The organism is Paraburkholderia ribeironis, from assembly GCF_900019265.1.
GTDB classification, from domain to species: Bacteria; Pseudomonadota; Gammaproteobacteria; order Burkholderiales; family Burkholderiaceae; genus Paraburkholderia; species Paraburkholderia ribeironis.
Genome location: NZ_CYGX02000045.1, coordinates 57464 through 115134, shown reverse-complemented (window position 1 = coordinate 115134; position 57671 = coordinate 57464). Strand labels below are relative to the sequence as shown.

Genomic DNA, 57671 nt, shown 5'->3' with positions numbered 1-57671 from the left:
GGCCAGCCACATGGCGTCATTGAGCGCCACAGCAGCGGTTTCAATGTGGGCGACTTCGCGCCGGACCACGATTGGACCCAGATCTTCCTGAGCTGGGAACTCCCCATCGACAATGCCCACGTTGCGCACGCCCTCGAGATCGCCTTCGATATCGCCGCGCCGACTGCCGAGCCACTGGATGCGCAACAAATCCGGCTGAACGGCGCACGGGCCGTTGTGTGTCCGGATTCTGGCCGGTGGTGCGCGCTCGACTGATCGCGAGCGCAGCTCTCGTCGCTCATTCGACCATGCACTGATGCGCGTCGAGTCTCTTCAGCACCGCTTCAAAATCCTCGACCGGAACCGGGCGACAGAAATAGAAGCCCTGATACGCGTGACATCCAGCGGCGGCGAGAAAGTCGCGCTGCGCCTCGGTCTCGACCCCCTCGGCGATGACGCCCAAGCCGAGGCTGTGCGCGAGCGCCACAATGGTTCTGGCAATCACGGCATCGTTAGGGTCGATCAACACATCCCGCACGAATGAGCGGTCGATTTTCAACTGGTCCAAAGGCAGACGCTTCAAATACGAAAGCGACGAATAGCCGATACCGAAGTCGTCCAGCGAAAAGACCACGCCCTTCGCCTTGAGTGCGCTCATCTTCTGGATGACGTCCTGCACATTGTCCACCAGCACGCTTTCCGTCAGCTCCAGCTTTAACCGGTCCGGCCTCGCGCCTGTCCGACTGATGATGGCGAATACCTTGTCCACGAAATCGGGCTCGCGAAACTGCTGGACGCTGACATTGACCGCAATCGTCAGATCCGCCATGTCCGGCCGCTTCGCCCAGCGCGCCAGTTGCGCGCAGGCCGTCTCGAGAACCCAGCTGCCCAGAGCGAGGATCAGGCCGGTTTCTTCGGCCAACGCAATGAAGTCGGCAGGAGGCACAATACCGCGCCCGGGATGCTGCCAGCGCACCAGGGCTTCAGCGCCCGTTACGCGGTTACCGTCGATCTGCGCCTGGTAATGGAGCAGAAACTGGTTGTCTTCGATGGCATTGCGCAACCCGGCTTCCAGCGCGGCGCGCTCAACCACGACAGTCTGCATGTCCGGGTCGAAAAAACGCACGGCGTTGCGCCCTCTTTCCTTGGACTTGTACATCGCGAGGTCGGCCTGTTTCAAAAGTTCGTCCATCGAGGCCTGATGTCCCCTGAAGACCGTCGCGCCGATGCTCGCGGTACTGCGGTATTCGATCTCGCCAAGCTGATACGGACTGCCAAGCAAGGTGAGGATTTTTTCGGCCGTGGTCTCGGTCTGATTGGCCGCCTCCTCCCAGTTCTTGTGCAGGTTTCCCAGCACCACGACGAACTCGTCACCACCCACCCTGGCCACCGTGTCGCTCTCGACCACGCTCGCCGCCAGACGTTGCGCCACTTGCTGCAGCAGCAGGTCGCCTTTGTCGTGGCCCAGGGTATCGTTCAACGTCTTGAAGTGATCAAGGTCGATGAACAGCAGCGCGCCGCAAGTCTCGGTCCGGGCACTGGCCGTGATCGCCTGCTTCAGGCGATCCAGCAGCAGCGTGCGATTCGGCAATCGGGTCAGCGCATCGAAAAAGGCCAGTTCCTTGATTCGCTCTTCCGCGATCTTGCGTTCGGTAATATCGTGATGCGTGCCCACATAGTGGCTGACGATTCCATCTTCGCCCATCACGGCGGAGATTGTGAGCCATTTCGGATACACCTCGCCATTCTTGCGGCGGTCCCAGATTTCCCCTTGCCATCCGCCGACACGATGGATCGCTTCCCACATCTGCTGAAAGAATGCGGCGTCATGACGACCCGACTGCAGCACTCGCGCTGTCTGGCCCACGATTTCGTCGGCCGTATAGCCGGTGCATTGGATAAAAGCCGAGTTCACGCGCAGGATCGTGGCGCTCGCGTCGGTGATCATCATCGGTTCCATCGAGTCGAATGCAACAGCGGCGATTCGAAGCTCAGCCTCGACCTGTTTGCGCTCGGTAATGTCGCGACCGCTCATGCGAAAGCCGACGAAATCGCCTTTGGCATTGCTGATCGGCACCCAGGAGGCGGAGAGCCACATGACGGAGCCGTCCTTGCGAACGCAGCGAAACTCGAGGTCATCGCCGCGAAAGCCTTGTTGCGCTTTCCGGAACTCGGGTGCGACGCGAGGCATATCCTCCGGATAGATCACAGTGCCGGCAAGGTCCGGCATTGCCATGCACTCGTCGACCGTATAGCCGATGTACTTCTCCACTGCCGAGTTGATCCAGCGGGGCTTGCCGTCGGGTCCCCACCAGGTCTCCCAATTGACCGTACAGTCGGCGATCGCGCGGAATTTCTCCTCGTTCTCGCGCAATTCCTTTGTCATGGCCGAGGCAAGCCGCATTGCGCGGCGGCGGCCGGTCATCATCAGCCAGGTGAGCAGCCCGAGCAGCAGGCTAAGGCCGACGCCGATGCCGGCGATCGGCAGCGCCGCGTTGCGGCCGAAGCGGGCCTTGAAGTCGTCCTGCGCACTCATCGAGAGTATCCAGTCATGGCCGCCGACGACCAGATATTCACTGGCCGACATATCCGCCGCGAGATGATGACCGGGCGCTTCGGGGGTTTTGTGCAACAGCGCCGCGGACGACGGTTCGACGCCGTCGTAGATAGCGATCGTGAGGCCGGGTGGTTGCTCGCCGTACAGGCTCGCAATGACGTCGTGCATGCGGAAAGACGCGTAGACCCAGCCGACCAGATGCGCGCGGCGCTGGGCAACGCTGTCTTGCGGCTCGCCCCGTGCGTAGATCGGCAGATACATGATGAAGCCCGGGCGGGCATTGCTGCCGGCGTCCACTGACAGGCGCACCTTTCCGGAAAGGGTCGCGAGGCCCGAGTCGCGCGCCTGCTCCATGGCACGCCGCCGTACCGGGTCGACCCATGCATCGAAACCGGGCGACGCGCGATTGATGCCGACATACGGCTCTCGCTGGATGATGGGCGCGTAGTTTTCGCGTGCGCCGTTGGGCTGAATCGCATAGTCGGGCAGCCCTTGACGGCGCACGGTCGCGATATGTTCGGCCTTTTGTGCCGCCGGCACCCAGGAGATCACGCCGATCGCCTGGATGCCGGAGAAGTTGGCGTCGAGCGTGAGCGCGCCGACGTAGTCGCGGAATTGGTCGCGGTCAATCTGCCCGGTGGCGGCGAACATGCTTTGCACGCCGTGCAGCAGGAGTTCATAGGTGCCCATGCGCTGCTCGATGCGGCTGACAGCGTCGCCCAGCGAGAAGTCGAACTGCGTCTGAAGTTCGTGGCGGGCGGCTTGCCGCTCATGATCCCACAGCATCCACGTCACGCTGAGCGCAGCGGACATGACCAGTAGCGGCAGCAGGACAAGGCGCGTCCAGTTCACTGCCGGGTCTGGAAATTGACCATCGCGCCGGCAAGGTCAGGTTTGAAATACTTTTCGAAGATTCGCTGAACCGTACCGTCCGCGCGCATTTCATTCACCAGAGCGCGCCACTTTTCCCGCTCGGCTTGCGGCAGCGCCTTCTTCGACATGATGAGGCCATGCGGGACGGAAGGGTCGTCGAATTCGACGATGCTGGTCACGTCGCGGATTCTCTTTTCGTCGATTGCAGGGTAGTCGAAAGGCTCGATAATCATGCCCTGGATGCGCCGGAGAATCAGCGCCTGGTACAGCGGCTCCAGACCGCCGGCCTGGCTGACGCGGTTTTGAGCCGACAGCGCGTCGACCAGCCGGTTGGCCGATTCACTATAGCGAAAGCTGCGGATGACGCCGAGTTGAAACTGGTCGTTATGCTCGAAATCGGCCAGCTGACGGATTCCCGCGTCCTTGCGCACCAGCAGATAGTACTTGTTGCTGAAATACCAGGCGAAATCCGCGTACTGATTGCGCTCGTCATTGGCAATGCCCGACAGACTGAAATCGAGTCCGCCCGATTCGATCAGCTTCCAGATCCGCGCCCGCGACATCAGGCTGACTCTGATCTGGCAGCCGCTACGGCGAATCAACTCATCAGCGAAGTCCTTGTCGATCCCGGTGTCAGTGTCGACAGAATAGAGCAGGCCGTGATCGTGCAACGCCAGCGTAAATGAACGCGAGCATTCCGGGCCCGCGGCCATGGCATTGCCAAGACAGCTTAGCGCAAGCAGCAAACTCGAAAGGCCATGTCGAATCACAGTGTCTCCGTCGCGCGAAAGTGACCTTAATACCGCACTCAATATTTCAGCATGATGTCGACAGCGAATCCCGCTATTGCGTCGCTCCGAATGCTGCTAATAAGATGAAGATGCGTTTTTTGCAAGCTCATCAGCATACCCTGCTCCGCAGGGCTGCGGAACCTTTGATTGAAAGGCGCTCTTCACGCAGTATCGGCAACGCTCTGCAGTTCTTGAGGGGTACTGGTGTTTTTTCCCGGCACGACGACGGCCTGACGAGACTTAGGTAAGCGAAGCAAACGTTTGCGGTGGCTCAGCCCAGGATTCAATCGAATTTACAAAGCGCAGGCGCAGGCGTCATGATGCGCGCATCCACACGCCACACCGAGGTGGCGGCGAGAGAAGGAGCGTCCAAATGTCCATGCATGCGTTGGTACTCACCCGCTATAACGGTCCGTTGGAACTCACGACGCTGCCACGCCCCGAGCCCGCGGCCGGTCAGGTGCTGGTGCGCATTGCGGCGAGCGGCCTCAATCCGCTCGACGTGAAGATTTGCGCGGGCGCCGCCGGGCATGCGAAACACCCGTTGCCACTGATACTGGGCATCGATCTGGCCGGCACGGTGACGGAGGTCGGCGCCGGCGTCACTGAGTTCGGTGTCGGCGACAAGGTATATGGCATGGCGGGTGGCGTCGGCGGCATTCAAGGATCGCTTGCGCAGTACGCAGCCGTCGATGCGGCTCTGCTCGCTCACACACCGCACAATCTGTCGATGCGCGAAGCGGCTTCATTGCCGCTCGCGTTCATTACCTCGTATGCCGGCATCGTCGATCGCGCCAACTTGCAGGCCGGTGCGAAAGTGCTCGTTCAGGGGGGCTCAGGCGGTGTCGGTCACATTTCGGTGCAACTGGCACGGGCGCTGGGCGCCGACGTCTATGCCACCGCCAGCGCTCATCATGGCGCACTGATACAGCAGCTCGGTGCAACGCCGATCGACTACCGCGCGCAGTCCGTCGAGCAGTACGTGGCGGCGCATACGGATGGCGAGGGATTCGACCTGGTCGTCGATACGGCAGGCGGCGCCACGCTCGATGCTTCGTTCGCAGCCGTCAAGCACTTCGGGCATGTGGTCAGTGCGCTCGGCTGGGGTACCCACGCACTCGCGCCGCTATCCTTTCGCGAAGCGAGCTATTCCGGCGTTTTCACGCTATACCCGTTGCTGTCGGGAAAATGCCGCGCACACCATGGAGCAATGATGCGCGAGGCAACACGACTCGTGGAAAGCGGTGTCCTCAAGCCGGTGGTCGATCCGCGACCGTTCGATCTGAGCACGGCAGACGAGGCGTATGAAATCGTCGCAGCCGGCACGGCACGTACCAAGGTTGTAGTCGAGGTGGAGTAAGTTGGCGGCGACGTTCCGATTCGCGACCACGATTCGCCAGGCGAAGCCAGCCCGTCGCGGGCGTGTGTGTTCCGTGTGTGTTATTTGACAAACGCCACGCTGGTGGGGCCCGGTACGTCGGCCGATTGCCCGGTGTCCGCCACCTTGCCCGACACGGGGTCGATACTGAACACGTTCACTTTGCCGCTGCGCTGGTTCGCCACCAGCAACCATCTGCCCGACGAATCAATGCCGAAGCCCCATGGCTTGTCGCCGCCCGACGACACACGCTGAACCAGCGAAAGCTCTCCCGTGTCCGGGCTCACGCCATAGACCATCAGCGAATTTTCTGCGCGGTTTTCGACATAAACGAAACGTCCGTCATGGCTGACCGCAATCTCGGCTGCGCTTTTCACACCGTCGAACGTCTGGGAGGTGATCGGCAACGCTTGCACGAACGTCAACTCCTTTTGTGACGCGTCCCAGCGGAACACCATGATCTCGGCGTTCAGTTCAGTCAGCAGGTAGACGAACCGACCGTTCGCACCAAACTCGATATGACGGGGACCACTGCCCGACGGCGCAATGAACGCGTGCGGATGAGCATCGTCGTCCTGTGACAAAGCGTGTGTCGCCCTGTCGAAGCGATAAATGAAAACGCGATCCGCGCCCAGGTCGGGAACCAGCGCGTACTTGCCGGACGGATCGATGGCGATACTGTGTGCATGCGCACTCGCCTGCCGCCGATTCGGTCCGGACCCGGTCTCCGCGATCGTGGACACGAGTTCTCCCACGCTGCCGTCCGGGTTGACGGCGACGCTCGATACGGACCCGCTGTTGTAATTGGCGCCCAGCAAGGTCATCGACGCAGGATCGAAGCGCAAATATGTGGTTCCGCGGCCGCCCGTCAGGACCGCGTTGACCCTGGTGAGCGCGCCGGTTCCGCGATCCGCCGCGTAAGCGGTGATGCTGCCTTCTTTGGTGCTATCGTCATCGACCGCGTACAGGATCGGCAGATCGGGATGCGCCGCGACCCATGTGGATTTCAGCCCTTGTGCAACCGGGCCGATCGCTGTGAGTTGGCCGGTGGATGTATCGAAGCGCAGCGCGCTGATCTGGCTCTGTGACGTGCCGACGTAGACGAATTCAGTGTGCGCGGGTGTCGGTAACGTCGCGGCACGAATGGTTGTGTCTACCATGCCTGCTGACAACGTCAATACGGCGAGCACCACCACTCCAAGCCGCGTCACGCTATTTTTCTGAAACAACCGGCTCATATCGATTCAATGGAGACACAGAGGGTGTGAGAGGAAAGTCAGTGCCTGCACACATAGTATCGACAGGCCACCAACGGCAATCGTCCACTATCCGCATTGCGGCTCGCCGCTGCACAGTGCCGGTGAAAGCGACCAGCAGTTCTCGCACCGTCGGTGGGGTGAACACGCTGGCTAAGCGTATTCGATCCACCTTCTGGCGTCCCTGCACAAAAATCCGATTCACTTGCATTTTTCGACCCGCTCGAGTGCGGCATCGATTCGCAAATCAATCGGCCGGGAGCGGCCTCGATGGCGACGCATGCCCGTGTTCAGAGAAAGGAATCGCCATGGCCGGCCATAGCTTGGCCGCCTCGTGAAGACTCGTCGGACTTACCGCCCCGCTGCGGCGACAGGACTTTGCGATGGGGCCTGCTGTCGAGCAGCGACGCGAAACTGACTTGGAGCCTGGCCGACTTCTCTGCGGAAGAACCGCGTAAAGTACGCGGCGTCCACGAAGCCAAGTCCAAAGGCGATCTGCTCCACTGACATGTCGCCGAAAATGAGGTTGCGTTTTGCTTCCGTGATAATTCGTGCATGAATCATTTTCGTAGGGCTTTGCTCCGCCGCTGAAGCACAGGCTGCCCGCAATTGCACCAGAGACACCGCCATCATTGACGCATAGTCTTGCAGCGACAGGTTCTCCCGGAAGTGTTGCTCAATCAGCTTACGGAACCGGTCCACCTGGCGAATATCGTTGCGTATTGCGCCTTCGTTGCCGGTCTCGTCCAAACGTGTTTCACGCACGAGTCTGAGCAGAAGAGTCGTAAGCAGCGCTTCTGCGCCGACCACATGCCCGACTGCGTCGGACTCGACCTCATGCTTGAGGCTGTTGATCAAATTGTAAAACTCCATTCCGGCCTCGGCGGAATAAGACAGTGGAATCATCCTGGGTGACGCCCAGAGCGCAATGAACTCGCGGAGTTTGGCGTTGACTTGCGCCAGATAGGCCACCTCGATCGTCACCACCCATCTGTCGACATCGTCATCGTAGTCAAGACCGTGGACACATTCGGTCGGCAACAGCAACGCGCAGGGACCCTCGAATGGCACGCTGCTACCTTCGAGGTTCATGACACCGCGCCCGCTGCGAACAAAAATGACCTGGCCATAAGCCGGATGCGCGTGCGGCTCGGTTCGCCAGCGGCCCCGGTCAGTGACATGCCCGACATGCACAAGCCATGGCTTTTCTTCGGGGCGCTCCACGTACAAACGGACCTTGGGAACGGTTGTCCGCTTCACTTTGCTGAACGCTTTGGATTGATGTTTTGCCTCGGCACTGTGTGTCATAAAGTCTCCTTGACGGCCGAATCGAATTCAGCAGCGGCCGTCATTGCAATACCGGCCTTACGCGGAAGATTTCTGGCGCTGGTTCCGCTCGGGCCGCATTTGGCCAATCAGGCGACTGTATGTCGTCTTCACCATAGGGTTGGTCAGTTGCATCTCTCTCGGCTGATTTTCAACGCCATTGAACGGTTTGTTGCAACAGACAATGGCGCAACCAGGCTTGATGCCGCGCTCGCGTAACGGCTGTCGCTCCGGATCGGGGTCGTCGCCGTGATCGGCGTGGAGCGCTAGTGCTTTTTGAAGTGATCGACGTTGGCGTTCCCGCATCGCGAGGTGCGTGTCGAACAAGGGCCGCGGCTGCGTGACATCGCGATGACTCGCGCCGATCACGATTGCGGCGAGGAGAATGTGATTCGCGCCGCCGGGGCCACAATCACCAACACGCATGGGCTTAAAGGCGGTAACAACGGATCGATACGTAACCACAGTTCGTCATCCAGAAACGGCTTACACCTCGCCTCGGCCTGTCATGGTTTCGACAGTGGAGGTTAATAGCTCGGCAAAGAAATTAACAGGCTCGGGGGTTTGAGGAAATCGTCTATACGTAGGTTCTCCGCCATTGAAAGTACCTCGCAAGTCTTGCCAGCAGGCCTCACCCAACCATTTTCCCAGCGTATTCCCTAATAAGAAAGAAGCCAGAAGCGCGCCGGGATGTCATCCTAGCACTCTCGGAGAGTCGCGGAAACCGGCAATATTTTTCCAACCATTTCCGTGGCATGTGCAACGGTATTGACCGAGCGCCGGTGCTCGTCCCGAGCCACCGGCGCCGCCAGCATCAGAATCTGTGCACCATTCCCACTACTACGCCGCGCGTGTCGGCGCCTGGCGCGACCGCAATACCCGTATAGCCGGTGCCGTTGAGGGTGAATTTCGCCTGATTCCGGTTCTGGATGAATCCTGCAGAACCATACAGCGTGGTCCGCTTGGAGAGGGAGTATGAATAAGTCAAGCCCACTTGCTGTGCGTTGTTTCCCTGGCCTTTGCGGTCGTGCGCATAGCCGTACATCAAAGAAAGCTGGTCGGCGGGACTGAACGAATACGAACCCGATACTTCGTACACGTCACGCTTTACGCTGTTGTCGGTCTGACGTTCCGTGTGGTAGGCCAGATAAAACCGGGCGGATCCGACGCCCATCGACGCCCCTGCGTTGAAAATCTTGAGTGTCGAGGTTCCGGCCGCATTGTCCGCCTGCTCATAGCCGGCCGCCGCGCGAAAAGGTCCGTTTACGTAACGGACTGCCGCGTTATAGAAATGCAGCCCGTTCGTCGGTTTGGTCGTCGAATCACGCATCGCCACCATAAATTGCGCGGCCAAGCCGTAGACCGTGGGCGTGAAATAGGAGATCGCGTTATTGACCCGGACGGTCAGGCTGTTGAAATTGTTCATCGGGGATCCGATGCTCATTACCGCCACCGGATCAAGTTCGGGGTTGATGAATACGTACTGCGGTGTATTCTGCAACCCGAAGCGCGCCTCACCAAAACCTCCCGATACGCCGATCCATGCCTGACGATTGAAAGCGGCGGCTGAATTCGATGCCGCGCCAGTCACTCCGGAGAAGCCCTGCTCCAGCTGAAAATTGATCTGCAGGCCGCCACCAATATCCTCCGTGCCCTTTAACCCATACCTGCTGGCAAACAGTCCGCCGGATACGGCGCGCGTTACCGCCCCGGCACCCGCATTCTGATATTCCAGGCCGTTGTCAATGATGCCGTACAGGGTGACTGACGACTGAGCATATGCAGTGCTAAAAACGCATGCCGAGGCGATGCCGGATGCAAGAGTGACCAGCTTTTTCATTTCATCTCCGAATAAACATGTAATTATTAAAATTCCTCCTTTGGCCGATCGAATTGCCAAATTCAAGAACTTCACATATAAGTTCGCATTCCTGATGTTATTTTTTTGTCGGCTTCCTTTGACCGATGGACAACAAAATCCAGGAATGTACCTGGCGAACGTGTGGACCCAGAGATTTCAAGCCGGTACAGCCGCGCAGAATGAGGAAGCAACACGCCTCACAGGCTGAAGAAAACAACCGGTGCCAATGGCCGCGCGAGTCATGCAATGTTTGAACTCGGCCGAGGATCGCATTGAGGCGCGAAGCCGAAGGTTCGCCGATGGCTCAAAGATCTGATAAAGCCTCCAACCATCAGACACATTGTCTTGCGAGGTCAAGAATATTTGATGCCCCATCCCTCGTCCCTACACAAAACTTAGATTCACTGGCATTTTTTTCGATCGACGCAAGCCGGCAAGAGCGGTTTGACCACGCTTTGTGATTCGGTCAATTCTCACTTTGGTACTGTCAGCCCGCCACGTACACCCTCCGGCTTACCCGGCAATACCAGCGACCAAAAGCGCACCAACGCCCAAGACTGGCTCGGCATGCCAACGCGGTTCACCGCGCCGCCGATCTCCACCAAGAGATAAAAAAATGCCAGCGAATCTAACTTTTGTGTAAAGGCAGACAGTCGGGCATCCAATACCATTCCTGACGCCGCAACAGAATTGCACTGTGTTGACTCTCCCAACAGTTGCCCGGGGGCACGGCCGGATCAAGAGTCGGGACGCGACCTTGCGTCATTTATCAACATAAATCCAATTTCGACGGAGAGACCTCAAAGACATTCAATAAAAAGCGCGCAGCGCCAAGCTCGGGCATTTCCCTAGCCTTGTATTGCAGGGGTAAGTCGACCGGCTTCGACAACCAGCCCCGAGCATCCAGCCCCCTCGTTCGTCGTCGACCAGGTCGAACGAAAGCGGGACTGACAGAACCATATGGACGGAGACATGAAAGGAATATCTATTGCTTTGCGTAAGCCGCTTCTTGGCGTGGCCATGTTCTGCTGTTTGAGCGAACTCAGTTACGCGGAGGTGTTCAGCGCACCTACCACTTCCGCCCCCACACAGACCCAACCGGCCCCCGCGACGGGTGCCGGCCCTCTCTCTGCGGCGGATTTGAAGTCGGGCGAGGAAATCGGCGCGCCGCCTGTGTCGTGGAACGATACTTATATCGGCTACCGCTACGGCAGCAACTTCCACTACCCGGGCGTTCCCGACAAGGTCGCCCAGAACATCGGCTACCTCACGACGGCCGGCGGCTTCAAATTCGGTAGCTACGCGTTCAACGTGGATTACATCATCTCGAACGATGCTAATCCGGAAGCCGGCGGCCCGTCTTCGGGTGGCGCACAGGAGTTGTATAGCGTCGGCCGGGTCACGTTCAGCGCCGGAAAAATTCTTGGGCGGAAGGTGGGCATCGGCATCATTCGGGACGTCGGCCTGACCACCGGTTATGAAATCGGCACCAAGAACGACGCCTTCGCAGAGCGTGCACGGATGCTCGTTGTGGGTCCGACTATCGAATTCGCGATGCCGCGAGGCTTCCTGAATCTGACCGCGGGTATTCGAACCGAAAGCAACCACAACGGTGTGGTCGGCAAGGACGTGCGTTTCGACACCGCGTGGCACATCGAGAGTTCGTGGCTCGTTCCGTTCAGGACGGGGCCGGTGCCATGGATATTCCGTGGTTTTGCGAGTGTCACTGGTCCAAAAGGAAAGGATGCTTTCGGAGTTGAGACGACGACGGAATTTCTCACCCGGGTTTCCCTGCTAGCCGACCTTGACTCGTTCGCCGGTCACCCGCGCACGATTTACGCGGGCGTCGGTTACGAGTACTGGTATCACATGTACGGCTCGCCGACTCGCGAAACGAGTCAGCACGATAACATCAGCACCGATGGTGATGGCCGAGATTCACTTCTAATTGGCAACGTAGTTGAACGCGACGACCATTGGCGTGCCCGATCAGTGGGTACCAATGGTCGTTCGAGAGATACACCGGTGTCACGTCTCTCTCATTGATGGTTTCTGAAGCCACATCATCGGCGGCGGCCGCTGTGTCGTGTCATGCACTTCCCTACCAGACTCTCTCGCTCATGAAGAACCCGGTTCTTGCGATTTCTTCCTACCGGTACTTCTTTCTGAGCCGTATTGCGATGACCATGTCCAACCAGATGCTCATGGTGATCGTTGCCTGGCAGATGTATGACTGGGCGCGGTGCCCTCTGTACTGTTGGGCGGCGCGGGCACCGTGATGATCGTCGCTCTCTGGATGAAACTGTTCCCTTCGCTGGCCCAAAGGGAAAAGTTGACCGCTTCCTAGCGCAGCGCCTCATTCCACGACACCAAACGTTCAGAATTTTTTTCCATCCCTCTGGAGTAGCAATGCAGATTCAGGAGCACACAGCCGCTCAGATTCGCGCCACCGTTACAGCGGCGGCGCAGGTAGCCGACGATTGGGCTCAGTCATCCGCCCAAACCCGTGCATCACTCTTGCGCGGACTCGGAGATGCGCTGATCGCACATCGGGAAGCGCTGGTCAGTCTCGGCGATGATGAAACCTCGCTTGGGCCCGTGAGGCTGAATGGCGAACTGGAGCGCACCAATTTTCAGCTTCGCGCGTTTGCCGATCACGTCGAGGCCGGCCATGCCTTTGCGGTGTCCGAAGACGCGGCTATCGTCGGCGCGCCTCCTCTTGGGCGCCCGCATCTGACTCGTGTGCGCATTCCGCTTGGACCCGTCGCGATGTTCTCGGCGAGCAATTTTCCATTTGCGTTCTCCGTCCTGGGTGGCGACACCGCGTCAGCCCTCGCTGCCGGCTGCCCCGTGGTGATAAAGGCGCACCCCGGTCATCCGCGCCTGTCGCGCAAGGTATTCGAACTGGCGCGCTCGGTACTGGCACAGCAGGGATTGCCTGAGGGCCTGCTCGGCATGGTGGAGGGTGCGGGCGTCGACGTAGGCGTCGAACTGGTACGTAGTCCCGATATCGCAGCAGTTGCCTTTACCGGATCATTCAAGGGCGGTACGGCATTGTGGGCGCAAGCGAATTCGCGTCCTCGACCGATCCCGTTCTATGGCGAACTCGGCTCGATCAATCCGGTCGTCGCGATGCCATCCGCGCTGGCCGCGCAAGCAGAGGAACTGGCGCAGAATCTGGCCGCGTCGATCGAGTTCGGATCTGGACAGGTCTGCACGAGTCCCGGCCTGGTTGTGCTGCTCGACAGTGCAGACGCCGACAGATTTGAAAGTGCGCTGCGTGACGCACTGCAGAGCAAGAAGACCCACGCCATGCTGACACCAGCCATGAAGCGCAATTTCGATGCAGGTGTTGCCCGTCTGATTGGCACGCCCGGCGTGCAGACCATTCTGGCCGGCGAGTCTGCCAGTGAAGATCATGCGCCGCCGCGTCCAGTGCTTGCGCGAACCAGCGCGAAGAACTTTGTGGCACAGCACGCGTTGCATGAGGAGATCTTTGGTCCAGCCTGCCTTCTCGTGCGTGCGGGTTCTACCGATGAAATCGTGGAAGTTCTGAACGCGGTCGGCGGAAGTTTGACAGTGACCATCTGGGGTGCACAAAGCGACTCTGCCGACGCGCGCCGTATCACGCGCTGCGCGACGCAGATCGCCGGGCGGGTTCTTTTCAGCGGCGTTCCTACCGGAGTTGCCGTGACGGGTAGTCAGCAGCACGGTGGACCATGGCCGGCGTCAACCCAGCCCTTCACGACCTCGGTAGGCTGTGCCGCGATGGACCGCTTCCTTCGGCCAGTTGCGCTTCAGAGTGCCCCTGCGTGGCTCGCTGAGCGTGAGGGACAGCCTTGCTGATTGCTGCGGACAATCGTACGTAGCCGATCACCCTATGAGCGAAAAGAGGCCTCGGGTCATCCGGACTCTTTTCGCAACATGAGAGAAACGTCGATGCAGACGAATCAATTGAAACGAGCGGCAGCTGGGAATCCATGGAGTGTTCTCGTGCTTCTCGCACTCGGACTATTGATTTCCTTCGTTGACCGCACGAGCCTGTCTTCCGCACTCGCGGACCACAGCTTCATTCGCGAATTCGCACTGACGAGCGTGCAGCGCGGCTGGCTCAACTCAGCCGTCTTCTGGTCCTACGGGCTCTTCCTGATGCCGATGGGTTGGCTGGTCGATCGCTATGGTGTGAAATGGCCTTACTCGATCTGCTTCGTGTTGTGGTGCATGGCGGCCGCGGCCACCGGCATGGTCACGACGCTTTCGGCGCTGATCATCATGCGTCTGCTCATCGGTGTGGCCGAAGCCGTCGTGGTTCCGGCCACCTATCGCTACCTCGCCAACAACTTCGAAGAAACCCAGAAGGGCACCGCCCTCGGCATCTTTTCGATCGGCGGCAAGATGGGTCCCGCTCTCGGCGCGCCTATTGCGGCGTGGATGATCGTCGCCTATTCGTGGAAGGTGATGTTCATTGCGACTGGCCTCGCCGGATTGATCTGGCTCGCGCCCTGGCTGCTGATGGTTAAAAACGATTACCCATCCAAAGCAGAACTTGCGGCAGCGATACAGCAGGCCTCTTCGGTGCCCCTCAGAAACCTGTTAGCCAGCCCGGTCATCTGGGGCGGGCTGATCACTAACTTCTGCTACAGCTATTTCACTTTCTATTGCATGACCTGGATGCCGGCCTATCTGGTCGAGCAGCGCGGTCTTTCCCTCGAAAAATCCGGGCTCTATACGTTCTTCAGCTTTGCTGGAATTGCAGTCGTTGCAGCGCTCGCAGGCTGGGCCGCGGACCGGATTATCGCCCGCGGCAACGACGCCGTGGTGGTGCGCAAATGCTTCATCGTGGCCGGCTTTATCGGCGCAACGACCGTGCTGCTCGGCGCCTACACCCCGTCGCCCGACATGGCGCTGTTCTGGAACGTGCTCTCGCTCTCGCTACTCGGCCTTGTCACGGCGAACAACCTGGCGCTGGTCAAGCTGACCTTGATCCCCAAACAGGCGGTCGGCTTGAACACGGGACTGCAACAGGTTGCCACCAGTCTCGCCGGCGGTGTATCGGCGAGCCTTTCAGGCTGGTTGCTCCATCTTGGCGGCAGCTACAGACTGCCCATGATGGCGATCTTCGGGTTCCTGCTGCTCGGCGCAACGAGCACCGTGATTCTGCTTCAGCGCAAATGGGCGCCGAAAGTCAACGACATCGGTAACGAAATTGCGCAGACAGCAATGCAGACTTCTGCCGGGACGCAGAGCGGCACTACTGAATAAAGAAGAACTTGATCAAGGTGCTCCGGTATTCGCTGGTTTGCAGCTTTTCACGGACACCGGCATTCCCGGATTGTTCAATCGGTTCAGTGCAAACTCACTGAAGCGCGCCACGCTTGTGCAACGCTTCGCTGCATTCACGCCAGCGGGTCACTTCCTGGCACGCACGCCTTCTCGGTCGCGTAACGGCGACTCTGACCTCACTCAACGATCGATTTCCAACGACGCCTGAACCGACGTCGCGAGGATCATGATCGCGAGGCGCATGCAGGTGGAACTTCACTGCAAGGGGCTTTCAGAGCAGTCGGTGCTCATTGCACGGGGCCGCCGATTCCGTCTGGCGCCTCTCCAGAACCGGAGTCAGTCGCGCGTCACGCTCAACGGCACCGGATATTCGTGTATCTCCGCAACGCGCGATTCGCGAACTGCTTTCAGTACCGTTCCAACATGTCTCAGAGCCAAAAAAAACGCCGTGCTTTTCGCACGGCGCTTTGTCATACCGACACTATGAAAAGATCAAGGGTTGGGGATGTACAACGGCATCGATTCTTCCCACAACGTATCCGTGATCGGATGCTGATCGGACCCGTCAGCATTCATCACCCAGTTCTGGCCGTCAGGTTGGAAAGTGTTGTCATACAGTGCAAGTTCGTCCCGGAAGCCATAGACGCCGGAGCTGTACGCAATGCGGCCATCCCAGGTCCAGGTCGCATGCCCCTGGTTCGCACCGGGCGTCGTCAAACGCTTCAGGTCCGTGCCGTCCGGCTTGATTGTGTACACGTCATAGTGGAACTTGTTAGGATCATCCGGATTGATTTCCTTGCGTGTGAACACGATCTTGCTGCCATCCGGCGACCAGCCCGGCAGGTTGTCCGGCTCAGTGGTCAGGACGGTGGTTACGCGCGTATCCAGATCGAGAATGCGCAGCCCTTGCACTTTGGCACTCCACACGCGGTAGACGAGCTTTTTCCCATCCGGCGAGTAGCTCGGGTAGCCCGAATTGATAGAGCCATCGGTCAACACTTCCGGGTGGCCGTTCATGCTGCCATCAGCCTTGATACGCACGATCTGGCCAGGACCCGCAGCGCGCGTGAAGAACCATTGACCCACACCAAACGCCACCCACTGCCGATCCGGCGACCAGGTGGGCTGGAATGCACCGGCCAGTCCCTGCTTGACCATAACCGGATTCAGGCCGCTCGTAGCGGGATCGTAAATACGCGTATAGCCGCTAAAGTCCGGATTGATGATGGCAATGGAAGAGTTGATTGCTTTTTCCGTATACACCAGTTTCTGGCGATCCGCTGACAGCTGCGGAAAGACGTCGATGTATCGATAGTTCCACGCAGGATCGAAGCTGAATAGCGTCGTTCCATTTGCGCGGGCTGGACGCATCGTGATCTTTTCATAGACCATTCGAGTGCCGTCTGCCGAGTAACGCGGCGAACGGATACCCGTGTTGCTGGTCGAGCGGAAAGTGCCGGCCGTCGTATAGATACCTTCGGTCTCACCGCCCTTGACGTGATACGCCACGTTGGTGTCGCTCAGATATTGCGGGAATACCTTGAAGCCGGGGGTTGCTGTCAATGTCGTCCTGGCGAGGCCGGACAGATCCACCGACACCAGTTGCGAGCTCACGGAGTTGATCCCCTCCGGACGGTGTGCGCCCCAGGTCGACTCGACTGGAGTTTCATAAAAAACTACCCGCTTGCCGTCAGGTGACCAGGACGGAGAACCCTCGTCATAGCCGGGATTGCTGGCAATTTTCTTCCAGCCAGAGCCATCGGGCCTGATGACATAGATGCTGCTTTCCTGCGTGCGTTCCCAGCCGACCGGCAGATTGTGGCCGCGCCACTCGGAACCAATGTCGGAAGAGAGTGCAAGCCACTTGCCGTCCGGAGACCAGTAGGGTCTGAAATAGCTATGGGGTTTGCTCGGATCGAATTTCAGATCGCCGGTCACGTTCTTCAGCGCGCCGGTTGCGATATTCAGCGTCCAGATGTTGGTCGTGCCGAAATCTTGCGCGCCCCTGCGTGACGAGACGAATGCGATGACGTTAGGGTCGGTCGGCGAAAAGACGGCGGCATCGTCAAGCGCAATGTGATTGGTGAGTTGCTGCAGGCCCGTCCCATCCACCCTGACGCGATAGAGATTTGACTGGCCCAGGCCGTCACGCTCAGAAGTAAAGACGATCCACTGACCATCCTTCGAAAAGGAACCGTGGTAATCAAAACCTGCGGTCGGAATCAACTTGTGCTCATCTGTACCGTCCGCATTCGCCACATACAGATCGGAAGTCACAGGCCCAAGGCGGTTGAGCAACAAAGTTCCATCCGGTGCGGCGCTCGCTCCGGTCGAAATGAAAATCCAGGCGCCCCCGATGGCTGTACAAGCCATGAGTTTCTTCAAAGAAGAAGTTAAAGACACAGCGAAATGCCTCCGTTAGTTATAAGTAGTTGAGCGGTGTGAAACCGCTCATTTGCTTTTGCGTCGCCACTTTTGTCGACGCGTTGTGGTCTCGTTTCTTACCGCTCGCTCCCAGATTCCGCTCTTCCTTCCGTCATCACTCAGCCCAGGTTGGCCGTGACGTCGTCAAACAGTTCATCCACCGACAGGCGATGTGGAATGATCTTCTGGTCGAGCGCCCAGTCGATCGCCAATTGCAGCCCCTTGCGGTTCGCCTCCAGACCGATCGGCGGAAACACGGCCGGCACGCCTTCAGCGAGCGAGCGGCTCTCGACGATCATCCGGTACAGTTCGCGAACCACATCCGGACGCTGCTTCGAAATGTCCTCGTGCACGACGAACATGTGATTGATCGGCACTACCCCTTCACGCGCAAACCAGTCTTTGGCGGCGGCCTGCGCATCGGGAACGAGCGTGCGCACACGCGGGTCCTTCGGCATGTCTTCGCCGAGCAATGCCGCACTCAGCTCTCCGTCGAGCATCATCTGCGGGATCGACGAGCCTGCGGGCAAACGCACACAGTTATTCGGATCGCGATACTCGGCGAGGTGCCCGTCACCGAGCGTCATCCAGGTCACCTTGTCGAGATCGACACCGTATTCGTGACGCAGAATGCCGCGGATCCAGAGCGCGGTCGTCTGCGTATAGGTGCGAACGCCGACCTTCTTGCCCTCGATATCCTTGGGATTGAGGTGTCCGAAGTCGATGTTGAAGCCGGCGCAATGATGCTGGAAGCGCCCCGAGATCGGCGTCGGCAACAGCACATAAGGCTTTCCATAGGCCTTGGCCTGCAAAAAGGTGACGATCGCCAGTTCGCCGGCGTCGAACCTGTTTTCGCGAACCATCGCCTTGAAGCCGTTATGTGCCGGCGTGGGTCCGCAATAGTCGAGCTTCACGATGCCCGACGTCACGCGGCCATCCTTCATCGCTTTCGTTACCGGATAGTCAGCCAGATTGGTGCGCAGCGTCGGCACCTCAGTGAGGATCGTTGTCATTGATGTGCGTCCTTATGCTTGAATAGAATTACAGCCTCACCTCGATCAGACACGGACCAGCCTCGTGCACCGAGTCGGCCATGGCCTTGTGGAAAGCCTCCGCTGTTTCGACGGCGACAGCGGGCACACCCATGCTTTTCGCCATCGCCAACCAGTCGATCCGCGGACGATCAATGTCGATCATGGCGAGCGCGCGCTCACCCGGCGCACCGGCGCCCATGTGGGCGTACTCGGCTTTGAGAATGGCGTAGCTGTTGTTGGCAAAGATGATCGTGGTGATGTTCAGACCTTCGCGCGCCTGCGTCCACAGCGACTGGATCGTGTACATGGCACTGCCGTCACCGACCATGCAGAACACGCGCCGATCAGGACAGGCCAGCGCGGCTCCGGTCGCAACCGGCGTTCCATAGCCGATCGAGCCGCCCATGTTATTGATGAGGTCGTGACGCGCAGCGCCCACGGTCAGCCCCATCGTCTCGCGGCCAGTGGTCAGCGATTCGTCGACGAGGACGCAGTCTTCGGGTAGCGCGGCAGCCAGCGCCTGGGCAATGCTTGCGGGCCCCAATGCGCCGGTCGGCGGCGCGGAGGTCGAACGCTGCTGGAGCACGGCCGGGGTGTAGGTCGCGCCGAGCGCGTCGACCAGCATTTCGAGGCCAGCGGCACCGTCTTCGCCCACCTCCGCCAGCGCATGAACGCTGGTGCCCGGCGACTTGAGCAGGCTCGGTTTGTCAGGATAACTGAAGAACGCGATCGGCTCGGTCGTCTCGACCGTGATGATGTGCCGGAAGCCTTTCAGATACTCGACGGCCGCATTGACTGCATACGGAATACGCTCGAGCGTGACCCGCCCTGCCCCGCGTTCGATCCGCGCGCTGAAGAATTGCGTCGCGAGGCGGCAGCCTGTCGCCGCCTTCAGCTTGCCTGCCAGTTCGAGCGCGCGGCCGCGGGTCGAGCGACCGGCCAGCACGACGAGGGTTGGCTCGCCCGAGCGCAACACCTTCGCAATGTGATCGATGCGCGCGGCGTCCGGCGTCTTCGCCACGGCAACCGTGCGCGGCGGCGCGACCGGCTCGCCCGCGTCTTGCCATGAGGCGTCACCGGGCAGGATGAGCGTCGCGATTTGCGCCGGATATTCGCTTGCCTTGCTTACCGCGGCTGCAACGTCCCACGCCACCGCACGCGGCGACTCGACGCGACGCACCCAGTGACTCAGCGGTCGTGCGAGGCCCTCGATATCGGACGTCAGCGGTGGATCATATTTCAGATGCGACGCCGAATGCTCGCCCACGATGTTGACCATACCCGACGATGCCCGTTTGGCATTGTGAATATTGGCCAAGCCGTTCGCGAGTCCCGGCCCGAGATGCAGCAGCGTGGACGCTGGCGTGTCTTTCATCCGGTAATAGCCGTCCGCAGCGCCTGTGCACACGCCCTCGAAAAGACACAGCACGCTGCGCATGCGCGGATTTTCGAGCGCCTTCAGAAAGTGCATCTCCGAGGTACCCGGGTTCGCGAAACATATATCGACGCCCTGATCGGTGAGCGTCTGGACCAGGCTTTCGGCTCCGTTCATTCAATACCCCGCCAACTCGCGCGCCGCGCCGACAACGCCATAGCTGCGTTGCGGAGCCGACATCAGGAAGCGATACCCTTCCTTGAGCAGGCGCTCGTGATTCTTGGCGGTGACATGTGGATTGCCGACCACGACGTTGTGCTTGTGGCAAGTTGCGACGATCCTGCGCATCGCGTCGAGCACTTCGGGATGCTCGTATTGGCGCGGAAAGCCGAGTTCCTGGCTGAGGTCGCCCTCGCCAATCAGGATGAAACCGATGCCGGGCACATTCGACAGAATGTCGTCGAGGTTTTCGATCGCCTGGGTACTTTCGCACATCAGCCCGACGAGAATCTCGCCCTCCGGCGCGAGCGGCCACACGTCAGCCTTCCTGTAGTAGTCGGCCATGCTCAATCCCCAGTAGCGCGCCGCCGTGGCAGGGCCGTCACCGCGCACGCCCTTGGGTTCATACAGCGGCGCATTCTTCGGACGTGCATAGCGGCACGACGCGACAGCGTTATAAGCCTGCTCGACGGTCGCCACATGCGGCCACACCACGCCATAGGCGCCGCGATCGAGCACCTGCTTGGCGAAGGCCTGATTCATTTCCGCGCCATTGGCCGGAATACGGGCAATCGGTGTGACGCGCGGCGCGACCGAACCGGACTCGGCAATCTGCTTACGGTTGAGCAAGTATTGCAACGCGTCGCCGAGTGCCGTCACGTCGTACGGGTTGTGCTCCATCTCGAAGATGATGCCGTCATACGGGGCATCGCTCATCTCGATCGCGGTCTGCTTGTCCAACTTGGAAAATGCGGTGAAAGCGGGCTTGCCGGATTCGAACGCGCGAATGATGCCGTTGAGGCGGGTGTCGCTCATAGTCTTTTCTCTCTCGTGAATTGGGCAGCTGAGGCCAGATCAGTCCGCCGACTTCCAGTACATGAAACCCATGCCTTCGCCGGTGCCGGCGGGTGTGCGCCAGCAGGGGACGTAGTCCACCAGTGTCATCTCGGCGCCGGTTTCCTGGACCGCCTTCATCACGCTCACGTAGAGTTTGATTTCGGAAGTGCCCGACTGGTATGAGCGGTTATCCACCGCTGCAAGGCCGTCATAGTCATAGCTCGCCAGCATCTTCATGATGCGGTGGTCGAACTCCTCGTCGTTGACGAAGTGCGACAGGCCACCCGAAGCGAAGATGCCGACACGGACATCGTCAGGCCATGCATTGATCGCATCACGCAGCACCCGTCCGAATTCGATGCAACGCGACATCGACGGCTGCGTCGGCGGGTAGAAGCAGTTCATGATGATCGGCACATGCGGCGGCGGGTTATCGCCCATGATCTGGTGATAAACGAAGCTGTACGCATGCGGCACCACTGGATACTCCGGCAGCGGCTTCATCCACACGTTATCGGGCCACGCAAAGAGATCGGTCAGATCGAAACCTTCGCGCTGGAAGTGCTCGATGAGATACGTGGCCAGCTTCGGATGACACTTGTGCGTGACGTGGTGGTCCGGTGCATAGACCGCGCGCTGCGGCGGACCGTTGTGCACTTCTTCACCGCTGTAGATAGCGATCGATGGCGAGAAATCCGTGAAGATTTCCTTTTGATCCTTACCCAGAACGATCGCGACATCGATGTTGGCGTCACGGTAGGCGGCGGCCATTGTGTCGAGCGCAGTACGGCAGCGTGCGGCGCGCGCAGTGCGCTCCTCGAGCGTCAGGAATTTGTCGAACGCGGCTTCGCGGTGCGCTTCCAGCTCGGGGTAAGTCCAGGTCCGATTGCGATACCACAATTCCGGGTTGTTGCGGTCCCGCTCGCCGTTCTTCAGCCAGTCTTCCGGTGCCTGGCCCAGCATGCCGCTATGCGGCACCGCCATCCCGAATACAATCTTCGCCATGTGTGGTTTCTCAGTGAATTGGTGTGTTCAACAGGGCCGGCTGTGCCGGCCATGCCGTGATGTCTAGGCGCTTCGCAGCGAACCCGGCGCGTCGCTCACCTTCGGCGCCCATTCGGGCCGATACAGGATCGCCGTCGCCAGCGCGCCGACAACGAGGAAGCCCAGAATCACCATCATCGGCAGGTCGTAGCTTCCGCTGACGTGCAGTAGCCAGCCCGACAGGCTTGCCGCCACGCCGCCCGCGAGACTGGTGGCCAACTGCTGCACGCCCGTGACCAGACCGATCGCCTGCTTCGGGATCAAGCTCAGGCGGGACAGCACAAGGTTGTTCGCAGTGGTCAGGCCAAGCAGCGATAGCGACAGCACATTCCAGAACAGGGCCATGTCGAGCGAGTGCGCATAGGCGCCGAGCAGAACGGTGCAGCCGCCCACGAAGCCCGCGATGATGAATGCCTTGCGAACCAGAATAGGATTCGCGCCCCGCGCGATGATCCGGTCCGCTGCCCAACCCGCGAGCGCCGCGACGATTGCGATCCCGGCGAAGCTGAAGAAGGTGAAGAGTCCGGACCTCGACAGCGACAGGTTGTGTTGCTCGACCAGATAGGCAGGCATCCAGGTCATGCAATAGAAAGTGAAATAGCCGTAGCAGAAGTTGGTGATCATGCCGCCCCACACGACCGGGCTCGACAAGATACTGACGAGCGTGACCGAGCGGGCGCTTCGATTCCTCTGCTTGACTTCCACTCCCGACGGAAAGTCATTGCGGACCATCAGCAGCCACGGAGCGAGCCAGAGCAAGCCAACCACGCCGGTCGCGACGAACATGACCTGCCACGAGTAATTGACGATGAACCAGGCACCGACCGGTGCACCGAGTGCCGGACCGAACTTGTTGCCCATCGCCAGGATGCCGACCGCAAGACCATTCTGTCTTTCGTCGAAGTTGTTGCGAATCCAGCGGTAGCTCGCCGGAATCACAATGGCTTCGGCCATGCCGATGATCAGCCGCATCGCGACGAGGCTCGCGAGCGCCGTCACCGCCCCCATCAGCGCGGTCGCGATGCACCACAGCGCGAAGCTGATTGCGTACGGCCATTTCACGCCGTAGCGGTCGGCCACCCAGCCCATCGGCACCTGGAATACGCCATACGACCAGAAGAAGGCCGCATTGATCCAGCCGCGATCGATGTCCGTGAGCGCAAAGTGTTGAACGAAACCTGCGTCCGCCAGTGTCGAGGAAATACTGGTGCGATCGATAAAGGAAATCAGAACTCCGATCGCAAGGAGCGCGAGTACGGTCCAACGGCTCGCGATCCCGGGCCGTTCAGGTTGGCCTGTCTCCATCTGTTTCTATCTCTTGAGTTTGATTGAATTGCGCGTGCCGGCCACCGCAGAGCACCTGTGGCGCCCTCGAAGGCCGGCCCGAATGCGACAGGACTTCAGGCCAGGGCCGGATACAGCTGCTGCGCGGTTTTGCCGAAAATCCACTCGCGGTCTGCGTCGCTCAGGCATGCCAGACCTGCCTGGGCGGTCGCGAGAATGTCCGCGAGCGTGCCCGGCGAGGTCGGATAGTTGGAGCCCCACGCCATCCGTTTTGCGCCGAATGCGTCGACCACGCGCGGGAAGAACGTTTCGGCGCTCGCCTTTTCCTTCTTCACGTCGCCGAAGATGCGCGGCGTGAGCTTCAGGTAGATGTTCTCGAGCGGCGCGAGGTCGAACAGGCTTTGCGCCTTCGCATACGGCGCTCCATCCGCGACTTCCGGGCGACCCAGGTGATCGAGAATGATCGCGACCTTCGGGAAGCGCTTCGCGAGCGTCGTCACCTGCGGCAGGCCGATCGGGCCGGTCTGGATGCACATCGGCAGGCCCAGTTCGCCGCACAGTTCCCACGCCGGAAACGAACGCGGATCACCCAGCTCGCTCGGGTCGAACTCCTTGGTGCTGCCGCCCGTGAACAGGCGCAAGCCCGCGAGGCCGAGGCCGACCCATTCGCGAATGCGCCTGGGCGCGTCTTCCTGCAGCACGTCGACTGAGCCGACGGCAACCAGGCGGTCCGCGTACTTCGCGCAGCCGTCGACCACGTAGCTGTTGTCGAAGCCGTAGGTGGTCGACGAATGCACGACGGCGGCCTTCGCGACCCCGGCAGCATCCATTGCCGCGATCAGCGTCTCGACGGTGGTCGGACGCTCCTTCGACCAATCCGAGCGCTTGCCGAACAACGGTGCCGGCGGATAGCTGGTTTCGTCGTCGGAGATGATGTGCGGGTGAATATCAACGATTGTCATGAGTGTCTCTGTGCTTTTGCCGTTGCATGCGGCATGCGGTTTGAGCCGATGCCGATTGCCCTTATTTACCGCGCGCTTTGAGGCGCGCATCGAGGCGCGGATAGACGCGGCGTGCGTTGCCTTCGAAGATCTTGTAGCGGTCTTGGTCCGACAGCGCCGCGCATGCGTCGATATAGCGCTTGGTGTCGTCGAAGTACTGGCCGGTCGCCGGGTCTTTGCCGCGCACCGCGCCGATCATTTCCGAGCCGAACAGCACGTTGTCGGACGGGATCACCTTGGTCAGCAACTCGACGCCTGGCTTGTGATAAACGCACGAGTCGAAGAAGATGTTGTTCAGCAGACCTTCGAGCGGGCGTTCACGCATTTCGAGCGACATGCCGCGATAGCGTCCCCAGTGATACGGCACCGCGCCGCCGCCGTGCGGGATCACGAGGCGCAGCGTCGGGAAATCCTTGAACAGGTCGGATTGCAGAATCTGCATGAACACCGACGTATCCGCGTTCAGGTAGTGTGCGCCCGTGCCGTGGAAGCACGGGTTGCACGATGCCGCGACGTGGATCATTGCGGGCACGTCGAGATCGACCAGTGCTTCGTAGAGCGGATACCACTCGCGGTCGGTCATCGGCTTGCCGGTCCAGTAGCCGCCGCTCGGGTCCGGGTTCAGGTTACAACCGACGAAACCCATTTGCTCGACGCAACGGCGCAATTCCGCAACGGAGTTCGCCGGCGCGACGCCTGGGGATTGCGGCAACTGACACACTGGCGCGAAGTTGTCCGGATAGAGTTCCGTCACGCGATACACGAGGTCGTTCGAGACTTCGGCCCATTCCAGGCTCGTGCGCTCGTTGCCCAGATGGTGGCTCATCAGTCCGGCGATTGGCGAGAACAGCGTGAGGTCGCTGCCGCGCTCGCGTTGCAGCTTGAGCTGGCCGTTGCCGATGGCTTCGCGGATTTCGTCGTCGCTCACATAGGCGCCGTCGCGCGAAGGGGCGTTGGCGGGATCGTTGGCGAATTCAACCTGTTTTGCGCGCCAGGCGCGGAAAGAAGCGGGTACGGTCGTGAAGTGACCGTGGCAATCAATAATCATGTTGGTTCCTTTGTCGACGGGAGTTGGCGCTTTAGCGCTTACTCCCGTCCCATGCGACGCAGTCGCGGTCGATCAGAGTTGGCGCTTTAGCTGTCGACCAGAGTTCGCGCTTTAGCGCGTTATTCTGGTCCCATGCAAAGCACTTACTCCGATCCCACACAACGCACTTGCGTCGAAATCAGCCAGCCAGCGGATCCACAAACAGCTCCCCAATAGACATCCGCCGCGGCGTAAGCCCCTGCTTGAACGCAGTCGCTTCCAGCGTCTCAATCGTCTTGAGATTTTCCTGAAGCCCATACGGCAGCGGATCATGTCCAACGATCTCGCGCAGCGCGATGTACTTCTTGTCGCTAGCGCTAACCGCCTCACCAGCATCGAGACGCGCCAGCCATTCCTTCTTGGCCTGCGCAAACGCATCGAAAATCGATTTCGCGATCCACGGATGCTCAGCCAGCACCGAGTCCTTGACGACAATCGTGCCGTGCATCGGATAAACGCCGGTGCGCCCGTAATACTCCTTCTCGAGCTCCGCCGCGTTCGGCAACAGATCCGGATAGTTGGCCTCGACTTCCTGCCAGCCGCCCGTCGGCGCGCCGGTGCGGCCAATGCCTGCGGCCGCGTCGAAGCCCGCCGACAGTTCGCCCGAGGCCATCATTTCCGCCAGCGAGCTTCCCGCCGGCGCATGAATGACGTTCGACGGCAGCTTGAGCTGCGTGACATGCTCTTCGTCGTCGACCACCCATGTGACCTTCGACGAATCGAGACCGAACTCGTCGATCAACACCTGACGCGTCCACACGCCGGTCGTGACCGAATAGGCGCGCACGCCCACCTTTTTGCCTTCGAGATCTTTCGGGATCTTGATCCCCGCGTCCGGGCGCACCAGCAGGCCGCCATGATGAAAACGTCGCACGACGAAAATCGGCAATCCGACAAACAGCGCGCCATAGGCACGCGCGATGATGTAGGTGGTCGGCGCCAGTTCGCAAACGTCGAACTCGACATCACGCACCATACGGCGGAACGCGCCGATTTGCGGCTTGACTGTAACGAACTCGGCATCCACGCCCTCGATGGGAATGGACCCGTTGCGGATGGCCGACGTGTGCGGATGCTCAGCGATTGCGATCTTGAGCGGGACTTTCTTGGTCAACATCCTCTCCTGTGGATTAGTCGTCGCCGGCGCCTGGTTGATAGCTCCAGCGCCGGACGGGGCATCTCGATGGCGTAAGAATATTTGAGGAAGGACCACGCGTCCCTACACAAAAAGTAGATTCAATGGCACTTTTTTTGATTCGCGGACGAGCGCGGAGCGCGTGCTGCGGCCTTGTACGGCCGGGCTGTTGGCGCGCGTGGGGGAGTGGCGGAGGGGAATGGAAAAGACTGATTCGGTCGCTCGCCTGGGGGACGCCAAACAGATCAACGGGTTCGGCCCCCCAGCGCGAAGGACACGCAAGGCGAGCTTGCTGCGGGCGGCCTGTGGCGATCGGGATGATGGACGTTGTCGCTATTCCAGCGTCAAGACGACACGGCGCGTACGCGCGGTTTTCTTTTCCATCCTCGCGACACGCACCGCGCCCACTTCTGACGTGTTGGCCACATGCGTGCCGCCGCAAGGCTGCAAATCCACGCCCTCGACTCTTACCAGGCGAACCCGTCCGGTCCCCACCGGCGGCTTCACACTCATAGTGCGCACAAGGTCCGGGTTGGCCTCCAGTGCCGCGTCGGTCATCGTGTCGATCGACACCACCGCCCGTCTGGCGACCAGTTCTGCAAGAGCAACGTCGATGGTGTCACGCGCCAGCGGATCGCTGGTGACAAAATCGAGGCGTGCGTAGTCAGCCGTAATGCTGCAGCCATCAACCGGGAATGGCAAGACTGCGCACAGTAAATGCGCCGCCGTGTGCAAGCGCATATGCCGATAGCGGCGTTCCCAATCTATCTCCGCACAGACAAGCTGGCCCTCCACGAACCTGGCCTGCACCGAGTCTTGACCCACATCCGGCATGTGCATTGCATCGTCGGGCCCCGAGCCGTCGAACTTTGCCCGGCGCGTATCGGCGATACGCAGCCGGGTGCCGTCGTCCAGGGTAAGCCATCCGCTGTCTCCGGCTTGCCCGCCACCTTGGGGATAAAACACGGTTCGGTCCAACAGCAGTCCTTCGCCATCGACGCGAATGATCCGTGCCTCGCAGCTTCTTAAGTAGGCATCCTGACGAAACAATGCTTCGGTCTTCATCGTAAAATCTCCATCGACTTTAGCGTCGGTCGAGTTGCCGCAGTGCCGCGGGATGCGGCCATGGAGCGTCGTTGGGTCACCTGCAATTCGGTCCGCAACGTCACAATCGAGTCTGCGGCAATGTCATTCTTGATCACGCAATGCGGCGCGATGAACACGTCGTCGCCGATAATGACATTGCCAAACACTCGGGCAAATGCGCCTATTTCGACGCGATTGCCGATAGTGGGATGGCGCTTGCCTTCCGGATTGCCGGATATCCCCGTCGCGCCAAGCACAACTCCTCCTAGAACGTAGCAGTCGTCACCGATCTCGGTTGTCTCGCCAATGACCGTGCCATAGCCATGATCTAGCACAAAGCGCTGTCCAATCTTGCATCTGGCGTGAATTTCGGCACCTGATACGAACTTGCCACGTGAAGACACCAGCATCGCCGCGCTTGCCAGTTCGCGCCTTGGATCACCTTCGGTCATTATCTTATCGAGCAGCATGTGGGCCATCCGATAATGCAGGACAGCCTTGTACGACCCGTAGCCAAATGCGATATCGCTGGCACGGCCCTGCGCCGCGGGGTCTTTTCTTGCGAAGGCTAGCAGATCGTCCTCGCAGCACTGGCTCACCCTATCGAAACGAGCATCGTTGACGATCAGGTCGACCATATGCGGCGAACAGCATTCCATCAGTGCGGCATTCATCAAATTGCGTACAATTTTCTTCATTGCGTACAACCCCAACCGGATCGCCCCCGCAGGACTGCGGTATTTCGGCCCCAAGCGCCGCCTATTCGAAATCGCCTATATAGGATTCGATGCCGTCATAAATCATCGTCAAAACACATGTCCCCTCAGGCATCATCGGCGCCAGTTTCTCAACAGCGACCAGATTGGCCGCTGACGACAGACCCAGACTGATGGAATCGGTGTGCATTACCCTACGTGCCATCGTCATACATTCCGTTTTGGACACACCTACCATTCCGGTTAGGAGCGAGAGGTTGAGAATCTCCGGGACGATACCGATGGAGAGTCCCTGAATGTCATGCCGCGCATGCCTGTCGTTAAGAAGGTCACATTGGTCCGGTTCAACGCCGTAGATGGCCAAGGCCGGCCAACGCTCCTTCAGGACTTCGCCGATGCCGGTTATATGACCACCAGTTCCAATGCCCGCTACAAAGTAGTCCGGCGGCTGATCCGTGAAGTCCAGCAGAATCTCCTGGGCCGTAGTCTGGCGGTGGGTTTGCGGATTGGCGGGATTGCGCTGCTGATTCAGCATTACGTAGCCAGGGTTCTCGAGTAGCAACTGCATGGCCTTCTCTCCGTGCGAGTTGTTACCCAAACGACTGTCTGAAAGCACCACCTCGGCACCGTAAAAATCCAGCAGCCTGCGCTTTTCCGGGCTGTAGTTATCGGGTATGACCAGAATCACGTGATAGCCCAGGATGTTGCCAACCATTGCCAAACCGATGCCGGTATTGCCGCCGCTTGGCTCGATAATGATCTGCCGTGTGCCGCGCACCAATACTCCCCTACGCTCCGCATCGAGCACCATGCCCAAGGCGATGCGAGCCTTGTGGCTGCCTCCGGGGTTGAACGATTCCAGCTTTGCAAATACGTTGACACCAATGCGGGCCGACAGCTTGCCAAGTCTTACCACCGGCGTTCGCCCTATCACGTCGAGAATTGAATCGAAGACCATGCATCCCCTCTGCGTCCTCTCAATACATCGGCATATCACGTTCCACGTCTCTCGCCCACCGCTTCATGCCGCCATCGAGGACCTGGACTTTGTCGAAGCCCGCGCCCATGAGGCGCACAGCAGCGCGTTCGGCTCGCACACCCGCGTAGCACACCACGATGTACCGGCGACTCACGTCAAGCTCGGCAATGCGATCGTCGAGATCGCTCAAGGGAATATTGAGAATACCCGGCAGCCGGCAGACTTCAAGCTCGTTTGCATCGCGCACGTCAAGCAATGCGTAGCCTTCACCGCCCCGAACGATAATCTGATGCAAGCCGTTTGGGTCAATGTAGCGGTGGGCTTCCAGTCGCTCCGACAGTACCGGAGCAGACTGGCATGCCTGCTCGTCATCCGATACTGATGGAGCATTCGTGGACGCTACCCCGCAAGCCGGGCAATGACTCCGGCGCCCGAACTTTACTTCGTCAAACGCCATGCGCAGGGCGTCAAAACGCAACAGTCGTCCTGCCAGTGATTCGCCTATGCCCAGAACTACCTTCACGGCCTCGGTTGCCTGAAGAAGGCCTACCACGCCAGGCAAGACGCCTATCACGCCACCGGCATTGCAACTGGGCGAGAGCTCTGGCGGCGGATTTTTGGAAAAAAGGCACTGATAGCAAGGTCCACCATTGAGATTGAACACGCTGATTTGCCTATCAAAACGGTTAATTGCACCAAATACCAGCGGCTTGTTCTGTTTGACACAAACCGCATTGACGAGGTAGCGCGAGGCGAAGTTGTCTGTTCCGTCCACCACCAGGTCATATTGCCCAATCAGATCTTGAGCATTCTCGGAGTTGACAGCGCACTGGTGCGTCCTAACCTCGATATGGGGATTCACGTCCAGCAGGCGCTGCCGGGCTGAATCGACCTTAGGCATACCCAGCGTGCTGTAGCCGTGGACTATCTGGCGCTGTAGATTGCTCGACTCGACCAAATCAAAGTCGGCCAGTCCAATGGTGCCCACACCCACCGCAGCCAGGTACAGCGAGACCGGTGAACCTAATCCTCCTGTGCCGATGACGAGGACTTTGGCCTGTTTCAAGCGCAACTGACCTTGGCGACCGACATGAGGCAATGTGATCTGGCGGACATAGCGCTGGACCTCTTCATTGGAGAGCCCTGTAGGATCGGTGCCCCCGGAAGTTGCGAGCATGATTTCGACCTCATCGTCACCTGATAGCGGCGTATCTGGCTCGGCCAATACGCCTTTGGTCGTCAACAGGAAATGTTCCTTGAATTCGCGGTTATCGTAGAACAGATGAGCATTCAAGGCGGGATGTTTTTTGCAGACATCCGAAATTACTTCGCCTACTGTTCCACCATACCCCATGAGGCGATTACTGCTCAATTTTGCAGCTCGCGCCAATACTTCCGGGAAGATAACCGTTTTCATTTTTCAGTCTCCTTGCATCGTCTGGCCTAACCTGGTACCTACCCTCAGTTCATACAGGGGTCTCTATCGAAGTCTCCTGTGCAAACAAATTGTCCCCGGCGCCAGCGAAACAACTTCGCTCCCCGCGCGGCACCGGCCATCGCGTCGACGACAAGATAGTCGACCGGGTAAATAGGTTCCCCGTCATACAGTGCCTTGTCGACGTCTTCGTGACTGAAATACGCGCCGACGTCGGGATGGGAGTGATAGATAACGATTACGGGGTTTTGAGTCCGGAAGCTATTGTTCAGAAACACAGTATCGAGGACGGAAAATGTGTACCCGTTAGCAGCAGTGCGCCGGTAAGTTGCGGGATTGACTGCATGGATTTCATCTTGAATGTTAGTGCCTTCATGGACACTTCCATCGGCGAGTACGAAACCACAACACTCGCTCGGATAGGTGCGGCCGGCGTGCCGATATATCAGATCGAGAACCTGTGTAGTCAGAAGGTCCATGCTCGCTCATCCCCGAGTATTCAGCAGCCTTTCCAGCGGCAGCTTGGTGATCGCAAAGCCTGCCAGTAGTAACAGCGTGTAGCGCAGCATGTTTGGGGAAATCGGCATCCCTTCGTACCAAGCTCCAATGAAGACAGCGAACACTGGAAAAATGATGAACACAAACGACAGCACGACCGGGCTTAGACGCTTGAGCAGGAAGAAGTAGACGATGAATCCGCCAACCGAAGCTGCTAGCCCAAGATAGGCTAGGGCCGCCCATGAACGGGAGGTGACGGCAGCAAGACCGGGATGTTCGATGAGCAGTCCGGCAAGAAACAGTCCCAGGCCGGCGATTCCGATCGGCAGCGTATTGAACGTGATGACACTGATGCCGACACCACGCTGCTTGGTTATCACGTAGCACAGTGCGTGCATCACGGCGGCCAACAGAATGGCGAACACTCCGGACAATTCCGAATAGGCCAAGTGCAAGCCTTGAGTCTTGATGATCATGAAGAGACTGGCGAAACCTATCGCAATACCGATGACCTGCGACAGATAGATCCGCTCTCGCAGAAAGAGACCAGAGAAAATGAGAATGAACACGGGCATTGTGCTGAACAACAAGGCAGTCAGGCCCGAGGCTACGTAATGTTCGCCGTAGTTCAGCAGGTAATACGGCAGGCTGAAGTAGCACACCGTGACGAAGACGAAAAAGCCGAATCGCTGTCGCGGGAAAAAAATCGACTCGCGACGCATCCAGGCGAATGCCAAGAACAACGGAAACGCGATGAGAAAGCGCAGACCAGCCGAAGTAAGTGGTGGCACACTCTCCACCGCAATCTTAATGCCAAGCCAGGTCGTTCCCCAACTGATGCAGACAATCAGAAAGAGCAATGCGGTCACCAAACCCGTCAATCGCGCAGTTTTTCCGCCGTTTATTGTCACCGAAATTGACATGCTTTCAATTTCCCAATAACTTGGTATCTTAGAACTGACTCCATGCATGCAGCATCAGTCATTAACCCTGATAGACAGGTTAATTCGAGGGCAATATGGCGGTCAAAAGAAATATTGACACCGTTTCAATTTACCGTGCCATGCTAGGCAAGGGAGTCGGCGTCAAGTACAAGCGCCTGGCAAAGGGAATCGAGGAGGCTATCCGCACTGGCGTCATTCGGCCTGGCGACAAGCTGCCTCCACACCGCATCCTTGCGGACAGACTCGGGGTCACCGCTGGCACCATTAGCCACGCCTACGCTGAACTGGAGCGCATGGGGTGGGTCGTGGCGCGTGTCGGCGATGGCACGTTTGTCCGCAAGCGCGATCAGGAGCGTCCCCGCGATGCCGGCTTTCGCAACTTCCCTGGCGCGCCAGACGCCTGCCACGACATGAGCCGTAACATGCACATTCCCGGCATGGAGGCAGACCAGCTGGCGCGGCACCTGGCGCAGCTTGCCGGTGATCCGGAGCGGCTGCGCGAGTTGCTGCTCTATACGCCCGATGCGGGTGTGTTACGCCATCGCCAGGCTGGCGCACAATGGCTCGCGCATGGTGACTTTCGGCCTTTGGCGGAACAGGTCGTCTGCGTGAATGGCAGTCAACACGGTTTGCTTGCGGTGCTCATGGCCACGCTGCGCGCTGGCGACACGCTGGTGACGGAACAACTCACTTACCCGGGACTGATCAGCGTGGCGCGTCTGCTGGGCATTAAAGTCATCGGTGTGGAAATGGACGAGGAAGGGTTGCTGCCTGCCTCGCTTGACGAGCTCTGCCGCACCAACCGGATCACGGCTCTCTACTGTACGCCAACCATTCAGAACCCGACTACGGCGGTAATGTCCGTCGCGCGCAGGCAAGCGCTTGCGCAGCTTTGCCGCGAGCACAATCTCCTCGTCATCGAAGACGAGACGCATGCCGTGCTGATGCGGGAGCGGCCGCTACCCATTAGCCACTTCGCGCCCGAGCGGGGTGTCGTCATCGGCAGTCTTAGCAAGGCGGTTGCCGCAGGCCTTCGCGCAGGCTATGTATATGTGCCTGCGTCGATGGTGGGCCGCCTGACGGCAGCCATCCGCAACTCCTGTTGGATGGCGACGCCGTTGAGCCTGGACATCGCCAGTGCGTGGATCGAGGATGGTACGGCGTTTTCGCTGCTTGACGAGCAGACGAAGGAGATCGATCGACGCAAGGAGTTGGTCGTTGGGCAACTGGAGAGCGTGATCTATCGTACGCACCGGTTCAGTCCGCATTTCTGGATCGACGTTCCCGCGCCTTGGCGCGCGTCCGAGATTGACCGGAGCCTGCGTCAACAAAACCATCTGATCTCTACCGCGGAAGCGTTCAGCGTAAGTCGGGGCACCTTCCCCGAGTGCGTGCGCGTCAGCGTCAGCAATGCGTCGGGCGGGGATCATATGTTGTGCGATGGCTTCGCGGCACTGGCCGATGTGTTGCGCAACGGCGCCGGATCGCCCCCGGTCATGCTCTCGTAGGCGGCAGTGGAAGTTGCGTCGCGATAAGGTCGATCAGGCGTTTAACTTTTTGCCCCGCCGCTTTTTGATTCTCGCTCTCAAGCCAATTGAATGGCCTCTATTCACCTTTTACCCGCACTCACCGATTGAGCGTCCGCACGTCCGTCGCACTCCAACATGATTTCGCAAGGATCCGAAAGGTCTTCGTCGGTTACGTCACATGACTCACGCAGAATGGACTTTTTTCCAACCCGTGTTGGACACATAGCAAGCCTAACTTTCTCTCCGTTGTAACACGCGGTAATGCAAAGCAACGCCCGGTAAGCGACGCATTGCGCTTGCAGTCGCTCGACGTGCCAGGCGCCAATCCCCGTTTGGAGAGATACATGAAGCGTATTGACAATGTCCCACGAACGCCCATCCTGCAAGCCCTTCTCACGTGCAGCGCCGCTGCGCTAGCGGTCGGCACCGCTCTCTACCCTTCCGTTTCCGCCAGTCAGCAAACCAACGCAGTTTCCATTCAAACCACTTCGCCGATCAAGCATGTGATCGTAATCGTGGGCGAAAACCGTACCTTCGATCATGTATTCGGCGCCTATAAGCCGCGGCGCGGGCAAACGGTATCGAATCTGCTCTCCAAAGGCATCATCACGCAGGACGGCAAACCGGGGCCCAATTTCGCGGCGGCCGCACAGTACACCGCCAACGCCGACAACCCCAACCGCTTCGAGCTGAGCCCATCCGGCAAGAAGCCCTATACCGTGCTGCCGGCACCCAACACGGGCTTCGTGGCGACCGCCGCGGGCGACACCAGCCCCCCGCCCTTCGCAACCCTTGCGGCGGCTCAGGCTGCTGAAGGCGCGGCACTCAATGCACAAGATCTCGTGCATCTGACGACCGGCGCGTCGGGCTTGCCGCATCAGGTACCGGATACCCGCTTTGGCGCAAACACCTTCAACCTGCCGAATGGCCCCTATCAGATTTCGCGAGTCGGTCCGAACTACGATCAGTACATGAATAGCCCCGTGCACCGTTTCTATCAGAACTGGCAGCAGTCGGACTGTAGCGTCTCGCACGCGACCTACGACAACCCCAGCGGCTGCAAAATGGATCTGTTCGTGTGGGTCGAAACGTCGATCGGCGCCGGCTCGAACGGCAAGCCGAAGCCTGCCAACTTCACCGACCAGACCACGTCAGAAGGCTCGACGGCACTCGGCTACTACAACGTGAATAGCGGTGATATGCCCTATTTCAACGAACTGGCGCGTCAATACACGATCAGCGACAACTATCACCAGCCTGTGATGGGTGGCACGGGTGCGAACAGCATCATGATCGGTACGGCTGACGCGCTCTACTACACCGACGGCAACGGTCACGCCACGACCCCTCCCGCCGATCAGATCGAAAATCCGCATCCGCTGGCCGGGACCAACAACTGGTACACGCAGGATGGCTACTCAGGCGGCACCTATAGTAATTGTTCGGACCCGAAGCAGCCCGGTGTTGGGGCGCTCCGGCACTACCTCGGCACGCTGCCCTATCATCCCGATCCGAACTGCGCGGCCAATACTTACTACCTGCTCAACAACTACAACCCGGGCTATAACGGCGACGGCAGCGTGAACACGAGCAGCGCCTTCACGATCCCGCCTTCGCCGGTACGCACGATCGCGGATTCGTTGCTGGCGAAAAACATCTCGTGGAAGTACTACGGCGAAGGCTGGAAGACGTTCGTCAGCAATCTGCCCACGAGCGTGTACTGCAACATCTGCAATCCGTTCCTCTACGAAACCGCGATCATGAGCAACCCGGCGCTTGTCGCTGCGCACTTGCAGGACACGACCGATCTCTATTCGGACATCACGGCCGGGACTTTGCCTGCCGTGTCGTTCGTGAAGCCGGGCGGTCTGCTGGACGGACATCCCGAATCGTCGAAGTTCGGTCTATATGAGGCGTTCGTGCACAAGATCATCGACGCAGTCCAGGCCAACCCGGCGCTGTGGGCATCGACGGCGATCCTCATCACCACCGACGAAGGCGGCGGCTATTACGATTCGGGCTACATCCAACCGGTGGATTTCTTCGGCGACGGTCCGCGTATTCCGCTGATCGTGGTGTCACCGTATTCCCGCGGCGGCCGCGTGGTGCATGAATATTCGGATCATGCGTCGATTGTCAAGTTCATCGATCGCAACTGGGCGCTGTCTCCGATCACGCAGCGCAGCCGTGACAATCTGCCCAATCCTGTGCAACTCTCAGGCAATCCGTACGTACCGGTCAACGCGCCGGCTATCAGCGATCTGTTCGACTCGTTCCGGTTCGGCCGGGATCAGGACGATCACGATAACGATAACGACAATGCACAAGGTAATAGTGGTGGCTTCGGCTGGTGGCCGTTCTGAAGAAACTTGAACCGGTCGACGCAAATGGTCGGCACTTCTGATCGTGTCGTATGAGCTTTGAATTGCAGACCGAGCGCTTGCGCGAATGCGCAAGCGCTCAATTTGCGTTAGAAGGCTGATGAAATAGCGGTCGCTGCTCTATCGCCAACACTCTCTCTGCTCGCGCAGCCTTAGAGTGTTCATGCTCGAGCTCGAGAAGCAACTTTTACGCGTGCCCCGTCACGAATTTCTTCGTTGCGTGATAGCCGTGTTTCGTTGCATCGGCGACGGCATGGCCGGCCGCCTTCGCACCGTGGCCGACCGCGTGCGCGGCATCACGCACCGCATGCCCGCTTTTCTTTCCGGCCGTCTTGACGTCGTTCTTGAACTCGTGGGCACCTGTAGCCAGACTCGCATGAGCCAGCGGGCTGAGCACGGCCAGTACGAACAGGATGATCGAAATTCTCGTCTTCTTTATCACTCTGATATTCCCCACAAGAAATGCCACGCCACGCTTCGGGCAGAATCTGTTGGATGACTTGCTCGAAGGCTTCGACGACTCGTCCGCCGCTCACAAGAGAGCGATGGTCAGGGCAATGGATTGAAACCGCCTTGAAGATAGTCGTGGCTGGTTTGGGTTCGACTGGTACGTTCGTCAACGCAGCCGATGCCGCAATGAAGCTATCTGTGCCAGCCGTGCCCGTAACCGCCGAAACCGATGCCGACATCGACTGAAGGCGCTACGTAGTACCCTGGCGCATAACCATAATAGGCCGGCGCAGGCGCATAGCCATACGGCGGAGCAACAATGCAGCCCGACAGCCCAGCCGCGAGCGCAACGACACACAAGAGTCTGATCATGTTTTTTCTCCCGTGAGCCGATTGTAGTTGGCACACGGATTCCGATTCGCAACGAAGTGTGTCCGAACGTAACCGGTCGCGCACCGGCATTCGATCAGTTCGCCATCAGTTTGCGGGCCTCGCTGCGAGCCCATGTTTGTCCGTGTCCGCGAACAGATCGATCACTACCCCGCGCATCCAGCGGTTGGCTTCGTCCTGCTGAACCCGTGCGTGCCAGAGCAGATGGATCGGCGCGCCCGGCAGCTTCATGGGCAGCGCGCGCAGGCTGAGCGAGAACGGTTTGGCCAATTGCAGGGCGAGTTGTTCAGGCACAGTGGCGATCAAATCGGTGCGTTGCAGGATGTAGCCCACGCTCATGAAATGCGGCACCGTCAGTCGCACCTGGCGCCGCACGCCGCGCCGTTTCAACCATTCGTCCACCTGGCCGTGGCCGGTGCCGGCCGACACGACCACCAGATGCTCGGCTTCGCGCCAGGCGGCGAGCGTGAGCGGCGCGTCCTCGAGCGGATGACCGCGCCTGAACAGGCAGACATAGCGCTGATCGAACAGCCGGCGCTGATAGAAGCCACCCTTGAGTTGCGGCAGCAAGCCGATGGCGAGATCGACCCGGCCGTCGGCCATCTCGTCGCTCAGATTGACGCCTGTGTTGCGGACCGTATTGAGTGCGATGCCCGGTGCGTCGCGCGACAGTCGTTCAAGCAGCGCGGGCAGGAATACGACTTCGCCGATATCGGTCATGCCGATCGTCATGGTGCGCGTGGCCCCTAGCGGATCGAAGCCCGTCACGGGATTGAGCGCGGCGTGCAGGGTCGCGAGCGCCTGCGAGACCGGTTCCGCCAACCGCAGCGCGAACGGCGTGGGCACCACACCACCGGGCCCGCGCACGAACAGCGGATCGCCGAGCCGGCTGCGCAGCTTGGCGAGCGCATTGCTGACGCCGGGCTGGCTCATGTTCATCTGCTCGGCGACGCTCGCCACGCGCCGCTCCTGCATCAGCCGCTGGAAAAGCAGTAGCAGGTTGAGGTCGATGTCGCTCAGTTCCATGGCTCTGATATAACTCGGGTTCATTCAATCCAGTGATGAAGCACATTCATTTCATCTTATTGAGGGATGAAGGTCTAGTGCTGAAAATACTGACGAGCTCACGCATTCGACGCGCCGCCGGCGCGTGCCGTAGCAAGGCCAACCTATGAATCTGAACATCGGAGACATATTCATGAAGCAGATGGACTTGAAGATCGCCATCGTCGGCGCTGGCATCGGTGGCCTCACGCTGGCGCTCGCGCTGCGCGAGCATGGAATCGATGCGCAGCTCTATGAGCAGACCGACGAGCTGCGCGAGGTGGGCGCAGCAGTCGCGCTGTCGGCCAATGCGACGCGCTTCTACGAGCGCATGGGACTACGCCCGGCCTTCGAAGCGGTGTGCGCGGAGGTGCCCGGCCTGATCTATCGTGACGGACGCAGCGGCGCAGTCATTGGTCATCATCGCGGCACACCCAGCTATCGTGAGCAGTTCGGCGGCTCGTACTGGGGCGTTCATCGTGCCGATCTGCAGGCGGTGCTGTCGAGAGCCGTCGGCCTCGAGCGCATCAAGCTCAGCCATCGGCTGATCGATCTCGCGCAGCACCCGGATCGCGTGAGTCTAACTTTCGACAACGGTCAGCGCATCGACGCCGATCTGGTGATCGGCGCCGATGGGGCGCGCTCGATCACGCGGCGCTGGATGCTTGGTTACGACGACGCCTTGTATTCGGGCTGCTCCGGCTTTCGCGGCGTAGTGCCGGCCGGGCGCATGGACCTGTTGCCGGACCCCGAGACCATCCAGTTCTGGGTCGGGCCTGGCGGCCATCTACTGCACTATCCGATCGGCGACCAGGGAGACCAGAATTTCCTGCTGGTCGAGCGTCATCCATCGCCGTGGCCGTCGCGCGACTGGGTCATGCCAGCCAGCGAGGGCGAACAGTTGCGCCTGTTCAAGGACTGGCATCCGGCCGTGGTGCAGATGATCACGGCCGTGCCGATCAGCCAGCGCTGGGGCCTGTTCCACCGTCCGCCGCTCGGCCGCTGGAGCAAGGGCCGCGTGACCCTGATCGGCGATGCCGCGCATGCGCTGGTACCGCACCACGGCCAGGGCGCCAACCAGTCGATCGAAGATGCCGTGGTGCTGGCCGCGCAGCTGGCCAAGGCGGGCCCGGGCAAATGGCGCGAGGCGCAGGAAGCCTACGAGCGGCTGCGCCGGGGCCGCACGCGCAAGGTGCAGTACGCGTCGATCACCACGGCGGATGCGCTGCATCTGCCCGACGGGCCAGCCGCACAGGCGCGCAATGCCCGCCTCGGTGCGCGCGACAGGATGCTGCATCACCTGGACTGGATTCACGACTTCGACGCCCTCACGCAAGAACCGACCGAACGTCAGGGCGGCACCTGGCTTTGAGCGGGTGCGAGGCGGGTCAAGTGACGCAAGCACTTCTTGCCCGTCGGACTCGCCTCGTCGTGGTTACCCGTCCGGGACAACGTGCGGCTCGATGAACGCGCACCTCGATGAGGCGCCCGGTGCGTCGCCGGCATCACTGTGTTCGATGCGGAACATCGTTAGGGAAAGGATACGGTGCGTGTGGCCCTGGCCATTCTGGCACGGGCGGTCCGCTGAACGCGTCGCAACCACCGAAGCCAAAGAGAACGATCCCGGCGAGCAAACCGGTCGCAACGCCCCGCAGCATCGCTCGAGTGTCCATGTTGCACCTCCCGACACATCACTCTCGTCCGGTTGGACCTTCAATTGCCGCACAGGTTGCGCCGCCATGTCGTGCGCACCGTCAAGCGCAGGCGGTCGACAGTGCGGCAAATACCTCGGCCCGCTTCTCCGGCTGCTCGCTGGGAGAGCTGACCGGCTCAGTCATCCGGAACACCGCGACCGCGTCGTCAAGCGCGCCCGCCTGCTCCTCCAGCGACGCCGCGGCAGCCGCGGCCTGCTCGACCAGCGCGGCATTCTGCTGGGTCGCCTTGTCCATCAGCGTCACCGCGCAGGTGATCTGCTCGATGCCCCGCGACTGTTCTTCCGAAGCCACGCTGATTTCGCTCACGATACGGGTCACATTGCGCGCGGCACTGACGATCTCCGCCATGGTCGCGCCGGCGCGAGTCGCGAGTTCGGAGCCATTCTCGACCTTCGCCACCGAACTGACGATCAGTTCCCTGATCTCTTTCGCCGCGGCCGCCGAGCGCTGCGCCAAAGCACGCACTTCACCCGCCACCACGGCGAATCCACGCCCTTCGTCGCCGGCACGCGCGGCTTCCACGGCGGCGTTCAGGGCAAGTATGTTGGTCTGGAAAGCGATACCTTCGATCGCACCAATGATGTCGACGATCCTGTTCGACCCCGACGACATCTGCGCGATCACGTCGATGACCTGATCGACCACTTCACCGCCACGCGCCGCGGTTTGCGACGCGTTTTCAGCGAGCGTGCTGGCCTCTCGCGCATTGTCGGCGTTCTGCCTGACCGTTGCCGTCAATTCCTCCATGCTCGCGGCGGTCTCCTGCAGCGTCGCCGCCTGCTGCTCGGTGCGCGTCGACAGATCGGCATTGCCGCTCGCAATCTCGCGCACGCCGTGCGCGATTGCCGCCGTGCCGAAACGAACCTGACTGACCGCGGCAACGAGGCTCTGCTGCATGCGGGCAAGCGCGTCCATCAGCCGGCCCATTTCGTTGACGCTCGCGCCGGCGATCTGCCCCGTCAGATCGCCGGCCGCGATTCGTTCGAAGTGCTGAATGACCGCGTTGATCGGCCGCACGATCGATGCGGCAACCATGAAGCGCGTGAACAGACCAAGCACCAGTGCGACAAGACCGATCGCAGCGAATACCCAGCACAGCAGACGAAAATGCTGCTGGGCCGATTTGAAGCGTGTCTCTTCGTGCTGCACCTGAAAGTTCTCCAGCGCAAGTTCGGCACGTTTATAGTCGCTGAACACCGCATCGGGCGCCTGTCGCTCAGCGGTCCGGAACGTGATGAAATCGTTCTGATCGAGCGCGGTAACTTCGGGCAGAAGCACCTGCTTCATCAGCTGCTCGCGCTTTGCGCGCAGCGCGTCGGTCAGCGCCTTCTCGTCGTCGTTCGACGGAGGCTGCGTCAGATAAGCCGCCAGTTCGCGATCGCTGTCTGCGAGCCCTGCATGGACGCGAGCGAGCACCGCGTCAGTGGGCTTGCCCTGCGCCACGAGCGTTTCGTAGGCACCGAGATCGACACGCACATTCAAAAGCGCCTCGCCGCTCGCGGCGATGTGGCGAATCGCAACGGTCTCTTCGCTATACATCTTTTCGAGCGCCGCGTTGCTGGTCTTCAAACCAGCGACGGATATCACGATCACGAACATCAACGCGGCCGTGTAGCCCACGATGGTGACCGTGAGCGCGGTCCGGATAGTCGTATTGCTGAACATGTCTCTGCCTCGCCTGCTGAAAAGAAAAAGCGGCCGCGGAAAGGTCCGCGGCCGCAAGCTGGAGAACATCGATTGAAACGGATGCGCTGCGAGGCTGTGTTCCCGATCAGAACCGGGTACGCACACCCGTGGTCAGTTCGAGCTGGTTCGTCGCGCCGAACGTGGTGCCGACCGTATAGCCGCCGTGCAACCTCATATAGTCGCCGGCCAGATACACTTCGGTGCGCTTGGACAGGTGATAGAACGCGGACCAGTACAGCGTTTCCTTGTAACCGTTGTGCAAGCCCGAGGTCGGGTCGAAGGCGCCGATGTTCGCGTTCGGAATATTGCCGTCGACGTTGTATGCGGCATTCTTCACGCGCATCTGCTGATAGCCGAGTTGGTAATCGAGCGGTCCCTTCGGCGACAGTTTGAGCGACACGGTCCACGCGTTATCCTGGCGCTGACCCAGCGCGCCCTGATTGCCGAGATAGCGGAAGTAGCCGGCATTGGCGCGCAGAATACCAAACGTATAGTTGCCGCCGACCGAGAACGACTGGTTCGTGTTGCCCTCGCGGTTCACGTGGCTATAGAAGCCCGACACATTGAACGGGCCGCCGTTATAGCCGAGCGCAACCTGATAGTTCGCGTTGGAGCCGAAACTCGTCGAGTTGCCGAACGCGTAACCCGCACTCGCGAAAATGCCGTTGCTAAAGAGCTTCTTCCACGCGACGCCGTTTTCATAACGCGTGCCGGTCGCGCTGGCCGCGTAGAAAATCATCTGCTTGAAGTTGTTCGCGTTCGTCCAGCCGCCCTCTTCCGTCGTCAGGCGCGCGCTGCCATACGGGTCGCCGTAGATCGCCGCTGCATCGCGTGCGATGGTGTTCTGGAAACCCGCCGTGATTTTGCCGAATGTGTCGTTTTCAACGCCGACCCATGCATCGCGGTCGAACAGTTGCCCCGGGTCTTCCATCTGGCCGTTGGCCACGACGAATTCGCTTTCCAGTCGGAAGATGATCTTCGTGCCGCCGCCAATGTCCTCCGCGCCCTTCATGCCCCAGCGGCTGCCACTGAACCACGGTTCACCGCCGATACCCATGCCGATGACATGATTGCCGTTCGCGTCCGCGTGCGTCTGGTAAGTCGGCACGCTCAGATCCATCAGGCCGTAGAGCTGCACGCTCGACTGCGCATACGCGCCGCTTGCCCCGAATGCCGTCGCTGCGACAGCCAGCGTAAGGTATCTTTTTTTCAAGTCCGTCTCCTCAAGTTGCTGCGTTGAAATCCTAACTTTTCTCATCAGGGACTCTGCTCCAGCCGCTCCTGTGACGGCCTGTTCGACATCCCGATGGCGCAATCCTAGATACCCCAATCCTTCACGATCCTTTCCCGTATCCTTTGCACAACTCAGTGAATTCACTGATACGCGACGACTTTCCTGTCCATCGTTCGGAATCCTTTGCAGATCCGGGCAGGCATGGGACCACGCCGCCGCGCCCTGTAAATGGCGTGGCCGGACCGCCGCGCCAGCTCGATATCGGCGCCGCAATCGCGTTCAGTCTCGCCAAGGTTGACAATTCAAAGATCAGGCCGCGCGGGACAGGTGCCACGACCTGCGCCGCGTCGGTTTCCTCGCGAAGCATCTGCCGGCATGACGCCTGCCTCGCGGCCACAATGGGCGCCCGTTGCACCCTTGCGCTTACCGCGCCAGTGACTTATTTCGAACTGACAAACTCGTTCGTGTAGGTTTTGGTCAATTCGACATGCTTGCCCTTGACCGATGGGTTGAACGCCGACAGTACCTTGAGCACGGTTGCCGGACCGTCTGCCGGCATCTTTCCGTCTGCCGTGTACATCGGCAAAGAGGCCTTTAGCGCGCTCACATAGAGCGGCTTGTCTTTCTGATAGTCGTCGGGCATCTTCGCCGCGATTTCCTCAGCGCTGTGCGTGTGGATAAATTGCATCGTGCGCACGAATGCATGGGCGAGCTTCGCGGCTTCGGTCTTGTGCGAATCAGCCCACGCCGCCTGCACATACAGACTCGACGCGGGATAGGTGCCGCCCAGCGCGGCTCTCGTGCCCTCCACCGAGCGCATGTCGACCAGCACTTTCGCATCGCCGGACTTCTGCAGTGCCGACACGGTAGGCTCGGTTGTCATGCCCGCGTCGATGCGGCCTTGTTTGATTGCAGCAATGAAGCTAGCGTCAGCGCCGACCGGCAGCATCGTGTATTCGGTCGACTGGATGCCGTGCTGGCCGGCAAGGTACTGCGTCAGAAAGCTGGTTGACGAACCGAGGCCCGTCACGCCCAGCGTCTTGCCCTTGACGTCGGCCATGGACTTGACCGTGTCGGCCGCTTTGGTCGAGACCATTTCGACCTCGCCCGGCACCTGACCGAACACGACAATCGCTTTGACGTCCTTGCCCTTTGTTTGCAGATCGATCGTGTGATCGTAGAAACCTACGACAGCCTGAACGGCACCCGCCAGCAGTTCGTTTTCAGCATCGACGCCGGCCGGTTGCGACAGCAATTCGACATCGAGTCCTTCGTCCTTGAAGTAGCCGAGCTGCTCGGTCAGGCGCGCTGGCAGATAAATCAGTTTGGTGATGCCGCCGACCATGATGGTGATCTTCTCGCTGCCGGCGGCCATCGCGTGCTGAGCGGAAAGGCCGAACAGCAGGCAGCAAGCGCCGGTGATATGACGAAACGCTTTGAATCTCTGTGGCATCGATTGTCTCCATTATTGTCGGCGGCGAAGTGCTGCCTCTGTGCATCGATGGAGCGATTGTCGAAGCATGAATCCTTCCTGCCGCTTTCAAGACGACGGCTTGCAACTAAGGGATTTCCATGAGAGGAATCGTTGCCGGTGCAAAAGCACAGCCACGTTCAGGTCTGCGTCGACGGTTCGTCGCCTGACTCAGGGAAGACCCAATTCATCGTGGAAAACCCCCATCGGAACTCACCACCGCTGAAAGCATTGAGAAGGTTTCGCCTTCTTAGAATCGGATCATCGACATAGAAGACCTTATCCTGCATGCAACATTCGAGCGGCGACACAGCCAGCGCCCTACCTGGGGCCGCACGTCGGTTGATTACAGCAATATGACTGACGACGGTATTCACGACTACCTGATCCGCGGTATGACGTCGCAATGCAAGCCATTCCGGCCAGCAGATTGGGCCGAACGCCTCACCGGGGTCATCACGCTGTTCGTTGGCGAGCGAAGCACTGGCATTCATATCGCTTCCACGCGCCTTGCAATGCCCATTTTTGAGCAGGATCTTAAATGCCTGCACGTTGCGCGCGAATTGCGGCGCGTCTGTCCCGACGCGTTTGACTTCGTCATGCGGTTCGCCAGTGACAACGACCTTACAGTCGAGCTCTACCGTATCCCTCGATGAACTATCGGGGTGAGTTCGAAATGATGGGCGGCACTTCGTTAACGAATAGGGATGAAGTAAAAGCGTCGGCGCTTACCTTTCAATAAGCGCAGCGCGCGATGGCCAGGAGACAGTTGATGCAGATACTCCCAGAGGTGCGTTACACCTATGTGTGCGCGGCGTGCCTATACCGTGGCACCGTATTGCGGCCGGATGCGTCGCATGCGCGAGAACTGGCCATCTGCGCCCGATGCGACGGACAGGTATGGTTGTACGGCGCTGACCCGGCAGATGAAGGAAAAGCGTTGAATTCCCCCGGAGCTTTATCAAGCTGGCAAACATAGATACTTCCCTCGCGGATGTGTGTGAATCATTCGCTGGCAGTAACTGAATCTGAACCTCCTCGTCGAACGATTGTCTCAACCGGGTTCCGGCGCCGGACACGCGCTCGGTGATCTGCCGAGTCACAGGCTACATATCGTTCGCGCAGCAGCGCCCGAACAAGTGCAACGAACGGCGGCGCCAAAGTGCGACGGGTCCACGCACAATCGCAGGCGCCGCTCTTTTGTCGACGATGAGGAGGATGTGACATGCCAAAGAAGCGCTCAGATCAATCTTCGGCCGCGCGCAGCAACACCAGAGATCGAGTACTCGCCGCGCCGGTTTTCTCGCAGCCACAGCCCACACCGGATCCGCAAACATTTGTCGTCAGGCACGCGTCGGACGCTGCAGCTTACAAGGTCATCGACGAACTGAACCGTGAGCATAAACTCAAGGCGCTCCCTTTTCCCGCGCCGCGTGGCGACGCCGAGCCCAGGCTTACATTTGCCCAGGTGATCAACGACAATCAGACGCTGCTCGAACAGATCAGCGCGAATCAACAGATTGTCTTTCATGCCACCGGCGACTGCGGCAGCACGAAAGGCCCGCAAACACAGAACGAAGTCTCGGACAAGATGGTGAGCGACTTCGATGAAACGGACCCGGCGGAGGTGCCGCAATTCAACTTTCTATTGGGCGACATCGTCTACAGCTTCGGCGAGTCACAGTACTATTACGACCAGTTCTACGAGCCGTATCGTGACTATCACGCGCCAATTCTCGCCGTAGCAGGCAACCACGACGGAATGATTTCGCCGCTACAGCATGAGAAGAGCTTGCAGGCGTTTCTGAGAAACTTCTGTACCGACTGCTTTCAGGTCTCGCCAGATGCCGGCCACCTTTCACGTACCGCACAGATACAGCCGGGCGTCTTTTTCACGTTCGAGGCCCCGTTCGTGCGCATCATCGCGTTGTATAGCAATACGCTCGAAGACCCTGGCGTGATTGCGAACGGCGATATCGGCCACAGCCAGCTCAAGTTCCTGAAAGCGGCCCTGAAACGGGTGAAGAAGGAAAATTATCGCGGCGCGCTGCTGTTCGCGCATCACCATCCGCCGTATGTGGCGCGCGGCCGTCATGGCTGGAGTGTCGAGATGCAACAGCAGATCGACGCGATCTGCACCGAGGTCGGTGTGTGGCCGCATGCCGACCTCGCGGGACACGCGCATAACTACCAGCGCTTCACGCGAACCCGCCCTGATGGCACGCAGATTCCCTATATCGTTTGCGGAAATGGCGGCCACGCCGTGCAGCGACTCACCACGAACGGACAACCACCACTTCGCGCGCCGCAACTGATTCAAGCTGCGTCGAAGCACACGGACGCTGTCGTCTTTGAAAACTACGATGACCAGAACTACGGTTACCTGCGGATCATCGCCAACCCGACGCAGCTGCGGATCGAGTACCACCCCGCTGTCGACGGACCGCATACGAAAGCGCCCGACGATCAGGTAACCGTTGATCTGGCTACGCGCAAGCTGTCACACTTCGTAGCCCGCGATTCCGGCGTACCTGCACTCGCCGCGCGCATACGCGAGTTCGCGCAAGGGATGGACCGGCAGAATTGACGAAAGTCTCGCCGGAAATCGTGCGTGCCTGTCATCTGGGCGCGTCAACCTGTAGTCGGCAAAGAACCGCGGGATTATGCCGTCGTACTGGTCACCTTCTCAGGTGACTAGTACTGCTGATCGACATCGGCATGTAGTTGCACTGCACGAGCGCCACGAACGCCACGAACGCCCGCATACGCACGGGCTTCTCGAACAACCCACACATCGGCGTCGCCACGTCAATCTCCACCGCCCTCGTCGCCGGCCCGGCCATCCGGGCGGTCGTGACACCCAAAGGCCACTTCTTGTTCTGTAGCGGTCGCCGTGGCCCAAACCAGGCACAAAATACCGTTTGTAGAGTCCAAAACATGCGTGTAGTTTACGTTACATGACTACGCTAACCACCTGGTCCCTGCTGGTCCTCACGCTTCCCACCGAAAACGCCACGGCCCGCATGCGCTTCTGGCGGGCGCTGAAAGCGAAGGGATGCGCGGTGCTACGTGACGGCATCTACCTGCTGCCTCACACGGATGAGCGCGAACAGATGCTGCGCGAACTCGCGGTCGCCATCGCCGATAGCGGCGGCACCGCGTATCTGCTGCGCGCGCCGAGCCTCGATACCGCGCAGGAAGCGGAATTCCGGGCGCTTTTCGATCGCAGCGAAGACCACGCGGAGTTCATCCGCGCGCTCAAGGATGCACGCAAGACGGTTGCGGGCCAGTCAGCGGCTGATCTGACAAAGCTGCTTCGGCGCCTGCGCAAGGATTACGAAACCATTGTTGCGATCGACTACTTCCCGCGCGATGCAGCGACACGCGCCGAGGCCGCCTGGCAGGACTTCATCGGTCTGGTCGACACCGTGCTTTCGCCGGGCGAACCGCATTCTGCCGAGTGCCCGATCCGGAGTCTGTCGGTCAGCGACTACCAGGCGCGCACGTGGGCCACGCGGCAGCACATGTGGGTCGATCGCGTCGCGAGCGCGTGGCTGATCCGGCGCTTCATCGATCGCGACGCAAACTTCATCTGGCTCACATCGCCCAACGCCTGCCCCGCGAATGCGCTCGGTTTCGATTTCGATGGCGCCGCGTTCACCCATGTCGGCGAACGCGTGACGTTCGAGGTGCTGATCGCGAGCTTCGGGCTCGACAAGGATCCCGCCCTGCTTCGGCTGGGCGAAATGGTCCATGCGCTGGATGTGGGCGGAGCCCCTGTTCCCGAGGCCATCGGCTTCGAAGCCGTGATGGCAGGCGCGAGGGAACGCGCGGCCGACGACGATCAGTTGCTCGATGATATGAGCCGTGTACTTGATTCCCTCTACACGCACTTTGCATCGACCGCAAAGAGCCGGGACGCGGGAGGCCGATCATGAGCGCCACGGCGGCGACCTCGCCACGCTACACGCTCGGCCAGCTGGCCCTGTACATGCTGCGGCTCGGCGCGTTCGGGTTTGGTGGGCCCGTGGCGCTCGTCGGTTACATGCATCGCGACCTCGTCGAGCAGCGCGGCTGGATCAGCGAATCGGATTATCGCGAGGGACTCGCGCTCGCCCAGATGATGCCGGGACCGCTGGCGGCGCAGCTCGGCATCTATATGGGCCACGTGCACTATCACATCGTCGGCGCAACGCTGGCCGGTATCGCCTTCGTGCTGCCGTCATTCCTGATGGTAGTGGGCCTTGGCTGGGCCTATGTCCACTTCGGCGGGCTCTCGTGGATGCAGGCAGCCTTCTATGGTGTGGGTGCAGCAGTCGTCGGAATCATCGCGATGAGCGCATACAAGCTCACCACGAAGACCATTGGCAGCAACAGGCTCCTGTGGGTGATCTATCTGATACTCGCAGCCGTGACGGTCATCACTGAATCCGAGATCGCGTGGCTTTTCATTGCGGGGGGCCTCGTCAACTGGTTCGTCGTTGCGCCGCCGAAATGGCTCAAGAAAGGTGGACTGAACGCAGTCGCGCCGGCGCAACTGCCGGCCGCGAGCGGCGTGCTCAGTGGTCTCGACTGGCCATTGCTCGGCCAGATCGGCTTGTTCTTCACGAAGGCCGGCGCTTTCGTGTTCGGCTCGGGACTCGCGATCGTGCCGTTCCTTTACGGCGGCGTCGTCACCGAGCATCACTGGCTCAACGACAAACAGTTCGTCGATGCCGTGGCCGTCGCGATGATTACGCCCGGACCCGTCGTGATCACGGTCGGCTTCATCGGTTATCTGGTCGCGGGATTCGCGGGCGCATGCGTGGCAGCGCTCGGCACTTTCCTGCCCTGCTATCTATTCACAGTGCTGCCCGCGCCGTACTTCAAGAAGTACGGCAAGCTGCCCGCCGTCAAGGCATTCGTCGACGGCATCACTGCGGCGGCCGTAGGCGCCATTACCGGCTCGGTGATCGTGATTGCGCAGCGTTCGATCATCGACTGGCCGACTGTCCTGCTCGCGCTCGCGACCGTGCTGCTGCTGTGGCGCTTCAAGAAGCTGCAGGAGCCGGTCATCGTCATCGCCGCGGCGCTCATCGGGCTCGCTGTCTATCCGCTCATCCATGGGCACGGTTTTTGACGAGACTGGCAAGGTGGTCGCCACGAATGAGCGTGAGGAAGACGGCGATTAACCTGGCGGGATATCACGACTTGTCTCTCGTGGAGGAGCAGCATCATGAAATGGATCACGCGCGAACGTCCCAAGATCGATCGTATCGCCTGCCCGTGGCTGATCGCCCGTTTCATCGACAAGGAGCCGGAGTTCCTATACGTGCCTCGCGATGAGGTGACGCGGCTCGCACAGGAAACCGGGGCCATTCCGTTCGATGTACCAGACGTTGAGCTCGGTCATCACGGTGAACTTTGCAGCTTCGACGCATTCCTGCAGAAATATCGGCTGGACGATCCCGCGCTGCTCCGGCTCGCCGGCATCGTTCGGGGCGCCGACACCGGCCGGCTGGATCTTGCGCCCGAGGCCACCGGTCTTTACGCGATTTCTGTTGGCCTATCGCACAACTTCACTGACGATCACGAGCAGTTACGACAGGGCATGATCGTTTATGACGCACTGTATGCCTGGTGCAAAAGCAGCGATGAACACACGTGAGGGGCGCACCGTTTCGTTGACGCACCGAATGTCGCGTTGGCTATTACCGGCTGGCGTCGACAGCGCGGCGCGGTGGCTGCTGATATCCCGTGGCCTGCGCGGTTTCTGTGACGGATTTATCGCGGTCCTGCTTCCGGCATACCTGCTCGCACTCGGGTTCGGACAGCTCGACGTCGGCCTGATCAGCACCACAACGCTTATCGGCTCCGCTTTGGCAACCATCGTCGTCGGTGCGCTTGCCAGGCGTTTCGCGCCGCGCCGGATGTTCGTTTTTGCCGCCGCACTGATGGTCGGCACCGGGCTCGGCTTTGGCGGGTTATCGTCACTGCTGCCGATCCTGATCGTGGCCTTCGTGGGTACGCTCAACCCGAGCTCAGGCGACGTCAGTCTCTTTCTTCCCCTCGAACAATCGCGCCTTGCCGAAATGGCGGCCGGCGACACGCGAACGGCATTGTTCGCGCGCTACAGCCTGATCGGCGCTTTGTCGGCATCGCTCGGGTCTCTCGCGGCAGGCCTGCCGGCGTGGCTGGTGGCGCATGCCGGTGTGACGGAGCCGCTCGCCATGCGCGCAATGTTCGTGCTGTATGCGGGGACGGGCGTCGTCATCTGGTTTCTGTATCGTCGGCTACCGCATTCCGGCACGCAGATTCAGCGCCACACTGCACCGCTTGACCAGTCGCGGGGCATCGTGACGCGTCTCGCCCTGCTGTTCAGCGTGGACGCATTTGCCGGTGGCCTCCTGGTCAACTCATTGCTGTCGCTGTGGCTCATGCAACGCTTCGGCCTGTCAGTCGGTGCGGCGGGGCGATTCTTTTTCTGGGCAGGGCTGCTTACCGCGCTTTCCCAGCTCGCGGCGCCGCCTCTGGCCAGGAAAATCGGTCTGCTCAACACGATGGTGTTCACGCACATTCCCGCGAGCCTGTGCCTGATCGCCGCTGCCTTTACTGCTTCACTGCCCGCGACCCTCGCGTTACTGCTCGCTCGCAGCGCGTTGTCGCAGATGGACGTCCCTACGCGTACCGCCTATGTGATGGCCGTGGTCACGCCCTCCGAGCGGCCTGCCGCCGCGAGCTTCACGTCCGTACCGCGAAGTCTTGCCGCGTCGCTCGGGCCGACCCTGGCAGGCGGTCTAATCGGAATGGGATGGCTCGGCGCGCCGCTCGTCGCCTGCGGCGCGCTCAAGATCACCTACGATCTTTCGCTGCTTTTCCTCTTCCGTCATGTCAAACCGGATCGCTGATTTCACTCATCCAATAAATTGCAGCACACAGATACGAGGAGCCGAACGTACCAACATAACGCACAGCCTGGACAGATAGCGACGCATTTGCGCGTACTGCCCACCAAATGTCGAAGGAGGAATTTCTGATGTCATCTTTACGACGCCTCTCGCAAGCATTAGTCATCGCGATCGGTATTTGCGCCGCCGCGAGTCAGGTCGATGCGCAACAGCAGACCGCGCTCGATACCGCGCGCATCGAGCAGATCACTGGCCTGAAAGGCACGTATTCCAAACAGGAGGACGTGTTCAAGATTTCGAAGCCGCGCAACGACGTCAAAATCCAGGTCGACGGCTGGACCATGCCACCGTTCATGGGTCTGACGTCTTATGCGGCGTTCAAGCCGGCCCATGGTTCGCAAGCCATGATGATGGGCGACACCGTGCTATTCGAAGACGAAGTTAATCCGGCGATGAGCGCTGCGCTCGACGCCGGGCTGGAAGTGACCGCGCTCCACAACCATTTCTTTTTTGACCAGCCCAAGGTGTATTTCATGCATATCGGCGGCCAAGGTGACGTTGCGAAGCTCGCGGAGGGCGTCAAAAAGGTCTACGACCGGATAACGGAGGTCCGTTCTGCGCATGCCGATCCTGAAAATGCCTTTCCAGGGCATATCGCCAGCCCGAGCAGCATCACCGCCGCGCCACTCGAAGCGGTGTTCGGCTCGAAAGGCCAGACGAATAACGGCATGTTCAAGGTAGTCGTCGGCAGGACAGCCAGCATGCATGGTCTCACCGTCGGCAACGAGATGGGTGTCAACACGTGGGCTGCATTCGCCGGTACTGACGACGAAGCGGTCGTCGACGGCGATTTCGCCATGCGTGAAGGTGAACTGCAGACCGTGCTCAAGACCATGCGCGCGTCCGGGATCAATATCGTGGCAATCCATCAGCATATGACGGATGAGACGCCCCGCATCCTGTTCCTGCACTACTGGGGCAAGGGAAAGGCAATCGACCTGGCAAAGAGCGTCAAGGCGGCCCTGAATGCGCAGAGCTCAAGCGCGCAGTGACGCTGCGGTATTTCGCAGGCGATGTCACCGATTCGCTCATGCGTAGCGGTGATGTAGTGTCGTGGGAGGTTTTTATGAAGACCTTGCAACGTTGGCGCTTTCGTCCGGTTGTCCTGCTCTACCTCGTGCTTCTCTTTTTATCGACGATCGCAGGTGGTCTGACACAAATGATTCCATACGCCGCCGCGGACGAAGGAACCGATAGCCTGCCGCTGGCACACATTGCCGATATCCCGTTGCCGGGTCGCGCAAGCCGACTGGACTACGAAAGCTACGATCCCGATCGGCACTTGCTATTCATCGCCCACCTCGGCGACGGGGAAGTTGTTGTGGTGGATGTGAACGCTTCGCGCATGGTCGCACGGATTGCTGGCGTTTCATCAGTTCATGGTGTGCTCGCCATTCCAGGGATGTCGCGCGTATATGCTTCGGCAACGGGAACGGACGAGATCGTCGCCATCGATGAGGCAACGCTCAACATTGTCGCGCGCATGCCTGGCGGCCACTACCCCGACGGGATGGCTTACGCGCCAGAAACGCACAAGCTCTATGTATCGGACGAGGCCGGTGGCACTGAGACAGTCGTTGACGTTCGGCGCAACCGGCGTGTCGCGACCATTCCTCTTGGCGGTGAGGTTGGGAACACGCAATACGATCCGCAATCGCGCCACATCTTTGTCAACGTCCAGACCCGCAACGAACTCGTCGAAATCGACCCAACCGTCGACAGGATCGTTGCCAGGTTTGCGCTCCCGGGAGCCGAGCACAACCATGGACTGTTGATCGATTCGCCGGATCGGCTTGCCTTTGTCGCCTGTCAGGGCAACGACAAGCTGCTCGTGTTCGAAATGGAAGCGCGGCGCGTCGTCCAGTCGTTCGACATCGGCAAAGACCCCGACGTGCTCGCGTTCGATCCGGCACCTGGCAGGCTCTATGTGGCTGGAGAAGCAGGCGTTGTTTCGATCTTCACTGTCAAAGGCTCGCACGTCGCCAAAATCGGCGAAGGACGGGTTGGGCCAAACGCACATGTGGTCGCGATCGACCCCAACACACACCGCTCTTACTTCCCACTGAAGAACGTTGACGGACGTCCGGTGCTGCGCGTAATGGCACCCAGGTAATGCGCCGGTCGCTAAGCGACGCACACGCCCGGGACAGCGACCTTCTGAAACAGGTGTGGGGACGCAACGGCAGTTGATGGATAGGTTGATATCTTCGCCCTGAACTCCGGATGCATGAATGCAGCCCTGAAATGAGCGGTCGATTCCCAGATCGCGTAGTTGAGGTAGGTCACACTTTCGCCGATGGCACGGTGCAGCTGGGTAGAAATGAACCCCGGTTGCTCTTTCATGAACTTGGCGTCGTCCTGCCATGTCCGTAGAAAATCCTGTTCATCAGCTTGCTCGAGCGTGAAGATATTGACGAGTACGACGGGCGCAGCATCGACGGCGAGCTGACGGTCGATAGGAAACGCGGGGTCCAGCGGGCGGAAGGTTTGCATGACACACCTAATTTGGTAATATGTTGACAATGTTTCGTCCAATCTAGTTGATTGGTGTCATGCTGTCAAGTTGTTTTTGTGATGTCAAAATGCCAAAAATCAAACGTACGCCCGCGGGCGAAACCTTGACGAACCTGATTCCTGATCTGTTCGCACTCAACGGTCACCTGCTGGCCGCTGGCGACCGGCTTGTCGAACCTCTCGGACTAACGAGCGCGCGTTGGCAAGTGTTAGGCGCTGTCGTGAGTGCTGATGTTCCCGAGCCGGTTTCGTGGCTCGCGCGCAGAATGGGCTCGAGTCGCCAGAATATCCAGCGCATCGCTAACGACCTCGAGGCCCAAGGACTGGTCGCATTCGAGAGCAATCCGAATCATCGCCGCGCGCCCCTTGTTGTGCTGACTGACAAGGGTCGTACGGCGTTTGATACTGCAATGCGTTTGCAGGCGCCGTGGGCGAACCGCCTGGCGGAGGGGTTGTCGGTCGCCGACGTCGAAAAAGTTCGGCAAGTCGTGGAACTGCTTTCCAGCAGGCTGGGAGCCGGCGACGCCGCCGACTGACGCAAGCGATCATGCCGAGACGTACCCGACGGTGAGCACGACGAGGGCCGCGGCGAAGCAAAAGGGCCTCATGCTGACGTGAACTCAGGCAACGTTGCTTTGACAATGTGGCCGATGACGAAGATTGGAATGCAGCCGCGTCACGTCAGTTTGTCTTCAAGAGGAAGTCCACCCACGCCGCCACGACATTCGGTCGCTAGATCAGCACGTTGCGTACTGCCCGCAGCAACACGGCGCGCTCACCTGCGCGTCCTGCCGATCGTCCTTGCGCCTTTCGATCCACACCGAATCGCCGAATTCATGCGTCCGATAACGGTGAGCTTCGAGCGCCGCCGTCGCGCGGGCAAGCGTCGCGCGATCCGCGAACGCGCGTAGCAGTTCGTAGTGACTCGAACCGGGTTCATGCGCGCCGGACACGACGACGTCGACGATACGCAAGCGCGTGTTCGGTCCGATCCGTTGAGTAGCAATCCCGTCTCCGGCATGGACGGTGCCATCCACACTCGCCGCATGCTCGAGCGCGCGCACGACGGTCGTGCCGATCGCCACGACGCGTCCCTGCCGTGCGCGTGTCGCTTCGATCAACGCGGCCGTCGCGGCTGGAATCCGATAGGGTTCGTCGAATGGCAAACAACGATCGAGCCCAGCATCGCCTGTCGATGAGAGGCCGGCTGCATGCGTCAATGTTGCGAACGAAATGCGCCGCGCGTGTAGGCTTTCAATGGTGCGCCAGTCAAGCACGAAGCCGGCTGATGGCGGCTCGAACGCCACCGGCTGCGCGGCGATCGGCGTCCAGACGTCCCACAGCGCGAGCGCGCTGTCCAGATGCGCGTACTGAACTGGCCTGCCGTGCAGCGCGAGCGCGTGCCAGATGTGTACGGCGCTACCGTGCAAGCGCAATTCGACGAAGCGCGGATGACCAAGCATCCGGACGACGGTTGCCGTCAGCGGGCCGAGCGTGAGGCGGTCGCCGGGAAATAGAGCGGGTGGCGCTGCGCGCGCTTCGGTCTGCATATGGAAGTCACCGGCGCCGAACAGGATCGCGCTGAAACGCGCAACTTCGTCAGCGGCGAGCGAAGGCCGTCCTGCGAGCCGCACTTCGATCGATTCGCCCGTCCGGTCGTGAATGCCATGCAGACTTGCAGGCAGCGTCGCCGCATCGTTCGCGATCACGCAATCGTACGCACGAAGAAATGTGGCGAGTGCGCGTCGCGCACGATGTTCGATATGTCCGGAACCATCGACGACAAGCAGTCGCGCATCGTCAGGGCGTTGAATCGGCAGCGTGGCCGCGCGCATCGTCACGATCCCCCGTGAGTGGCGGCATTGCGCAACTCGTGCAATGCCGACGCAATCGCGTCGGCGAACTCGTGCGCTACGTCGGCGGGGCGCTTCAATGTCGCGGGGTCGTCGCCGGGCGCGGCGAGCGCATGCAATGGCGTATCCATATCGCCCGGATCGAGGGACAGCATGCGAATCCGCTGCGCAACAAGCTCAGCGTTCCAGATGCGCGACATCTGGCGCAGCGCCGCCTTGCTTGCGCCGTACGCGCCCCATGTCGGGTACGGCTCGACGGCCGCATCGCTCGATACGTTCAGCACGACGGCGCCACCGTGCTCTCGCGCGGCCGCCGCGAGCGAACCCAGCAATGCCTTGGTCAGCCGGAACGGGCCGAGTACATTGGTCGCGAGTGCGGCTTCGAAGTCTTCGCACTGAGTGTCCCCGAGAAGCGCGAGCGGCACGGGTCCGAGCGACGAAGCATTGTTCACCAGCACATCGACGCCGCCCAGCACGCCGTTGATCTGCAGCGCGAGCGGATAGATATCATCCTTCTTCGCTATGTCGCCGACAATGCCAGCGACCTTCGTGCGTGTGGCCGCCACGGAGGCGACGAGTTGCGCGCGACGGGCGACGAACGCCACCGTCGCGCCTCGGGCGAGCAACTCGTCCATCAACGCGAGACCGAGTCCCGAGGTGCCGCCCGTGAGGGCAACGCGAATGCCATCAAGGTTTCTTTCCGAATCGGTCATGCAGGTACTCCAGTCGCGGGCCGCACGCGTGTGAGCGGCGTCTTCCCAATGGCCTGATAATAAAAACGACCCGTCGCCTGTCCCAGTGCGATGTCCAATTTCTTGTCAGAAAGTCGATACGATGGACGAGACCTCTCACGAAACTACCGATGAAATCGCTCACGTGGCCCAGCACCTTGCTCGCAACCTGGTGGCGCTGCGGCACGCTCGCGCGTTGACGCAGGAAGGGCTGGCGAAGGCGTCGGGCGTGCCGCGCTCGACGCTCGCCAATCTGGAATCGGGCGAAGGCAATCCGTCGCTGACGGTGCTGATGAAGGTGGCCGGCGCGCTCGGTGCGCCACTTGACGAACTGCTTGCGTCGCCGCGAGCGAAGGTGCGCAAGTGGTCGGTCGAGGACATTTCCGCGCAGAATCGCGGCAGCGGCTTGACGATCCGGCCACTGGTGCCCGAGCCGGTGCGCGACAGCATTCTCGACACGATGGCCTTCGCGCCCGGCGCCTATCTGCGCGGCACGCCCCATCTGCCCGGCACACGCGAGTACTTCACGTGTCTCGAAGGGCGGGTCGCCGTGTTCGTTGCCGGCGAGCGACACGGGCTCACTGCGGGTGACGTGCTGGCATTTCCCGGACACGTGCCGCATTCGTATCGCAACGAGGATGCGCATCACAAGGCGCTGGGCGTATCTGTCGTGATACTGGCAAGAGCGGGTGTCTGACCAACACTGTGCGGCCTTGAATCGGCGCTTGCGGTGTCGCGCGGGGGGTATGCGTGTCGACCGGTTGAATTCGCCGAGTCGATCTGCGATGGCTCGCTATAAGAAGCCCCCCCGACAAACTCACATGACATCAAACATGTAAAGCTGCGCAGGCGTGTCCACGATTATCGCCCGGCGCTCGGTTTGATCGGCAAGAACCGCGTGCAGCAGCTCGAGCGTGCGGGCGTAATTCACCTGTGTTTCGAACTGCGTATGGGGCCAGTCGCTGCCCCACATGAGCCGCTTCACGCTGAATGCCTTTGTCAGAAGCTGAACCGCCTCGTGTATGTCATCGTAGTCGTGCCCCGCGTTCCGCCAGCTTCGATAGGCAGCCGATACTTTCACCCACACGCGCTGCGTGTTCCCAAGTTCGAGAAGACGGCGAAAGCCCGGATCATCTATACCTCGAGCGGGATCGGGCCTGCCGAAATGATCGACCACCACGTTCATGCCTTTGTCCAGAAGCGGCGGGACGATGCGCTCGAGACGTGCCGCTTCGGCGTGCACTTCGACATGCCATCCAAGTTCCCGGATATGCGTGAGCGTCTGCGCGCTCACCCAGCGATGCAATGGCAAATCGGCCTGGCC

The 57671-nt window shown here is 60.2% G+C and carries 50 protein-coding genes (2 of these 50 running past the window's edge); 18 read left to right on the top strand and 32 right to left on the bottom strand.

Annotated features, from left to right (window positions below; all coding sequences use genetic code 11):
• Positions 1 to 255 carry the end of a hypothetical protein gene (locus BN2475_RS20380; RefSeq protein WP_245841436.1) on the top strand. Its footprint begins 450 nt before the window's first position, so only the last 255 of its 705 coding nucleotides appear in the window; its start codon lies beyond the left edge, outside the window; it ends in the stop codon at positions 253 to 255.
• 22 nt (positions 256 to 277) lie between these two features.
• Here the strand turns inward: BN2475_RS20380 and BN2475_RS20375 are convergent, their stop codons facing one another.
• Entirely contained in the window at positions 278 to 3388 is a 3111-nt protein-coding gene (locus tag BN2475_RS20375; RefSeq protein ID WP_094781299.1) for a bifunctional diguanylate cyclase/phosphodiesterase, read from the bottom strand.
• Positions 3385 to 4179 (bottom strand): substrate-binding periplasmic protein, encoded by a 795-nt coding sequence (locus tag BN2475_RS20370; protein ID WP_094781298.1) that lies wholly within the window; start codon positions 4177 to 4179, stop codon positions 3385 to 3387. The genes BN2475_RS20375 and BN2475_RS20370 overlap by 4 nt, the downstream gene beginning before the upstream one ends.
• Before the next feature lie 394 nt (positions 4180 to 4573).
• Here BN2475_RS20370 and BN2475_RS20365 point away from each other — a divergent pair, with 394 nt between their 5' ends.
• Complete coding sequence (locus BN2475_RS20365) at positions 4574 to 5560, top strand: zinc-dependent alcohol dehydrogenase family protein (protein WP_094781297.1); 987 nt, start codon at positions 4574 to 4576, stop codon at positions 5558 to 5560.
• A gap of 80 nt (positions 5561 to 5640) precedes the next feature.
• Here BN2475_RS20365 and BN2475_RS20360 read toward each other — a convergent pair whose 3' ends face one another.
• From BN2475_RS20360 to BN2475_RS33710, 5 genes are all read right to left on the bottom strand, one after another.
• A complete protein-coding gene (locus tag BN2475_RS20360; RefSeq protein WP_245841434.1) occupies positions 5641 to 6816 on the bottom strand; it encodes a lactonase family protein in 1176 nt (391 codons plus the stop codon).
• Positions 6817 to 7185: 369 nt separating this feature from the next.
• Positions 7186 to 8142: a helix-turn-helix domain-containing protein gene (locus BN2475_RS20355; protein ID WP_094781296.1), complete on the bottom strand. Its 957-nt coding sequence runs from the start codon at positions 8140 to 8142 to the stop codon at positions 7186 to 7188.
• Between the two features lie 57 nt (positions 8143 to 8199).
• A complete protein-coding gene (locus tag BN2475_RS20350) occupies positions 8200 to 8625 on the bottom strand; it encodes a hypothetical protein (RefSeq protein ID WP_143325829.1) in 426 nt (141 codons plus the stop codon).
• Between the two features lie 349 nt (positions 8626 to 8974).
• Complete coding sequence (locus BN2475_RS20345; protein WP_094781294.1) at positions 8975 to 10000, bottom strand: porin; 1026 nt, start codon at positions 9998 to 10000, stop codon at positions 8975 to 8977.
• A 494-nt stretch (positions 10001 to 10494) separates the two neighbouring features.
• Positions 10495 to 10686 carry a hypothetical protein gene (locus BN2475_RS33710; protein WP_143325828.1) on the bottom strand — a complete coding sequence of 64 codons (192 nt, stop codon included), beginning with the start codon at positions 10684 to 10686 and terminating at the stop codon, positions 10495 to 10497.
• Between the two features lie 307 nt (positions 10687 to 10993).
• Between BN2475_RS33710 and BN2475_RS20340 the strand changes: the two genes are divergently transcribed.
• The 3 genes from BN2475_RS20340 to BN2475_RS20330 all read left to right on the top strand — a co-directional run bounded on the left by BN2475_RS20340 (position 10994) and on the right by BN2475_RS20330 (position 15283).
• The gene (locus BN2475_RS20340; RefSeq protein ID WP_143325827.1) at positions 10994 to 12067 is read left to right on the top strand and encodes a hypothetical protein; all 1074 of its coding nucleotides are present in this window, start codon (positions 10994 to 10996) and stop codon (positions 12065 to 12067) included.
• Between the two features lie 363 nt (positions 12068 to 12430).
• A complete protein-coding gene (locus BN2475_RS20335; RefSeq protein ID WP_094781292.1) occupies positions 12431 to 13867 on the top strand; it encodes an aldehyde dehydrogenase (NADP(+)) in 1437 nt (478 codons plus the stop codon).
• Between the two features lie 93 nt (positions 13868 to 13960).
• Positions 13961 to 15283 carry an MFS transporter gene (locus tag BN2475_RS20330; protein ID WP_094781291.1) on the top strand — a complete coding sequence of 441 codons (1323 nt, stop codon included), beginning with the start codon at positions 13961 to 13963 and terminating at the stop codon, positions 15281 to 15283.
• 513 nt (positions 15284 to 15796) lie between these two features.
• Here the strand turns inward: BN2475_RS20330 and BN2475_RS20325 are convergent.
• The 15 genes from BN2475_RS20325 to BN2475_RS20255 form a co-directional block, all read right to left on the bottom strand.
• Positions 15797 to 17707 carry a hypothetical protein gene (locus BN2475_RS20325; protein WP_218023710.1) on the bottom strand — a complete coding sequence of 637 codons (1911 nt, stop codon included), beginning with the start codon at positions 17705 to 17707 and terminating at the stop codon, positions 15797 to 15799.
• Between the two features lie 140 nt (positions 17708 to 17847).
• Positions 17848 to 18741 carry a substrate-binding domain-containing protein gene (locus BN2475_RS20320; protein WP_094781289.1) on the bottom strand — a complete coding sequence of 298 codons (894 nt, stop codon included), beginning with the start codon at positions 18739 to 18741 and terminating at the stop codon, positions 17848 to 17850.
• A gap of 28 nt (positions 18742 to 18769) precedes the next feature.
• Entirely contained in the window at positions 18770 to 20314 is a 1545-nt protein-coding gene (locus BN2475_RS20315) for an acetolactate synthase large subunit (protein WP_094781288.1), read from the bottom strand.
• On the bottom strand, positions 20315 to 21172 hold the full coding sequence (locus tag BN2475_RS20310) for an HpcH/HpaI aldolase family protein (protein WP_094781287.1): 858 nt from the start codon (positions 21170 to 21172) through the stop codon (positions 20315 to 20317).
• Positions 21173 to 21211: 39 nt separating this feature from the next.
• The gene (locus tag BN2475_RS20305) at positions 21212 to 22198 is read right to left on the bottom strand and encodes a DODA-type extradiol aromatic ring-opening family dioxygenase (protein ID WP_094781286.1); all 987 of its coding nucleotides are present in this window, start codon (positions 22196 to 22198) and stop codon (positions 21212 to 21214) included.
• A gap of 63 nt (positions 22199 to 22261) precedes the next feature.
• Positions 22262 to 23542 carry an MFS transporter gene (locus tag BN2475_RS20300; protein ID WP_094781285.1) on the bottom strand — a complete coding sequence of 427 codons (1281 nt, stop codon included), beginning with the start codon at positions 23540 to 23542 and terminating at the stop codon, positions 22262 to 22264.
• A gap of 95 nt (positions 23543 to 23637) precedes the next feature.
• Positions 23638 to 24483, bottom strand: coding sequence for an amidohydrolase family protein (locus tag BN2475_RS20295; protein ID WP_094781284.1), 846 nt, complete (start codon positions 24481 to 24483; stop codon positions 23638 to 23640).
• A gap of 61 nt (positions 24484 to 24544) precedes the next feature.
• Positions 24545 to 25570 (bottom strand): amidohydrolase family protein, encoded by a 1026-nt coding sequence (locus BN2475_RS20290; RefSeq protein WP_094781283.1) that lies wholly within the window; start codon positions 25568 to 25570, stop codon positions 24545 to 24547.
• A 178-nt stretch (positions 25571 to 25748) separates the two neighbouring features.
• The gene (locus BN2475_RS20285) at positions 25749 to 26726 is read right to left on the bottom strand and encodes a PhnD/SsuA/transferrin family substrate-binding protein (protein WP_094781282.1); all 978 of its coding nucleotides are present in this window, start codon (positions 26724 to 26726) and stop codon (positions 25749 to 25751) included.
• Between the two features lie 351 nt (positions 26727 to 27077).
• Entirely contained in the window at positions 27078 to 27809 is a 732-nt protein-coding gene (locus tag BN2475_RS20280) for an alanyl-tRNA editing protein (RefSeq protein ID WP_094781281.1), read from the bottom strand.
• Complete coding sequence (locus tag BN2475_RS20275) at positions 27806 to 28528, bottom strand: serine O-acetyltransferase (RefSeq protein ID WP_218023709.1); 723 nt, start codon at positions 28526 to 28528, stop codon at positions 27806 to 27808. The genes BN2475_RS20280 and BN2475_RS20275 overlap by 4 nt, the downstream gene beginning before the upstream one ends.
• Positions 28529 to 28589: 61 nt before the next feature.
• Positions 28590 to 29504, bottom strand: coding sequence for a PLP-dependent cysteine synthase family protein (locus BN2475_RS20270; protein WP_094781280.1), 915 nt, complete (start codon positions 29502 to 29504; stop codon positions 28590 to 28592).
• A gap of 19 nt (positions 29505 to 29523) precedes the next feature.
• Positions 29524 to 30942, bottom strand: coding sequence for a molybdopterin-synthase adenylyltransferase MoeB (gene moeB, locus BN2475_RS20265; RefSeq protein WP_094781279.1), 1419 nt, complete (start codon positions 30940 to 30942; stop codon positions 29524 to 29526).
• Positions 30943 to 30986: 44 nt separating this feature from the next.
• On the bottom strand, positions 30987 to 31439 hold the full coding sequence (locus tag BN2475_RS20260) for a M67 family metallopeptidase (protein ID WP_094781278.1): 453 nt from the start codon (positions 31437 to 31439) through the stop codon (positions 30987 to 30989).
• 6 nt (positions 31440 to 31445) lie between these two features.
• Entirely contained in the window at positions 31446 to 32381 is a 936-nt protein-coding gene (locus tag BN2475_RS20255; protein WP_218023708.1) for a DMT family transporter, read from the bottom strand.
• 95 nt (positions 32382 to 32476) lie between these two features.
• Between BN2475_RS20255 and BN2475_RS20250 the strand changes: the two genes are divergently transcribed.
• Together BN2475_RS20250 and BN2475_RS20245 are read left to right on the top strand one after the other, a co-directional pair.
• The gene (locus BN2475_RS20250; protein WP_094781276.1) at positions 32477 to 33910 is read left to right on the top strand and encodes an aminotransferase-like domain-containing protein; all 1434 of its coding nucleotides are present in this window, start codon (positions 32477 to 32479) and stop codon (positions 33908 to 33910) included.
• A gap of 365 nt (positions 33911 to 34275) precedes the next feature.
• Complete coding sequence (locus BN2475_RS20245; protein ID WP_094781275.1) at positions 34276 to 36294, top strand: alkaline phosphatase family protein; 2019 nt, start codon at positions 34276 to 34278, stop codon at positions 36292 to 36294.
• Between the two features lie 205 nt (positions 36295 to 36499).
• Here the strand turns inward: BN2475_RS20245 and BN2475_RS20240 are convergent, their stop codons facing one another.
• The 3 genes from BN2475_RS20240 to BN2475_RS20230 form a co-directional block, all read right to left on the bottom strand.
• On the bottom strand, positions 36500 to 36751 hold the full coding sequence (locus tag BN2475_RS20240) for a hypothetical protein (protein ID WP_094781341.1): 252 nt from the start codon (positions 36749 to 36751) through the stop codon (positions 36500 to 36502).
• 203 nt (positions 36752 to 36954) lie between these two features.
• Entirely contained in the window at positions 36955 to 37134 is a 180-nt protein-coding gene (locus BN2475_RS20235; protein WP_094781274.1) for a hypothetical protein, read from the bottom strand.
• Between the two features lie 105 nt (positions 37135 to 37239).
• The gene (locus BN2475_RS20230; RefSeq protein WP_094781273.1) at positions 37240 to 38178 is read right to left on the bottom strand and encodes a LysR family transcriptional regulator; all 939 of its coding nucleotides are present in this window, start codon (positions 38176 to 38178) and stop codon (positions 37240 to 37242) included.
• Positions 38179 to 38350: 172 nt separating this feature from the next.
• Here BN2475_RS20230 and BN2475_RS20225 point away from each other — a divergent pair, with 172 nt between their 5' ends.
• Positions 38351 to 39568, top strand: a complete 1218-nt coding sequence (locus tag BN2475_RS20225; protein ID WP_094781340.1) for an FAD-dependent monooxygenase — start codon at positions 38351 to 38353, stop codon at positions 39566 to 39568.
• Positions 39569 to 39950: 382 nt separating this feature from the next.
• Here BN2475_RS20225 and BN2475_RS20220 read toward each other — a convergent pair whose 3' ends face one another.
• From BN2475_RS20220 to BN2475_RS20210, 3 genes are all read right to left on the bottom strand, one after another.
• Positions 39951 to 41576 carry a methyl-accepting chemotaxis protein gene (locus tag BN2475_RS20220; protein WP_094781272.1) on the bottom strand — a complete coding sequence of 542 codons (1626 nt, stop codon included), beginning with the start codon at positions 41574 to 41576 and terminating at the stop codon, positions 39951 to 39953.
• Between the two features lie 106 nt (positions 41577 to 41682).
• On the bottom strand, positions 41683 to 42855 hold the full coding sequence (locus BN2475_RS20215) for a porin (RefSeq protein WP_174641996.1): 1173 nt from the start codon (positions 42853 to 42855) through the stop codon (positions 41683 to 41685).
• A 415-nt stretch (positions 42856 to 43270) separates the two neighbouring features.
• Positions 43271 to 44284, bottom strand: a complete 1014-nt coding sequence (locus tag BN2475_RS20210) for an ABC transporter substrate-binding protein (protein WP_094781270.1) — start codon at positions 44282 to 44284, stop codon at positions 43271 to 43273.
• 374 nt (positions 44285 to 44658) lie between these two features.
• Between BN2475_RS20210 and BN2475_RS20205 the strand changes: the two genes are divergently transcribed.
• The 8 genes from BN2475_RS20205 (at position 44659) to BN2475_RS20170 (ending at position 53362) form a co-directional block, all read left to right on the top strand.
• Entirely contained in the window at positions 44659 to 44958 is a 300-nt protein-coding gene (locus BN2475_RS20205) for a DUF3579 domain-containing protein (protein WP_094781269.1), read from the top strand.
• 569 nt (positions 44959 to 45527) lie between these two features.
• Positions 45528 to 46889, top strand: coding sequence for a metallophosphoesterase family protein (locus tag BN2475_RS20200; RefSeq protein ID WP_094781268.1), 1362 nt, complete (start codon positions 45528 to 45530; stop codon positions 46887 to 46889).
• A 370-nt stretch (positions 46890 to 47259) separates the two neighbouring features.
• On the top strand, positions 47260 to 48240 hold the full coding sequence (locus BN2475_RS20195) for a chromate resistance protein ChrB domain-containing protein (protein ID WP_094781267.1): 981 nt from the start codon (positions 47260 to 47262) through the stop codon (positions 48238 to 48240).
• Positions 48237 to 49421 (top strand): chromate transporter, encoded by a 1185-nt coding sequence (locus BN2475_RS20190; protein WP_094781266.1) that lies wholly within the window; start codon positions 48237 to 48239, stop codon positions 49419 to 49421. The genes BN2475_RS20195 and BN2475_RS20190 overlap by 4 nt, the downstream gene beginning before the upstream one ends.
• Positions 49422 to 49517: 96 nt before the next feature.
• The gene (locus tag BN2475_RS20185; protein WP_094781265.1) at positions 49518 to 49949 is read left to right on the top strand and encodes a chromate resistance protein ChrB domain-containing protein; all 432 of its coding nucleotides are present in this window, start codon (positions 49518 to 49520) and stop codon (positions 49947 to 49949) included.
• Positions 49936 to 51189, top strand: a complete 1254-nt coding sequence (locus tag BN2475_RS20180) for an MFS transporter (protein ID WP_094781264.1) — start codon at positions 49936 to 49938, stop codon at positions 51187 to 51189. The genes BN2475_RS20185 and BN2475_RS20180 overlap by 14 nt, the downstream gene beginning before the upstream one ends.
• Before the next feature lie 128 nt (positions 51190 to 51317).
• On the top strand, positions 51318 to 52241 hold the full coding sequence (locus tag BN2475_RS20175) for a DUF1259 domain-containing protein (RefSeq protein ID WP_094781339.1): 924 nt from the start codon (positions 51318 to 51320) through the stop codon (positions 52239 to 52241).
• 74 nt (positions 52242 to 52315) lie between these two features.
• Positions 52316 to 53362 (top strand): YncE family protein, encoded by a 1047-nt coding sequence (locus BN2475_RS20170; protein WP_094781338.1) that lies wholly within the window; start codon positions 52316 to 52318, stop codon positions 53360 to 53362.
• A gap of 11 nt (positions 53363 to 53373) precedes the next feature.
• Here BN2475_RS20170 and BN2475_RS20165 read toward each other — a convergent pair whose 3' ends face one another.
• Positions 53374 to 53742: an antibiotic biosynthesis monooxygenase family protein gene (locus BN2475_RS20165; protein WP_094781263.1), complete on the bottom strand. Its 369-nt coding sequence runs from the start codon at positions 53740 to 53742 to the stop codon at positions 53374 to 53376.
• An 89-nt stretch (positions 53743 to 53831) separates the two neighbouring features.
• On the opposite strand from BN2475_RS20165, the gene BN2475_RS20160 reads away from it, so the two are divergent.
• Positions 53832 to 54299, top strand: a complete 468-nt coding sequence (locus BN2475_RS20160; protein WP_094781262.1) for a MarR family winged helix-turn-helix transcriptional regulator — start codon at positions 53832 to 53834, stop codon at positions 54297 to 54299.
• Positions 54300 to 54500: 201 nt separating this feature from the next.
• On the opposite strand, the gene BN2475_RS20155 is transcribed toward BN2475_RS20160, so the two are convergent.
• On the bottom strand, positions 54501 to 55598 hold the full coding sequence (locus BN2475_RS20155) for an S-adenosylmethionine:tRNA ribosyltransferase-isomerase (protein ID WP_094781261.1): 1098 nt from the start codon (positions 55596 to 55598) through the stop codon (positions 54501 to 54503).
• Positions 55599 to 55600: 2 nt separating this feature from the next.
• Positions 55601 to 56329: an SDR family NAD(P)-dependent oxidoreductase gene (locus BN2475_RS20150; RefSeq protein ID WP_094781260.1), complete on the bottom strand. Its 729-nt coding sequence runs from the start codon at positions 56327 to 56329 to the stop codon at positions 55601 to 55603.
• Between the two features lie 121 nt (positions 56330 to 56450).
• Here BN2475_RS20150 and BN2475_RS20145 point away from each other — a divergent pair, with 121 nt between their 5' ends.
• Positions 56451 to 57044, top strand: a complete 594-nt coding sequence (locus tag BN2475_RS20145) for a helix-turn-helix domain-containing protein (protein WP_094781259.1) — start codon at positions 56451 to 56453, stop codon at positions 57042 to 57044.
• A gap of 120 nt (positions 57045 to 57164) precedes the next feature.
• Here the strand turns inward: BN2475_RS20145 and BN2475_RS20140 are convergent, their stop codons facing one another.
• A protein-coding gene (locus tag BN2475_RS20140; RefSeq protein ID WP_094781258.1) for an amidohydrolase family protein crosses the window boundary here: on the bottom strand, positions 57165 to 57671 show its 3' portion. Its footprint extends 369 nt past the window's final position; 507 of the gene's 876 nt are visible here — the last part of the coding sequence; its start codon lies off the right edge, out of view; its stop codon occupies positions 57165 to 57167.

Bases quoted from the DNA above. Each gene is read 5' to 3' on its own strand.
- BN2475_RS20365 (WP_094781297.1), top strand. From the start codon at position 4,574: ATGTCCATGCATGCGTTGGTACTCACCCGCTATAACGGTCCGTTGGAA.
- BN2475_RS20360 (WP_245841434.1), bottom strand. From the start codon at position 6,816: ATGAGCCGGTTGTTTCAGAAAAATAGCGTGACGCGGCTTGGAGTGGTG.
- BN2475_RS20355 (WP_094781296.1), bottom strand. From the start codon at position 8,142: ATGACACACAGTGCCGAGGCAAAACATCAATCCAAAGCGTTCAGCAAA.
- BN2475_RS20345 (WP_094781294.1), bottom strand. From the start codon at position 10,000: ATGAAAAAGCTGGTCACTCTTGCATCCGGCATCGCCTCGGCATGCGTT.
- BN2475_RS20340 (WP_143325827.1), top strand. From the start codon at position 10,994: ATGAAAGGAATATCTATTGCTTTGCGTAAGCCGCTTCTTGGCGTGGCC.
- BN2475_RS20335 (WP_094781292.1), top strand. From the start codon at position 12,431: ATGCAGATTCAGGAGCACACAGCCGCTCAGATTCGCGCCACCGTTACA.
- BN2475_RS20330 (WP_094781291.1), top strand. From the start codon at position 13,961: ATGCAGACGAATCAATTGAAACGAGCGGCAGCTGGGAATCCATGGAGT.
- BN2475_RS20320 (WP_094781289.1), bottom strand. From the start codon at position 18,741: ATGACAACGATCCTCACTGAGGTGCCGACGCTGCGCACCAATCTGGCT.
- BN2475_RS20315 (WP_094781288.1), bottom strand. From the start codon at position 20,314: ATGAACGGAGCCGAAAGCCTGGTCCAGACGCTCACCGATCAGGGCGTC.
- BN2475_RS20310 (WP_094781287.1), bottom strand. From the start codon at position 21,172: ATGAGCGACACCCGCCTCAACGGCATCATTCGCGCGTTCGAATCCGGC.
- BN2475_RS20305 (WP_094781286.1), bottom strand. From the start codon at position 22,198: ATGGCGAAGATTGTATTCGGGATGGCGGTGCCGCATAGCGGCATGCTG.
- BN2475_RS20300 (WP_094781285.1), bottom strand. From the start codon at position 23,542: ATGGAGACAGGCCAACCTGAACGGCCCGGGATCGCGAGCCGTTGGACC.
- BN2475_RS20295 (WP_094781284.1), bottom strand. From the start codon at position 24,483: ATGACAATCGTTGATATTCACCCGCACATCATCTCCGACGACGAAACC.
- BN2475_RS20290 (WP_094781283.1), bottom strand. From the start codon at position 25,570: ATGATTATTGATTGCCACGGTCACTTCACGACCGTACCCGCTTCTTTC.
- BN2475_RS20285 (WP_094781282.1), bottom strand. From the start codon at position 26,726: ATGTTGACCAAGAAAGTCCCGCTCAAGATCGCAATCGCTGAGCATCCG.
- BN2475_RS20280 (WP_094781281.1), bottom strand. From the start codon at position 27,809: ATGAAGACCGAAGCATTGTTTCGTCAGGATGCCTACTTAAGAAGCTGC.
- BN2475_RS20275 (WP_218023709.1), bottom strand. From the start codon at position 28,528: ATGAAGAAAATTGTACGCAATTTGATGAATGCCGCACTGATGGAATGC.
- BN2475_RS20270 (WP_094781280.1), bottom strand. From the start codon at position 29,504: ATGGTCTTCGATTCAATTCTCGACGTGATAGGGCGAACGCCGGTGGTA.
- moeB (WP_094781279.1), bottom strand. From the start codon at position 30,942: ATGAAAACGGTTATCTTCCCGGAAGTATTGGCGCGAGCTGCAAAATTG.
- BN2475_RS20260 (WP_094781278.1), bottom strand. From the start codon at position 31,439: ATGGACCTTCTGACTACACAGGTTCTCGATCTGATATATCGGCACGCC.
- BN2475_RS20255 (WP_218023708.1), bottom strand. From the start codon at position 32,381: ATGTCAATTTCGGTGACAATAAACGGCGGAAAAACTGCGCGATTGACG.
- BN2475_RS20250 (WP_094781276.1), top strand. From the start codon at position 32,477: ATGGCGGTCAAAAGAAATATTGACACCGTTTCAATTTACCGTGCCATG.
- BN2475_RS20245 (WP_094781275.1), top strand. From the start codon at position 34,276: ATGAAGCGTATTGACAATGTCCCACGAACGCCCATCCTGCAAGCCCTT.
- BN2475_RS20235 (WP_094781274.1), bottom strand. From the start codon at position 37,134: ATGATCAGACTCTTGTGTGTCGTTGCGCTCGCGGCTGGGCTGTCGGGC.
- BN2475_RS20230 (WP_094781273.1), bottom strand. From the start codon at position 38,178: ATGGAACTGAGCGACATCGACCTCAACCTGCTACTGCTTTTCCAGCGG.
- BN2475_RS20225 (WP_094781340.1), top strand. From the start codon at position 38,351: ATGAAGCAGATGGACTTGAAGATCGCCATCGTCGGCGCTGGCATCGGT.
- BN2475_RS20220 (WP_094781272.1), bottom strand. From the start codon at position 41,576: ATGTTCAGCAATACGACTATCCGGACCGCGCTCACGGTCACCATCGTG.
- BN2475_RS20215 (WP_174641996.1), bottom strand. From the start codon at position 42,855: ATGAGAAAAGTTAGGATTTCAACGCAGCAACTTGAGGAGACGGACTTG.
- BN2475_RS20210 (WP_094781270.1), bottom strand. From the start codon at position 44,284: ATGCCACAGAGATTCAAAGCGTTTCGTCATATCACCGGCGCTTGCTGC.
- BN2475_RS20205 (WP_094781269.1), top strand. From the start codon at position 44,659: ATGACTGACGACGGTATTCACGACTACCTGATCCGCGGTATGACGTCG.
- BN2475_RS20200 (WP_094781268.1), top strand. From the start codon at position 45,528: ATGCCAAAGAAGCGCTCAGATCAATCTTCGGCCGCGCGCAGCAACACC.
- BN2475_RS20195 (WP_094781267.1), top strand. From the start codon at position 47,260: ATGACTACGCTAACCACCTGGTCCCTGCTGGTCCTCACGCTTCCCACC.
- BN2475_RS20190 (WP_094781266.1), top strand. From the start codon at position 48,237: ATGAGCGCCACGGCGGCGACCTCGCCACGCTACACGCTCGGCCAGCTG.
- BN2475_RS20185 (WP_094781265.1), top strand. From the start codon at position 49,518: ATGAAATGGATCACGCGCGAACGTCCCAAGATCGATCGTATCGCCTGC.
- BN2475_RS20180 (WP_094781264.1), top strand. From the start codon at position 49,936: ATGAACACACGTGAGGGGCGCACCGTTTCGTTGACGCACCGAATGTCG.
- BN2475_RS20175 (WP_094781339.1), top strand. From the start codon at position 51,318: ATGTCATCTTTACGACGCCTCTCGCAAGCATTAGTCATCGCGATCGGT.
- BN2475_RS20170 (WP_094781338.1), top strand. From the start codon at position 52,316: ATGAAGACCTTGCAACGTTGGCGCTTTCGTCCGGTTGTCCTGCTCTAC.
- BN2475_RS20165 (WP_094781263.1), bottom strand. From the start codon at position 53,742: ATGCAAACCTTCCGCCCGCTGGACCCCGCGTTTCCTATCGACCGTCAG.
- BN2475_RS20160 (WP_094781262.1), top strand. From the start codon at position 53,832: ATGCCAAAAATCAAACGTACGCCCGCGGGCGAAACCTTGACGAACCTG.
- BN2475_RS20155 (WP_094781261.1), bottom strand. From the start codon at position 55,598: ATGCGCGCGGCCACGCTGCCGATTCAACGCCCTGACGATGCGCGACTG.
- BN2475_RS20150 (WP_094781260.1), bottom strand. From the start codon at position 56,329: ATGACCGATTCGGAAAGAAACCTTGATGGCATTCGCGTTGCCCTCACG.
- BN2475_RS20145 (WP_094781259.1), top strand. From the start codon at position 56,451: ATGGACGAGACCTCTCACGAAACTACCGATGAAATCGCTCACGTGGCC.